This is a genomic window from Novosphingobium sp. KCTC 2891, assembly GCF_025938155.1.
GTDB lineage: Bacteria > Pseudomonadota > Alphaproteobacteria > Sphingomonadales > Sphingomonadaceae > Novosphingobium.
The window spans coordinates 1-57,671 of record NZ_JAPCZG010000015.1 but is presented as its reverse complement, the minus strand read 5'-3'; the positions used below and the strand labels follow the sequence as shown (position 1 = coordinate 57,671).

At 67.7% G+C, this 57,671-nt stretch carries 38 protein-coding genes, 1 tRNA gene and 1 pseudogene (1 of these 40 running past the window's edge); 14 read left to right on the top strand and 26 right to left on the bottom strand.

Annotation, left to right across the window (positions count from 1 at the left end; all coding sequences use genetic code 11):
- Both OLX02_RS18690 and OLX02_RS18685 read right to left on the bottom strand, forming a co-directional pair.
- On the bottom strand, window positions 1-4,177 hold the 5' portion of the coding sequence (locus OLX02_RS18690; protein WP_264425288.1) for a strawberry notch family protein. 56 nt of this gene lie to the left of the window's left edge; only the first 4,177 of its 4,233 coding nucleotides appear in the window; the start codon lies at window positions 4,175-4,177; its stop codon lies off the left edge, out of view.
- Between the two features lie 77 nt (window positions 4,178-4,254).
- Window positions 4,255-5,157 (bottom strand): toprim domain-containing protein, encoded by a 903-nt coding sequence (locus OLX02_RS18685; RefSeq protein ID WP_264425286.1) that lies wholly within the window; start codon window positions 5,155-5,157, stop codon window positions 4,255-4,257.
- 124 nt (window positions 5,158-5,281) lie between these two features.
- Between OLX02_RS18685 and OLX02_RS18680 the strand changes: the two genes are divergently transcribed.
- Complete coding sequence (locus OLX02_RS18680; protein ID WP_264425283.1) at window positions 5,282-5,938, top strand: lytic transglycosylase domain-containing protein; 657 nt, start codon at window positions 5,282-5,284, stop codon at window positions 5,936-5,938.
- A 13-nt stretch (window positions 5,939-5,951) separates the two neighbouring features.
- The gene (locus OLX02_RS18675) at window positions 5,952-6,155 is read left to right on the top strand and encodes a DUF5818 domain-containing protein (RefSeq protein ID WP_264425279.1); all 204 of its coding nucleotides are present in this window, start codon (window positions 5,952-5,954) and stop codon (window positions 6,153-6,155) included.
- Window positions 6,156-6,173: 18 nt separating this feature from the next.
- Here the strand turns inward: OLX02_RS18675 and OLX02_RS18670 are convergent, their stop codons facing one another.
- Window positions 6,174-7,319, bottom strand: coding sequence for a tyrosine-type recombinase/integrase (locus tag OLX02_RS18670; protein ID WP_264425277.1), 1,146 nt, complete (start codon window positions 7,317-7,319; stop codon window positions 6,174-6,176).
- 151 nt (window positions 7,320-7,470) lie between these two features.
- Window positions 7,471-7,560, bottom strand: a tRNA-Ser gene (locus tag OLX02_RS18665).
- Between the two features lie 146 nt (window positions 7,561-7,706).
- On the opposite strand from OLX02_RS18665, the gene hspQ reads away from it, so the two are divergent.
- A complete protein-coding gene (gene hspQ / locus OLX02_RS18660; RefSeq protein WP_264425275.1) occupies window positions 7,707-8,087 on the top strand; it encodes a heat shock protein HspQ in 381 nt (126 codons plus the stop codon).
- A gap of 51 nt (window positions 8,088-8,138) precedes the next feature.
- On the opposite strand, the gene OLX02_RS18655 is transcribed toward hspQ, so the two are convergent.
- A complete protein-coding gene (locus OLX02_RS18655) occupies window positions 8,139-9,023 on the bottom strand; it encodes an ABC transporter permease (protein ID WP_264425273.1) in 885 nt (294 codons plus the stop codon).
- A gap of 89 nt (window positions 9,024-9,112) precedes the next feature.
- Between OLX02_RS18655 and OLX02_RS18650 the strand changes: the two genes are divergently transcribed.
- From OLX02_RS18650 to OLX02_RS18640, 3 genes and pseudogenes are all read left to right on the top strand, one after another.
- Window positions 9,113-9,820, top strand: coding sequence for a GcrA family cell cycle regulator (locus OLX02_RS18650; RefSeq protein ID WP_264425271.1), 708 nt, complete (start codon window positions 9,113-9,115; stop codon window positions 9,818-9,820).
- 100 nt (window positions 9,821-9,920) lie between these two features.
- Window positions 9,921-10,703 (top strand): annotated as a pseudogene (locus OLX02_RS20175) (GGDEF domain-containing protein); the annotation flags it as partial.
- Complete coding sequence (locus tag OLX02_RS18640) at window positions 10,672-11,103, top strand: diguanylate cyclase (protein WP_264425301.1); 432 nt, start codon at window positions 10,672-10,674, stop codon at window positions 11,101-11,103. The pseudogene OLX02_RS20175 and the gene OLX02_RS18640, both read left to right, overlap by 32 nt.
- A 25-nt stretch (window positions 11,104-11,128) precedes the next feature.
- Here the strand turns inward: OLX02_RS18640 and OLX02_RS18635 are convergent, their stop codons facing one another.
- The 5 genes from OLX02_RS18635 to OLX02_RS18615 form a co-directional block, all read right to left on the bottom strand.
- The gene (locus OLX02_RS18635; RefSeq protein WP_264425269.1) at window positions 11,129-14,194 is read right to left on the bottom strand and encodes a CHAT domain-containing protein; all 3,066 of its coding nucleotides are present in this window, start codon (window positions 14,192-14,194) and stop codon (window positions 11,129-11,131) included.
- Window positions 14,194-24,312 carry a hypothetical protein gene (locus OLX02_RS18630; RefSeq protein WP_264425267.1) on the bottom strand — a complete coding sequence of 3,373 codons (10,119 nt, stop codon included), beginning with the start codon at window positions 24,310-24,312 and terminating at the stop codon, window positions 14,194-14,196. The genes OLX02_RS18635 and OLX02_RS18630 overlap by 1 nt, the downstream gene beginning before the upstream one ends.
- Complete coding sequence (locus OLX02_RS18625) at window positions 24,312-26,033, bottom strand: ShlB/FhaC/HecB family hemolysin secretion/activation protein (protein WP_264425265.1); 1,722 nt, start codon at window positions 26,031-26,033, stop codon at window positions 24,312-24,314. Before OLX02_RS18625 ends, OLX02_RS18630 begins: the two co-directional genes overlap by 1 nt.
- Window positions 26,034-26,258: 225 nt before the next feature.
- Window positions 26,259-28,997 carry a preprotein translocase subunit SecA gene (gene secA / locus OLX02_RS18620; RefSeq protein WP_264425264.1) on the bottom strand — a complete coding sequence of 913 codons (2,739 nt, stop codon included), beginning with the start codon at window positions 28,995-28,997 and terminating at the stop codon, window positions 26,259-26,261.
- A 96-nt stretch (window positions 28,998-29,093) separates the two neighbouring features.
- On the bottom strand, window positions 29,094-29,363 hold the full coding sequence (locus OLX02_RS18615; protein WP_264425263.1) for a hypothetical protein: 270 nt from the start codon (window positions 29,361-29,363) through the stop codon (window positions 29,094-29,096).
- Window positions 29,364-29,480: 117 nt separating this feature from the next.
- On the opposite strand from OLX02_RS18615, the gene OLX02_RS18610 reads away from it, so the two are divergent.
- From OLX02_RS18610 to OLX02_RS18595, 4 genes are read left to right on the top strand one after another with little or no spacing between them, the layout of a single operon-like run.
- Window positions 29,481-30,542 carry an acyltransferase gene (locus OLX02_RS18610; protein ID WP_319641263.1) on the top strand — a complete coding sequence of 354 codons (1,062 nt, stop codon included), beginning with the start codon at window positions 29,481-29,483 and terminating at the stop codon, window positions 30,540-30,542.
- A gap of 33 nt (window positions 30,543-30,575) precedes the next feature.
- Window positions 30,576-31,802, top strand: a complete 1,227-nt coding sequence (gene argJ / locus OLX02_RS18605) for a bifunctional glutamate N-acetyltransferase/amino-acid acetyltransferase ArgJ (RefSeq protein ID WP_264425259.1) — start codon at window positions 30,576-30,578, stop codon at window positions 31,800-31,802.
- 11 nt (window positions 31,803-31,813) lie between these two features.
- Window positions 31,814-32,419, top strand: a complete 606-nt coding sequence (locus OLX02_RS18600) for a glutathione S-transferase family protein (protein ID WP_264425256.1) — start codon at window positions 31,814-31,816, stop codon at window positions 32,417-32,419.
- Window positions 32,420-32,426: 7 nt separating this feature from the next.
- Complete coding sequence (locus OLX02_RS18595) at window positions 32,427-33,236, top strand: inositol monophosphatase family protein (protein WP_264425254.1); 810 nt, start codon at window positions 32,427-32,429, stop codon at window positions 33,234-33,236.
- A 61-nt stretch (window positions 33,237-33,297) separates the two neighbouring features.
- Here the strand turns inward: OLX02_RS18595 and trxA are convergent, their stop codons facing one another.
- From trxA to ahcY, 8 genes are all read right to left on the bottom strand, one after another.
- Window positions 33,298-33,648, bottom strand: a complete 351-nt coding sequence (gene trxA / locus OLX02_RS18590; protein ID WP_264425252.1) for a thioredoxin — start codon at window positions 33,646-33,648, stop codon at window positions 33,298-33,300.
- Window positions 33,649-33,693: 45 nt separating this feature from the next.
- Entirely contained in the window at window positions 33,694-37,152 is a 3,459-nt protein-coding gene (gene addA, locus OLX02_RS18585; RefSeq protein WP_264425251.1) for a double-strand break repair helicase AddA, read from the bottom strand.
- Window positions 37,149-40,136: a double-strand break repair protein AddB gene (gene addB, locus OLX02_RS18580; RefSeq protein WP_264425249.1), complete on the bottom strand. Its 2,988-nt coding sequence runs from the start codon at window positions 40,134-40,136 to the stop codon at window positions 37,149-37,151. The genes addA and addB overlap by 4 nt, the downstream gene beginning before the upstream one ends.
- Window positions 40,129-40,821, bottom strand: a complete 693-nt coding sequence (locus OLX02_RS18575; RefSeq protein WP_264425299.1) for a nucleotidyltransferase family protein — start codon at window positions 40,819-40,821, stop codon at window positions 40,129-40,131. Before OLX02_RS18575 ends, addB begins: the two co-directional genes overlap by 8 nt.
- Before the next feature lie 26 nt (window positions 40,822-40,847).
- Window positions 40,848-41,840, bottom strand: a complete 993-nt coding sequence (locus tag OLX02_RS18570; protein WP_264425248.1) for an aminoglycoside phosphotransferase family protein — start codon at window positions 41,838-41,840, stop codon at window positions 40,848-40,850.
- The gene (gene tsaE, locus OLX02_RS18565) at window positions 41,831-42,280 is read right to left on the bottom strand and encodes a tRNA (adenosine(37)-N6)-threonylcarbamoyltransferase complex ATPase subunit type 1 TsaE (protein WP_264425297.1); all 450 of its coding nucleotides are present in this window, start codon (window positions 42,278-42,280) and stop codon (window positions 41,831-41,833) included. Before tsaE ends, OLX02_RS18570 begins: the two co-directional genes overlap by 10 nt.
- 11 nt (window positions 42,281-42,291) lie before the next feature.
- Window positions 42,292-44,634: a PAS domain-containing sensor histidine kinase gene (locus tag OLX02_RS18560; protein WP_264425246.1), complete on the bottom strand. Its 2,343-nt coding sequence runs from the start codon at window positions 44,632-44,634 to the stop codon at window positions 42,292-42,294.
- A gap of 181 nt (window positions 44,635-44,815) precedes the next feature.
- Window positions 44,816-46,228, bottom strand: a complete 1,413-nt coding sequence (gene ahcY / locus OLX02_RS18555; RefSeq protein ID WP_264425244.1) for an adenosylhomocysteinase — start codon at window positions 46,226-46,228, stop codon at window positions 44,816-44,818.
- Window positions 46,229-46,444: 216 nt separating this feature from the next.
- On the opposite strand from ahcY, the gene OLX02_RS18550 reads away from it, so the two are divergent.
- The 3 genes from OLX02_RS18550 to OLX02_RS18540 all read left to right on the top strand — a co-directional run bounded on the left by OLX02_RS18550 (window position 46,445) and on the right by OLX02_RS18540 (window position 48,965).
- Window positions 46,445-46,924 carry a peroxiredoxin gene (locus OLX02_RS18550; protein ID WP_264425242.1) on the top strand — a complete coding sequence of 160 codons (480 nt, stop codon included), beginning with the start codon at window positions 46,445-46,447 and terminating at the stop codon, window positions 46,922-46,924.
- A gap of 8 nt (window positions 46,925-46,932) precedes the next feature.
- The gene (locus tag OLX02_RS18545) at window positions 46,933-47,286 is read left to right on the top strand and encodes a DUF3147 family protein (RefSeq protein ID WP_264425240.1); all 354 of its coding nucleotides are present in this window, start codon (window positions 46,933-46,935) and stop codon (window positions 47,284-47,286) included.
- Between the two features lie 131 nt (window positions 47,287-47,417).
- Window positions 47,418-48,965, top strand: a complete 1,548-nt coding sequence (locus OLX02_RS18540; RefSeq protein WP_264425236.1) for a S10 family peptidase — start codon at window positions 47,418-47,420, stop codon at window positions 48,963-48,965.
- A 39-nt stretch (window positions 48,966-49,004) separates the two neighbouring features.
- On the opposite strand, the gene OLX02_RS18535 is transcribed toward OLX02_RS18540, so the two are convergent.
- The 8 genes from OLX02_RS18535 to OLX02_RS18500 all read right to left on the bottom strand — a co-directional run bounded on the left by OLX02_RS18535 (window position 49,005) and on the right by OLX02_RS18500 (window position 56,907).
- Window positions 49,005-49,766 (bottom strand): TorF family putative porin, encoded by a 762-nt coding sequence (locus OLX02_RS18535; protein WP_264425235.1) that lies wholly within the window; start codon window positions 49,764-49,766, stop codon window positions 49,005-49,007.
- Window positions 49,763-50,248 (bottom strand): hypothetical protein, encoded by a 486-nt coding sequence (locus OLX02_RS18530; RefSeq protein ID WP_264425233.1) that lies wholly within the window; start codon window positions 50,246-50,248, stop codon window positions 49,763-49,765. The genes OLX02_RS18535 and OLX02_RS18530 overlap by 4 nt, the downstream gene beginning before the upstream one ends.
- Window positions 50,249-50,363: 115 nt before the next feature.
- Entirely contained in the window at window positions 50,364-50,816 is a 453-nt protein-coding gene (locus OLX02_RS18525; protein WP_264425231.1) for a PaaI family thioesterase, read from the bottom strand.
- 1 nt (window position 50,817) lies between these two features.
- Window positions 50,818-51,429 carry a GTP cyclohydrolase I FolE gene (folE, locus tag OLX02_RS18520; protein ID WP_264425229.1) on the bottom strand — a complete coding sequence of 204 codons (612 nt, stop codon included), beginning with the start codon at window positions 51,427-51,429 and terminating at the stop codon, window positions 50,818-50,820.
- 19 nt (window positions 51,430-51,448) lie between these two features.
- Window positions 51,449-52,936: a phospholipase D-like domain-containing protein gene (locus tag OLX02_RS18515; protein WP_264425227.1), complete on the bottom strand. Its 1,488-nt coding sequence runs from the start codon at window positions 52,934-52,936 to the stop codon at window positions 51,449-51,451.
- A gap of 152 nt (window positions 52,937-53,088) precedes the next feature.
- Window positions 53,089-53,400 (bottom strand): FtsB family cell division protein, encoded by a 312-nt coding sequence (locus tag OLX02_RS18510; protein ID WP_264425295.1) that lies wholly within the window; start codon window positions 53,398-53,400, stop codon window positions 53,089-53,091.
- 92 nt (window positions 53,401-53,492) lie between these two features.
- Complete coding sequence (locus OLX02_RS18505) at window positions 53,493-55,262, bottom strand: diguanylate cyclase domain-containing protein (RefSeq protein WP_264425225.1); 1,770 nt, start codon at window positions 55,260-55,262, stop codon at window positions 53,493-53,495.
- 445 nt (window positions 55,263-55,707) lie between these two features.
- Window positions 55,708-56,907, bottom strand: coding sequence for a calcium-binding protein (locus OLX02_RS18500; protein ID WP_264425223.1), 1,200 nt, complete (start codon window positions 56,905-56,907; stop codon window positions 55,708-55,710).
- Window positions 56,908-57,180: 273 nt separating this feature from the next.
- Here OLX02_RS18500 and OLX02_RS18495 point away from each other — a divergent pair, with 273 nt between their 5' ends.
- Window positions 57,181-57,555 (top strand): spore coat protein U domain-containing protein, encoded by a 375-nt coding sequence (locus OLX02_RS18495; RefSeq protein WP_264425221.1) that lies wholly within the window; start codon window positions 57,181-57,183, stop codon window positions 57,553-57,555.
- Window positions 57,556-57,671 lie beyond the last annotated feature (116 nt).

Below are 57,671 nucleotides of genomic sequence, written 5' to 3'. Positions count from 1 at the left end.
GGGTCTGGAAGCGGATGATCTCGGTGAAGCACCCTTTCGCCTTGTACCAGTCCAGCCGGGTCGCAGACCAGCCCGTGAGCTCCAGTCGCTGGCTTCCATTGACGAGGCTGCGCCTGATCATCAGCGGGTCAGCGCTGGCGAACTCCATGGCGCGACCGCTCGCGAGCACGGCCTCGACAAGCACATTCGGAGCAAGCGGCGCAATCACCCCGAAACCCAGAGCCCGGCACAACGCCGGAACATGCGCCGCCGGGACTTCCCGTCCAAGGAGCGAGCGGCCATCGCGGGCGGACAACCGCGCGACCCGCACATGGTCGGATGGCAACTTGTCCCAGACCGGCAGCAACAGCCCGGTCGCCAGATGAAGGCGTTCGTGCCGGAGCGTTGCCGAGGCTTCGGTGACTTCGTGTTGCCAGGCCTCCCGAAACGCGCCCGCATCGACTGGCTCCCAGCTGCTGTCGGCAAGGTCGTCGGCGTTGAGGAACGTGCGCTTCAGGGGCCGGACCAGCTCGTAGCGCCGGATCCGCGCGCCCTCATCGCTAAGCAGACTGCGCGCTGGAACGACCAGCGCAACGCCGCCGGACCGGGTGTTGCGAACCGGCCGGTGCTGGGGATCGGCAAGCGTATGCAACGCTTCCAGCCGTTCGAGCGGCATGGGCCTGAGCGCACGGGCAATCGAGAGTTCCAGCAGATGCGTGGTCGCACCCGAAGTCGCATCGGTCCGCAGTAGCGTATCGGACAGCACCTCAAAGTTCTCGACCGCAATCGTCTCGACGCCAAGATCGAGGGTGCCGGCGGCGCGCGCCGCGTCGACCCGCGCCTCGACCAGCCCCAGGAACTCGTCGAAGATGCCGTTCTGCAGGGCAATCGGCAGTGCCAGGATTCGGTTGAGCCAGCGCTGGATCGGCGGAAGATCGTCGCTGAGCGATCCATCTTCGTTTTCGATTCTGAGGCCGGTCAGCGCCTGGAAGCGATCGAGCGACACGGCATCCAGCTTGCCCTGAAAAAGCAACCCGAACCAGCGCTGCAGGGCTTCGCGCGCGTAGCTGCTCTCGAGATTGTCGGCCGGGTCGAACAGGTTCTGCCCGCCGGTCTGGCGCTGACCGCGCGTCAGCGCGCCGAGGCTGTCGAGGCGGCGTGCGATTGTCGAGATGAAGCGCCGCTCCCCGCGCACGTCGGTCGTGACCGGACGGAACAGCGGCGCCGATGCCTGGTTGGTCCGGTTGGTGCGTCCCAACCCCTGGATCGCGGCATCGGCCCGCCAGCCGGGTTCGAGCAGGAAGTGGACCCGCCGCGCCTGGTTCTTTGCTGCAAGATCGGCATGGTAGCTGCGGCCAGTGCCGCCAGCGTCGGAAAACACGAGGATCCGCTTCTCCCCATCCATGAAGGATTTTGTCTCGGCGAGGTTAGCGCGCGGGCTGCGCGACTGAAGCTTCTGCCGCCCGTCGGCCGCGACGATCAGCCTCCGGCTACGCCCGGTAACTTCGGCAACGTGATCGACGCCAAACCGCTCGATGATTGCATCGAGCGCAGGCGCGATGGGCGGCAGCGCACAGAGCTGCTCGATCATGCGGTCGCGCGCGGCGACTGCGGCGCGGCACAGTACGGGATGGCCCTCTGCGTCGCTCATCGGCTCGGAGCGTGGATTGCCGTTCTCATCGGTGAAGACCGACATCAGGCGCACCGGGAAGCTCTTCTCGAGGTACTGAACCACCGCCTCGCGCGGTGACAGATCGATCTCGAGCGCTTCGCGCTCGGCTTCGGAGAGGTCGGCAAGGCGCCGATCGAGCATGGCCTCCGATGTCGAGACGAGTTGAACGACGACGGCATGATCGGCGGCGAGAGCGGCCTCGATCGCGGGCAGCAGGCTGGGCAGTTTGAGAGCGAGCAGCAGCTGCGCGAAGAAGCGTTGCTTGGTGCCTTCGAAGATCGAGAGCGCGGCGGATTTTGCGCCGCTGTTAAGGGTGCCCCCGCCATCGCTGTCGACGATCCGCGTGGCTTCCAATGCCTCGGAAAGGTTGGCGTGGATGATCGCCCAGGCGTCAGCGTAGGCGTCGTAGACTGCAACCTGATCAGGTGTCAGGGCGTGCTCGAGGATTTCATATTCGACGCCGGCAAAGGAGAGGGCGCGCGCAGCGTAGAGCCCGAGAGCCTTGAGGTCTCTTGCCACCAGTTCCATGGCCGCGATCCCGCCTGCGCGAATGTCGGCGACGAAGGCTTCGCGATTGGCGAAAGCCGTTTCCGGCCCCCACAGGCCAAGCCGGGTCGCATAGGCCAGGTTGTTGACGTCCGACGCCCCGGTGGCTGACGCGTAGAGCACCCGTGCGCGCGGCAGGAGGTTCTGCAACCGCACCCCGGCCACCCCCTGCTCCGATCCCTTGCTACGCCCGCGCGCGCCCTCGCCGCCCGCAGCATTGGCCATAGCGTGCGCTTCGTCGAAGACGAGGACGCCCGAAAAGTCGGCCCCTGCCCAGCCGAGGAGCTGGTCGAGCCGCGTCGCGTCGTTTCGGCCCGATCGCAGCGTCGGGTACGTGACGAACAGAATGCCTTCGCCCATCGACACAGGCGTTCCGAGTTTCCAGCTGCCGAGCGGCTGAATGTCGATCGGCAAGCCACCGAGCGCTGCCCAGTCGCGGCGCGCGTCTTCAAGGAGAGCTTCATTCTTCGACACCCAGATGTGCCTGCGCTCTCCCCTCACCCAGCGATCGAGAATGACGCTCGCGACCTGGCGGCCCTTGCCCGCCCCGGTCCCATCGCCAAGGAAGTAGCCCATCCTGTAGGACGCGCCATCGGCATCGGGAGCGAGCATGCAGCCTCTGTCTTCCGGAATGAACTTCCCAGGCAGGTCACGCGCGTGCGCGCTCGCGGCGTAGATCAACGTTTCAAGTTGCGCACGCGACAGCATACCGTTGGCGACCAGCCCATCAGGTAATTGCGGGATCTGGCCCGGGACGGGCGCGGAGATCGAGCCCATTGCCACAGATTCCACGAGTGGCGTCGGATGCTCTGCCGCGCCCTCGATGCGGATACGGCTCGGCCGATAGGGCAGATAGTGCCCGACCTGCTCGGCGAGCGGGGCGGGCTCGACCAGTGCGTCGAACGCGCAGGCAACCGCGCCCGTGGTCTTGATCGCAGCGGGTGGAGGCATGACCACGGCCTTACTTCGTCCCGACGGCAACAGCGGAAGCCGTCGGACAGGCAGCACCGGTGCGGTCGCAGTCCGATGACTGTGGCGTTGCCCAATGCCTGCCACCAGCGCGGCCAGCCGCTCGAGGTCACAGGTCCTCGCGATCACCGGCTTTCCCGTGCGATCGGCCTTGTCGATCACGACAAGCCGCGTCGTGATCGATGTGCCCTGGCGGACGAAGGCGCGATCCAAGGCCAGATTGGCCCGCAAGGTTGCCGGGCCGTGCAATGTCGGCAGGAAACGGTGGCAGTCGAACCATTCGGGCAGGATTGCAACCAGTCGGCCTCCGTGACCGAGGCGCTTCCAGGCCGAACGGACGTGCCGGGCTGCAGTCTGCCCGTCATGGCCGCGTTCGAGCCCATGAGAATAGGGCGGGTTCATCAGCACGACCGAAGGCACGATTGCGGGTTCGAGCAGGTCGTCGATCAGTTCGCCATCGTGATCGGTAATCCTTGCCTGCGGAAACAAAGCCCCGAGGCACTCGCGCCGCAGGGGAGAAATCTCGTTGAGTACCAGCCGGGCGCCGGCCTTGGCCGCCCAGACCGCCAGCATGCCCGTGCCGGCGGAAGGCTCGATCACGCATTCGCCAGCCGCGATCTCCGCAGCGCGCGCGGCAAGCCAGGCGAGCCGGGGCGGCGTGGCGAACTGCTGCAGTTCGATCTGCTCCTCGCTCCGGACAGTCTGGCTCGGCACCAGGCCGCTGGCGATTTCGACAAGACCATTGACCACCACCGGGTCTGCGTTCGGGCTGAGGCGGTCGTTGCCCTGGACCCAGAGCACCTGGCCAAGCTCGACAACCGCGTGGGCCTCGCGCACGGACCAGCGACCTTCGGCATCGCTGCCCCCAAAGGCATCCCGCATGATGGCATTGAGAACGCCGCGATCGACGCGCTGGACAGCCGTCAGCCGCGCGGAAACCGCACGCGCAGCCGCCAGCACCGGCGGCTCGGCAGGACAATCGAAAGCAAGAGCGAGACTGGAACCGGACATGGGACCTCCTGACGAAGCCCAGATGCTGTCAGGGCTTCACTGGCCCCGGCCGCCTTCTCTCCTCTCAATGTTCGGCCTCATGATGACAGTCGCATTGCGCGCAGGACGTCGTTCCAGTCGGAGCCAACCACCTCGGGCCGTTGAATGTGCAATCTGACCGGACGGTCTGCATAGAGGCGTCGCGCGCGCGCTACGGCAATCTCCCCGCCGGCATCGGCATCAACACAGAGGTACAGGTCCGTCACGGTTTCGGGGACCGTTACCGTCCCGAAACGCTCGTTCCCAAGCACAGCCCAGCACGGCATCGTAAAGAGCTGTGCGGCCGACAGCGCGGTCTCCACACCTTCGGCAAGGCCGAGTTTGCCCTCGAATGGCCATCCCAGCCGCACGGCACCCGTTCCGAGGTTGCCGAGTGCGCGCCTGGCACCTTCCACGGCGGCCTTGCCGCTTCCATCCGGCGTCAGAAATGTGCGGTGAATGGCGATGACGCCCAGGTCAGTCCTGACCGCCGCGAGCATGGCGGGCAGGAAGCGGACCGCGCCGCGTGGCCCTAACGGCGTGCGCGGATGAAAGCGCAGTTCCGGCGAGCACGTTTCGATGCTGCGTCCCGCGAGGTAAGCGGCAGCCGCGCTCCCCGCGATGCCGTGCGCTTGCTTCCAGAGCCGGACAGCGTTGCGATCTGGCGCAGCCTTGCGTGGCTCCGTCGCGGGACTCGGCCACGGTTCCACCTCCGAGCCGAACAGATCGGCCATTTTCACGCCCTGTCGAGCGAGGGCTGCGATCACCGTGACGGTGGCGCAACCCGCAAAGCAGTGCAGCAGAACGGCCTGTCTACCAACGGAGATACTGAGAGAAGGCGTGCGATCGGCATGGGCAGGACATCGGCACATGCCGTGCGTCCTCATCCATTTGCCGCCAAGTACCTCCACCAGTCGGCGTGCGTGTGCTTCGATTTCACTGGTGATCGAATCTGCTGTCATTGATGGGCTCCAGAAGCTCTACCCCTTCTCGACGGCAGCCTCCGCTCTGCCCGCATAATCCGTTTTGAGACTCAATGTGTTCCTTTTATGTTCTACTCCAGGTCAGGCAGGAACGGAACACGGTATGACGAATATGCTCTCCCGAAGCTTCAGCAGTGCCTTGGTTTTTCTGCCCCCCGCCCTTGCATGGGCAGCACCGATCGCTTCAGCCGCTCGTGCCAATGTGTTGCAACAACCTGATGTGGCCGTGTACATCGACCGGCAGTCGAACTTCGTGCTGGTAACGCACCAGGTTGGCGTCGGACGCGCCGCCGTGCCAGCAACTCCAGATCAATTCGATCAGCACAGCCGGGGCACCAATGTTGAACGTGCTGCCGCGCCTCACAGACTTCCTGAAGTTATTCGCCGCCAGGCATATCTCGGAGCTGTCTCCGCTGCTGAAGCGAGATACGCCCTTCCCGCAGGTCTCTTAGATGCGGTGGTTTGGACTGAATCTCGCTACAATCCCTATGCGGTCAGTACAGCAGGCGCCGTCGGGCTTGGCCAGCTGATGTCCGGCACGGCGCGCGAAATGGGCGTTCGGGATCGACTGGACGCGCTGGCGAACCTTGACGGCGCGGGTCGCTACCTGCGGCTCCTGATTGACAAGTTCGGTCTCGTCCACCTAGCGCTCGCCGCGTACAACGCAGGTCCAGCGGCGGTAGAGCGCGCGCGGGGCATACCGTTGAACGGGCAGACGCCGAGATATGTAAGGGACGTGCTGCGCCGGTGGAAATTCTGAACCGAGGGTCATTGTGAGCAACGCGCGCATTCGTGTGGTTGGCAAACTTGGCAGAGCCTCGCGGGGGCTGACGCTGACGACTGCGGAAAACGAGATCTGGGTCATCGAGACGGACCAAGCGCATGAAGAGTTTCATGGATTGTCAGTGGTGGTCGAGGGAACCGTTACAGGATTCGACCGCTTGCGTGCCGACTGGCTGGGCCCGCATGCGTTGTAACTGTTTGACCAGCAGCCGCTAGCTCAGGCAATAGCGCCCCCAGTCGGCCATCAAGCCTTTTCGCTTTTCCAGATATTTGGTGCGCCGATATGCTGCTTCCACCTTATTGGAAACGGTATGGGCCAGCGCGGCCTCGGCCACCTCTCCTGGATAGGAAGTCTCTTCCGCAGCCCAGTCGCGGAATGCTGAACGGAAACCATGTACTGTGTAGTCGAGATCCATTTTTCTGAGGATCGCGAGAAGGGTCATGTCCGAAAGCGGCTTTCTGGATTTCTGCCCCGGAAAGACTAGGTCACATCTCTCAGCCTTGTACCTTTTGGCGCGCTGGATCACGTCAATCGCTCCTTCCGAGAGCGGTACCTGGTGGGCTTCTCCAGCTTTCATTCTGCCAGCAGGGATCGACCAGATCTTTCTGGTTAGATCAAATTCAGCCCACGCTGCGCCCCGCACCTCACCAGAACGGCTAGCTGTGAGAATAAGGAATTCGAGAGCCAGTCGGCTTACGGTGCAACGCTGGCGGAGGGTGGTCAGGAACGCCGATATCTCGGAAAAAGGCATTGCTGCGAAGTGTCGATCTTTGCGGGGCTGCTTGGGCAAGCCTCGCGCCAATGATCGCAATGGAGCCTCACTCGAGCGGTGCCCCTCAGCATAGGCCCAGTCCAGGACGGCGCCGATACGCTGACGCAGGCGCCTTGCGGTCTCAGGCTTTGACAGCCAGATTTTGGCAAGAACGTCTCGGATCATGGGACCGTCAACATCAGAGACGAGCAGATCACCGAGGGCTGGAAAGGCATAGGTCTCCAGCGTCCTGAGCCACTGGACCTGGTGCTTGCCGTTCTTCCAGGTCGACTTGTGCTCGTCGAAGACACGCAGTGCAGCGGCTTTGAACGTCGGCACCTTTCGTTGTGCCTTCTTCCGTTCAAGCAGCGGGTCCAGCCCTGCCCTCGCCTGCTTGCGCAGTTCCGCTGCCGCGTCTCGCGCCTCGGCCAGGGAGACAAAGTCCAGCGACCCCAGACCGATGTCGCGACGCTTGCCAGCAATCTGGATCCTTAACATCCAGCTGCCCTTACCTGCACCAGCGAGATCGAGGATCAGCCCGTCACCGTCAGAATACCGTCCCGGTTCCTTGAGGTTGCGCACTTTCAGAGCGGTAAGATTTCCCATGGCTCCGCCTAACTATTTCCCCACACCGCCCCCCACACTCTCCTCTGGATGCACTTGAACATACAGAGAACATAGCAGACCTCAGGACGCGAGAAAACGCCTGATTTCCGGGGCTTTTTGGATCTTAGCGGATGTCAGCGGAAGTAGGACTTGGCGGAGAGGGTGGGATTCGAACCCACGGTACGGTTGCCCGTACACCGCATTTCGAGTGCGGCGCATTCGACCACTCTGCCACCTCTCCGCGAAGTGTCGTTGAGAGCGAAAGGTGCGCTCCCGGTCGAGGAAGCGCGCCGTTAGCGCATGGTTTTCGCCTTGCCAAGCAGAAAGGTGCGACAATCCACAGGGGCTTGCTTGTTTCGCACCTGCGTCAAACCTATATTGCCAGTCATGCAGCGAGCGAGTTTCTTTTCGCCACAGGCCGGACGGCGCCTTTCAGCCCCTCCCGTTGCCGAGGCCCGGTTCGGAATCGGCGATGTCGTGAAGCACCGCCTGTTCGATTTTCGGGGCGTGGTGGTCGATATCGATCCGGTCTTCGCCAACAGCGAGGAATGGTACGAATCGATTCCGGCGGACATGCGCCCGAAACGGGACCAGCCCTTTTATCATCTGCTCGCCGAAAACGACGAGAACAGCTACGTCGCCTATGTCAGCCAGCAGAACCTCATCGCCGACGCGGAGGCAGGCCCGGTGGAGCATCCCTCGCTCGAGGATATGTTCGATGGGTTCCGCAATGGCCGCTACCGCCTGCGTCGCGGCCTGTCGCACTGATAGGGCGACACTGATGCGGTGAGCGCCGGGGCAGCCTGCCCCGGCCCCTCCTCAGTTCTTCAGCTTCCAGCCTGAGCGCAGCAGCGCGTAGATCGCGATGGCCAGCACAAGGTTGAGCACGCCAAGCCCCAGCGCGCCGTGAAGGACCGCGGCATTGGTGTCGCCGATGTCGCTCTGCCCCAGGAAGCCGAAGCGGAAACCCGAGATCACGTAGAAGATCGGGTTCACCCGGCTGATCGTCTGGAACGCGGGAGCAAGGTTGTCGATCACATAGAACGTGCCCGACAGCATCGACATGGGCGTGATCACGAAGTTGGTGACCGCCGCCAGATGATCGAACTTTTCCGCCCAGATCGACGTGACCACCCCGATCAGCGCCAGCAGGACCGCGCCCATCAGACCGAACCAGACGATCGCCCAGGGGTGACGCGCCTCAAGATGGACACCGGGCCACAACATCATCGCCGCCGCCACCGCCAGCCCCACCAGCACGGCCCGCGTTACCGCCGCGCCGACCAGAGCGGCCAGCAATTCGCCTTCGGAGATCGGCGGCATCAGGTAATCGATGATCGTGCCCTGGATCTTGCCGCCCACGAACCCGAAGCTGGCATTGGCGAACGAATTGTTGATCATGCCCATCGCGATCAGGCCCGGCGCGACGAAGCTGGCGAAGGGCACGCCCAGCACCACGCGGTTGCCGCCGCCAAGCGCGAGCGTGAAGATCACCAGATAGAGCAGCGTCGTCACCGCCGGTGCCCAGATCGTCTGGGTCTGCACCTTGAAGAAACGGCGGACCTCCTTCATATAGAGGGTCCACAGCCCGAGCCGGTTGAAACTGCGGAACAGCGGTTCGCCCGGCGCCGGGAAGCCTCCGGTACGAAGGGTATCCACGGTCTGGGGAGCAGCCCCTCCACGGGGCATCGGTTGATCGGCCATGCGCAGTGCGGTATCGCGCCGCCGGGTCGATGGCAAGCTATGGGACGCGGACGGATCCATTCCGTGTCCCCTGAAGGAATTGTGTAGGCATGAGCTGGACGGAAGAGCGCATCGAGAAGCTGACCAAGATGTGGGAAGGCGGCGCCACCGCCAGCCAGATCGCGGAAGAGCTTGGCGGCGTCAGCCGCAACGCCGTGATCGGCAAGGCGCACCGCCTGGGCCTCAAGGCGCGGCCTTCCCCGGTCAAGCCCAACGACAAGACCGAAAGCCCGGCGCCCAAGGCGGCCAAGCCAGCGCCAGCACCGGCGGCGGAACCGCGTCCCGCGCCGGCACCCCGCGCAGTTGCGCCCACCCCCGCGCCTTCGGCGCCGGCACCCGCACCCCGTCCGGCCCCTGCTCCGGCTCCGGTGGCTGCGGCTCCTGCCGCGGGTGATGCCCCCACGCCGCCCGCCACGCCCCAGCCGCGCATCGTATCGGTCGGCCCCGGCGGGTTTCTCCGTCAGGGTCCTGGCGACCAGCAGGCGCCGATCCCGCCCGCGCCGCCGCGCCGCCTCGTGCCCGCGCGTCCCAGCCCGGAAATCTCGAGCAAGACCAGCCTGCTCGATTTGAACGACCGCATCTGCCGCTGGCCGATGGGCCATCCGGGCGAGCCGGACTTCCATTTCTGCGGCGACAAGGTGAACCCCGGTTTCCCCTATTGCGTCCAGCACTGCGGCCGCGCGTACCAGGCGCAACTGCCGCGCGGCCATCGTCGCCCTCCCCCGCCGATGCCGTTCGGCGGCCCGCGCGTACGCTGATCGCGGCGCCGGCAAGCGCTTGTAGACGAAAGTTCCATTTCCGAGAGGACGGCGGAAGGGGCGCGGTTAAGCCTGCGCCCATGCTGCCGTCCTCTCGTTGATGAGCGATCACGATTCAGGCGATAGCGCGCGGCCCAGCCGCTGGCGGCAGTGGTTCGGACTTGGCCACGATTCGGGCGATGGCGACAACAAGGGCGCCTCGCCTCCGATCGCGGCGCCCGACACGCCGGGCTACCGCGATCCCACCGCACGCGAGATCTGGCTGCCGGCCAAGCGGCGGATGCTGGGCAAGGTTGCCGATTTCCTGATCGACCACGATCTTGAAATCCTGCCCTACACGCTCGGCATCGCCTATGATTGCGTGACGGGCGCCCGCCCGCGTCTCGCCCAGATGATCCTGGAGCGCACCGAAAAGGGCCTGCCGCTCACCTTGCGCTGGCTTGAAGAAGTCGGCCGCGACCTTGGTCCGGACAAGGCAGAGGAAACGCTGCACGCGCTGATCGGCCAGCTGGAGGAAGGGCTGGAGGACTTCGGGGACACCATGCAGGGAGCGCGCACGGCGACCAGCGAATACAACACCGCGCTGCAACGCCATGTCGATGACCTGCACGGCGTCACGTCCACCGACGCGGCGATCGCGGAGCTGACCTTGCTCACCCGCGCCATGATGGAACGGACGCGCGCCGTCGAAAGCGACCTTGCCGAGAGCGAAAAGCGCGCGCAGGACCTTCAGGCGACCTTGGAAGAAACCCGACGCGCCGCCGATCAGGACCACCTGACCGGGCTGCCCAACCGCCGCGCCTTCGACCATCTGTTCGGCCGGGAACTGCGCGAGGCGCGCGTCGCCGGCGATGCGCTGTGCGTCGCCTTCTGTGACATCGACCACTTCAAGCGGATCAACGACACCCACGGCCATCCGGCCGGCGACCGCGTGCTCAAGGTGGACGCTGGACCGCATTTCGAATTCGCGCTGCCACGTCGCGCGGCACGGCGGCGAGGAATTCGCGGTGCTGTTCCGCGGCCAGACACTGGCGCAAGCCTGGGCGAAGCTCGACATCGCGCGTGCAGAAATCGCCGAGCGCCGGCTCATCAATCGCGCGACCGACATGCCGTTCGGCCGGATCACGTTTTCCGGCGGGCTGGCCGACGTGTTTGCCTATCCCGGCAAGAGCGCGGCGATGAAGGCGGCGGACGAAGCGCTTTATGCCGCCAAGGACGCCGGCCGCAACCAGATCATAATGGCGGGAAGCCCATCCCCCACACCGGCCAGGAAGGCGGCCTGAACGCGGTGTGCAGGCCCCCGCCTGATCAACGGGCGGGGTTCGCTTGCGCTCCGGGGACGGCCGGCACCAGCGGCTTTGCCCCGTCGCCCAGGATGATGAACGCCGCCCAGTAGAACGGGTGCGATGTGTTGGGATCGTCCATCAGCTTCTGCTCGGCATCCGCCAGCGCTGCGGCGAGCGGCTTGCCCGGTGCCGCCCCGATCATGCCGCCGATCAGTCGCTTGGTAGCGTCGTAATCGTCGGGCACCGGCCAGTGACTGGCCACGACCGAGCGTGCGCCCGCGCCCACGAAGGCGCGCACCAACCCGTCGAGCGCGTAGTTGCCACCCGTCGTCACGCCCGCCTCGCGGCTGGCGCTGACGCTGGCGATGCCGGCCGTGTCGCAGGCCGACAGGATCACGAGGTCGGCGTCGAGCTTGAGGTCGAAAATCTCGCGGAACGACAGCAGTCCGTCGGAGCCGGGACCGCCGAAGCTGGTCACCAGCGCCGGGCGGGCCGGGCAATCGGCGCGCGGCGCCGTGACCAGCCCGTGCGTGGCGAAGTGCAGTACACGGTACTGATCGAGCGAGGCATCGCCCAGCAGCGCGGTATCGCTGAAGGCTGCATCGGTGTGCACCGCGCTGGTCCCGCCAATGGTCTTCTGCGCGAACAGCAGTTCGTCTGCCGAGATCGGGCGCTGCCACGTCACCAGCGGCCATTCGCACTCGTCCGCCACTGCCGCAACCGGGCGCAGCTGGGGCACGGCGTTATGGCCAAGGCCAAGGTAGGGCCGCGATGCGTGCGAGGGGGCGAGCTTGCGAATATCGAGGAAACCGCGCGGACTGACCGCGATCGACACTTCGCGCCCTCGCCCGAGCCAGGCGATGCCGGTGAAGTCGAACAGATCGGCGTCCGCCGCCTGCGTCCGTTTCTTGTAGGCCGCGATGCCCTTGTCGTCGGTCACCAGCACCGAGGGCGGCAGTTGCAGCATCGCCGCGTCCGGCTCGAACACCAGGTGGCGCACTTGCGCCAGCCCGGCATCAAGCGGGCCGAACAGCTTGAGATAGAGCGCGCGAGAGCGGTCGAGATCGAACGGATAGTTCACCTGACGGCCGCCCTCGACCTTCACGATGGTATCACGGATCGCCTGCACTTCGGCGGCAAGCTTCGCCCGGTCGAGATCGATGCGGAACGTGAGGGAATCATCCGGCGTGGCGAACAGCGCATAGAGATCGTCGCCCGCCGCGATCAGCTTGTAATAGGCCTCGCCCGGACGCAGCGCCTGCTGGAGTTCGGCAAGGTTGACCCGCTGCGGCGCGAGCACGTTGTAGCGCGGGAATGCCGCCAACTTGCTGACCAGTTCGGTCTGGTCGCGCTGGAGCGAGGCCAGCGTGTCCTGCGCCGCTTTCAGAGCCTGTTGCTCCTGAGCGGTCGGCGCGGTCAGGGCGGCCAGGCGCGTCACGTCGGCATCGGTCCGCGCGATGTCGCGGCTGCGCGCCACGGAAAGGCGGAACAGCGCCGCCGCATCGTCATTGCCTTCCGACAGTTCGCGCGCCAGCACTGCCTGCGTCTGCGCGACGCCGGGGCGCTGGAGAACCTGCGCCGCCGTGAACATCGCCGCCGCGCTCCCCGCTCCGCCGTCCCGCGCCAGCAAGCCGAAATAGGGCGAGAGCAATTCGCGCAGCGTGGTGCCGCTGTCGGGCACCATCGCGCTTTGGTCGATCACCTTGGCGAACAGCGCTTCTGCCCCGGCGCTGTCACCGGAACGGCCCAGGAATGCCGCCTTTCGCGCCTGCGCCGCCAGAAGCGTCGGCGATTGCGGGAAAGCATCGGCAATGGTCGCGATGGCGCGGTCGAAATCGGCCGACGCCTCCGCCTGGCGGCCCTGCGCCTCGCTCAGCAGCGCTTCCTCGATCTGGATTTCGGAGCGCAGCCAGCCGGTCGAAACCACGCGCCCGCCCCGCACGGCGAGCAGCCGCCGCTCGGCTTCGGCGAACTTCGCCGCCGCATCTGGCCAGTGCCCCTGCAGCCGTGCGGCGGTACCCGTCAGCGCGACGCCCTGCGCATCGAGGATTTCGGCGCGTTCGACCGGGCTGAGCCCCGGATCGATGCCGCCCAGCCGCCGCAGCGAATCGTTCTCGCGGTTGATCTGCTCCGACAGAGGCATGTTGATTTCGCCCATGGCCAGCTTGTCGCGGTCGAACGATATCTCCACCGGCACGACCGGCCGGCCCAGCTCGGTTAGCGCCGCATCGGGCTTGCGCTGGTTGAGCAGGTCGATCGCGCGGTAATTGCGCAGGCGCCGCTCGGTCACGCCGTCGTTCGGCGCCAGGGCCTTGCGGCCGTCCTCGAACAGGCGCTGTGCCGCCGCGAAGTTGCCGAGGTTGGACTGTTGCAGGCCCTGGTTCGCCAGCGCTTCGGCCAGCCCCGGATTGCCGCTGCTGCGATCGCGCGTGGCGAGCGCTTCGAAAAATTCGGCGGATTCAGCGAAGCTGCCGCCATTGTTGCGCAGATAGCCTTCGTCCCGCGCACCAAGCTGGTCGAGCTGGCCCGCCTGGATCCGCGCGAACGCCGCCGGGTCCGACACTTCGGTCGTTGCAACGCGGACCTCGCCTTCGACCGGGCGATCGGCCACCACGCTTGCCACCGCAAGCCGCAGCGCCGGATCATAGCCCGCCAGACCTTCGACGAAATAAGTCACCCCGCCCCGCCGCACGACATAGCGCCGGTAATCGACCCGCGAGCGCGGATCGCGGCAAGCGAGGCTTTCCACCTCGCCCAGCTGGTCGATCACCGCCTTGGCCGGCGCGGCGCATTCCACCTGCACGCCCGGCATGGCGCTCGGCTCGCTTGCCGCCACCACATCCCGCCGCACCGCGATCAGCGTGCCCACTGCCCCCGCCGCATCGCGGCAGGTCAGCCGATAGGACCGGTCGAACATTCCCACCAGCCGCGCATCGCCCGGCGCGTTCTGCGCGGTGCACATCACACCCGACGAGCCGATGCGGAAGCTGTTGCGGATCGACAGCGGCGGCGCCTTGGCCGAAGCCGGAAGTGCGGCCGACAGAGCCAGAACGGCAAGGCTTGCGCCCATCATGAATGACCTGCGCATCACTGCTCGCCTCCCTGGGCCGAATTCCCGTTTCCAGCCGATCCCATCAAGGCGGGATTGCCGCTGCCCGCGACGGGCTCCTCGATCTTGCCCGGCGGGTTGAGCGGCCGCATGTCGATCAGCGGCGTGGGCGGGGCGATTGGCGAAGCACCGCCATCACCGCCTTCGCCCTGCTGCTGGCCATCGCCATTGTCCCCCTCGTCCGGGCCATCGCCGCCACCGCTGCCGCCACCGCTGCCGAAGCCCGGCGTATCGCCCAGCCCGCCGCCATTGAGCAGCGTGATCTGGCTGGAGATCGCCGGATCGGGGGTTTCGGTGATGACCAGGCAGCTTGCCGCCGAAATCAGGCAGCCGTTCAGCCGGCTGTCCGCGCTGAAGAACCCGATCTGCGCGTGATTGGCCTTGAACGCGTCGACCGCGTCGGTGCCCGACAGTACCGTCGAACCGCTGCTGAAGCGGCCATTGACGATCATCACCAGCGGCAGCGTGCTGCCGGGCACAACGCGGAACGCGTCGGCCGCCGTCAGGAACCCGGCTGGAGCAAGCGCCGTGCCGGTGTTCTGAACATAGAACGTGCGCCCGATGGTGAAATCGAACCCGCCGGCAGTCAGCACCCCGTCCGGCCGCTGCACCGCCGCCGGTCCGTCCAGGTCGCTTTCCAGTCCGGTGTAGAACGGGTTTGCCCGCAGCTTGTCGAGGATCGTGCCCGATGCGACGTGAATGCCGCCGGCCTCGATCCGCAGGATACCAGCCGGTGCCGTGCCGCTGCCACGCACCGACAGCGATCCGGTCGCCGCATCCAGTTCGAACAACCCGGTGCCGAACGACAGCGCATTGGTGGCCAGGAAGCCGCGCGCGGCAACGTTGCCCACGATGCGGATGCCGCCGGTCAGGTTGCCCCCGGCGCCCACCGTCTCGAAGCGCACCACGCCGTTGGGATCGTCGATGGTGCTGCCCGCCTGCGGGCCGGTCACGTCGAGGTTGCCGATCAGCACGTCGGCGCCGGTGCCGGCATTGTCGAGCGCCCGGATGGTCAGCGAACCACTGCGGATCAGCGCCCACTCACCGTTTCCAAGCGCGTATCCCTGTCCGGCCAGCCCATCGCCGATCAGCACCTGCTGCCGGTTGAGCGACTGCAACAGGATCGAGCCGCTTACCCCGGCATTCAGCCCCAGCGCCTCGCCATCCAGCGACTGCGTGCGGATCGCGATGTCGTTCGAGGCGATACTGATCGAAGGCGCGTTCCACCGCGCATCGACCGTGACGGTGCCGCCACTGTCGATGCGGATATCCTGCGACGCATCGAGCGCGCCCACCGTGACATCACCGGCGGCCGCCGCGGCAAACCGCCCGCCGGAGGCATGGCCCACGCGGATCGCGCCGGAAACCCGCGCCGGCGCCGCCGCAAACAGCGCATCAAAGTTGAACGTGCCAAGCTGCCCGCCCAGGCTGGCCATCGACGCATCGGCAAGAAGGATGCGCCCCGAACCGGGTACGATGGCGCCGGTCTGCGGATCGATGCTCCCCGATGTGATGCTGCTCGCCACCACGTTGCCGCCCGCAAGCAGCGCCATGTCGCGCCCGATGACCGGCCCCAGCGAGAGGTCGCGCGTTGCCACCAGCGCAATGTCCGTCGCCGCCTCGACAAACCCGGCCGCCAGCGTTCCGCCTGATCGCATCGCGATCCCTGCGGTTCGGCTCGATAGCGCAGCGAGGTTCGCATCGCCGCCGATGGTGCCGGTAATGGCTCCCCCGGCCAAGATTGCATCGGTCGTCGCCGCGCCCGCCGCCGAAAGGCCGATGCGGCCCGCGGCGAACAGGCTGCCCGTGACCAGCGTGCCGCCGGCATCCAGGGTGATGTCGCCGTTCGGGCTTGCCACCGGCCCCAGCGTCATCGCACCGCCGCTGCTGGCGCTGACCCCCGCATCGCCAAGCAGGCCACCGGCGGCGATGCCGGTCGCCGCGCCCAGCGCGATGGTCCCGCCAGCGTTGATCCCCGCAAGGTTCAGCGCCCCGCCGGACGAGAAAACAGAAACGTCGCCGCCCAGAAGCGTGTCGGCCGAAACGTCGCCCGCAGCCGCGAGCGAGATGCCGCCGCTGGCGCTCGCCGGTCCGACCAGCACCGGTCCGCCCTGGCTGGCGACCGCGATGTTGATGCTGGCGTGGAGCGCGCCGGCACCAATGGCGCCCGCCGCGCCAAGGTCGATGGAACCGCTCGTGTCGATATCGGAAAGATGCAGCGCACCTGCCGACGAGCGGGCCGCCACCGAACCACCGGCGGAAATCGTCCCCGCGGTCAGATCGCCCGAAGACAGCAGCGTGACCCCGCCGAATGAAGTCGCCGCGCTGCCCAGTTGCAGCGCGCCGCCCGCCGTCTGCGCGGCAATCGTGGTTGCAGCCGTCAGGGCACCCGCGCTGATCGCATGCGCAGCCCCAAGGTCGATCGCCCCGGCCGACGTGACATCGGCAAGGATCAAACCGCCACCGGCGGAACGCACGCTCACGTCGCCGGGCGCCGACAGCGCCCCTGCGCCAAGGTCTCCGCCAGCCGTCAGCGAAATTGCGCCGCCGGTCGTGGTCGCCCGGTCCACCTGCAACACGCCGTTCCGCGCCCGCGCCGCAATATCACCCGTGGCCGAAAGCGCTCCCGCGGTAAGATCGGTCGCCGCGCCGAGATCGATGGCCCCGCCGGATGCGCCCACGGCGCCAACCTGCAAGCTGCCGGCCGCCGATTGCGCCGCGATGCTTCCAACCGCAGACAGCAGGCCAGTGGAAAGATTGCCGTTGGCCGTCAGATCGATGGAGCCGGCTGTTGCGCTGGTTCCGCCGGCAATCACCACCGACCCGCCGGTGGAACGCACGCTCACGCCATCATGCGCCGCAAGAGACGCCGTGCCGACATCGCCCGCCGCATCGAGCGCCAGTGCGCCATTTTGCGCAGTCACCGCGCCAAGTAACAGCCCGCCGCCGATGCTGCGCAGCGTGACCGAGCCGCCGCCCAGCACGTTCTGCGGCGCACCGCTACCGCCGCCTGCCGTGATCGGCAGGTTCGTGGTGGCAATCCCGCCTTGCGCCGTAATCGAGAGGTCGCCCCCTGCGGTCAGCGCGCCGGTCAGGACGGCATCGTCGCCCGTAATGGCCAGGTCGGTGCCCGTCAGGACCGGGCCAAGCGTCACCGCCCCGCCCGCGTCAAGCGTGAAGCTCGTGCCCACAGCGATCGGCCCGGCGGCAAACCCCTGCGCCGTCGCAGCCACCAGCGACCCTGCCGAAGTGGTTCCGCCAATCGTGATCGCCCCAGCCGCGCGCACCGGCGCCGCCGCGAACAGGGCATTGAAATCGTAGGTGCTGCCTGAAGGCGCACCGCCGATGCCGGCCATCGCATAGCCGGCAAGCAGCACGCGCCCACCCGCTCCGATGGAACCGAGCGACATGTCGCCACCGCCCAGCACCGCAAGATCATCCACCGAGATCACACCCGCCGAGATGGCCTGCGTGCCGAACAGTCGCGCCTGCGCGGCAGCCAGGTTGCCCAGCGAGATCGCCCCGCCCGCCAGCACCGACAGCGCGCGCACCGCGTTGGGATCGCTCGATGCGCCGATCACGATGTCGCCCGCGCCGAGCGTCCCGCCCGACTGGAGCGAGACCGCATCGAATGCGTGGATCGCCCCACCGACGCCAAGCGTGGTGCCGGCCGAAAGCGCCACCCCGCGTCCTGCGTCGATGGCTCCGAGCGTGATCGCGCCAGGCGCGACGGCGGTAACGCTCCCGCCCGCCGTGATGTCCGCCAGTTGCAGGCCGCCGCCCGTCGAGACCGCGTTCACATAGGATTGCGCAGAAAGGACACCGCTCACGATGTCTGCCGACGCTGCGAGATCGACGGCACCCGCCGCCGCGCTGGCGGACGCCAGGCTGATCGCACCGTTCAGCGAATGCACGGCTATGCCGCCCTGCCCCGTCAGCGCGCCCACGGTCACGTCCGTCCCGGCATCCAGGCTCACGAGCCCGCCACTGGCAGTGACCGCGCCAAGGCGCAGCATCCCGGTCGAGCTGCGGATGGTTGCCGAGCCCCCGGCCGTCAGGTCGAGCGCCGGCCCAAACCCGCCGCCCGGCAGGCGGCCGGCCGTTATCACGTCGCCCAGCGCGAAGATCGAGAGGTTGCCGCCCGCCGCGAACGTCATGCCAAGCACGGCATCGTCGCTGGTGACGGAAATGTCCGTGCCGGCCGTGACCGGACCAACGCTGATCGCTCCGCCCGCATCGAGCACGATCCCGTTCGTGGCCGACAGCCCGCCGGCGCTGAACGACTGGGCCGTCGCCCCCGTGAACGAAAGCGCGGAGACTGTATTGCCGATCGCGATGGCACCGGCCGCGCGCACCGGCGGCGCCGCGAACAGCGCGCCCATGTCATAGCCGCTGATGGACGGATCCCCGCCCAGGCTTGCCATCGAGATATCGGCCACGAGCACGCGCCCGGTCGCCGCGACCGAACCGAGCAGCACGCCGCCACCGCCCAGCACGGCAACGTCGCCCGACGAAATCGCGCCGGCACTGATGGCCTGCGCGCCGAACAGCCGGGTGTTCGCTGCCGTGATGTCGCCCAGCGAGATGGCGCCGCCCGCCAGCACCACCGCGTCGCGCACGGCGGCCGGGTTGCTCGACGGATCGATGACGATGTTACCCGCGCTGACTGTCGCGTCCGAATGCAGCCTGACCGTGTCGAGCGCATGGATCGGACCATTGACCAGAAGCGCACCGCCCGATTTCAGCGTTGCCAGCCCGCCCGCATCGACCGAACCCACGGAGGCGCTGCCCAGCGCCTCCACGTCAAGGTCGGTACCGGCGCGCAGGTTGCCAAGGCGCACGATGCCGGTGGCGCCCACCGCCAGACCGACATCAGACTGGAGGTTCGCATCCGTGATCAGATCCTGCGCCGTCGCGAGGAAAACGCCGTTCGTACCGTGGATGGTGCCCGGCGTGACCGCCGGGGTGCCCGCGACCCAGTTCGCCGCGCCGATCTGGACGTGGTCCGCCACCAGATCCCCGCCATCCAGCGAAACCACCAGGTCGCCCGGCGCGGTGAAGCTGAGACCGCCCGAGAGGGTAGCGCTGCCGCCCTGAATGAGGATTTCGGCCGGTGCCGCGCCCGTCGCCTGCTGGCCCGCGGCAAAGAACGACATCGAGGTCGCTGCAATGTCCGCATTGCGCAGATTGAGAGCGATGGGCAGGCCCTCGTTGATTGCGGCGCCGGTGGTCGATCCCGCACCGCCCTGCGCAACCGCCTGGAACGACAGGACGCCCGCGTTCAGCGAACCGCGCTGGTTGTCGACAAGAAAACGGCTGCTGGCGACGAGAGCCGCCCCGCCGGGATCGCGGCCGATCACCGCATCGCCGCCCACGCCCTGCGTGGCGCCTGCACCGCCGGCACCGCCGATCGCATCCGCGACGAACGATCCGGGGCCTGAAAGCGTCACCGGCGATCCGCGCACCAGCAGGACCGCACGGCCGCCCACGGCCATGCCGCCCGCGCCGCCGTTGCCGCTGGCCGTCGCGCCCGCGCCGCCCGCGCCGCCACCGCCGCCGAAGCCACGGGCAAGGGCCGAGACAGTTCCGAAGCTTGCCGATCCCAGATTGATCGCGCCCGTATCCGCGCCGCTCTGCGTCCCGACATCGAGTACGCCGCCCGTCGCGGCCCCGCCAATTCCGCCGTCCGCGCCAACACCGCCATCGTTGGCAGCGCCGGTCCCGCCGACACCGCCAAGGCCCTGAGAACCGATCGCGAGATCGCCCAGCACGATCCGGCCATTGCCCGCGCTGCCGATGGCGCGCGCCATGCCGCCGGTGCCCGCACCGCCGGTGCCGCCCACGCCGGCGCCAACCGCGCTGATCGCACCAGTCCCGCCTGCGCCGCCCTGCCCGCTCGCCAGCACGCTCGCCGATCCCAGCGTGATCGTCCCCATGCCTTCAACCGCATTGAGCGAAATGACTTCGGCCACGCCGCCAACGCCGGCCCCACCGGTGCCCCCGGCCAGCCCGTTGCCGCCATAACCGGCCGCATCGACATCGGCGCTACTGGCAGAGACCTGCCCATAGCGCGTGGCGATCGCCGCGTGGCCACCAGTACCCAGCCCGCCGATCCCGCCACTCCGGCCCTGCCCCTCGGCCGAAACCGTGGCGCTGCCGCCAAGCGCAATGCTTCCGCCGTTGCCCAGCCCCACATCGTTGCCCGCAGCAATCGTGGCCAGCCCGCCCCGGCCTTCACCGCCAACTCCCAGACCAAAGGCCTGGTCGCCGACCCCGCCAAAGCCATTGGCAAAGATCGTCGCGTTGCCTGTCGAGGTAATCGTGCCGCCAAGGCTGAGCAGCGTTGCCGTTCCCGCCGCGCCCAGCCCGCCGATACCGCCCGCGCCCGTGCTGTCTCCGCCCACCGCGCTGCCATCCAGCGTGATCGTGCCGGTGACATCAAGGCGCGATCCCGTGCGCATCTCGATCGTGGCAAGCCCGCCGGTAGCAGCCCCGCCTGCGAAGGCACCTTGCGCGGTGCCGCCAAAGCCCACCGCCTTGAGGTAGACGTCGTTCGTGGTCATCGCCAGCCCGCTGCCGGCGACGATCTTGGCATTGCCGGCAATGCCCGCGCCGCCCGCCGTGGTGAGAGCGGCGCCGCCCAGCCCCGAAACATCGAGCGTCAGCCCAGCCAGAAGCTTCAGCGTATTGCCTGTGGTCGTCCCGTCAGCAAGGATCGCCACCGTGCCACCGGTCCCTTGACCGGCATCGGCAAGACAGGCCGTGCAGCCCAATCCGTTGGCGCCATAGCCAAGCGCGGTCAGGCTGGCCGAATCCGTGATCTCGATCTTCGATCCGCCCCGGTCGGCCCGGATCGTCACCGAACCGCCGGCGCCGTCGCCGCCGGCTCCCGCCGACCCTGGCGTGACGCCGGAGCCGGCAAATCCGCCCTGCTGCCCCAGGCCATTCGCCGAAATCGAAACATACCCGAGCGACATGCTGCCCGTCGGCGTAACCCCGACCAGTGCGCCATCGGTATCCAGCGTGACATCGCCGCCAAAGCCACTACCGCCGGTCGCGCCATCGCCGCCCATGCCGTTCGGGGAAAATCCGCCCGCGCCGCCGCGCCCACCGGTACCATCGGCCAGGACGGACAACGAACTCGCGGTGAGCGTGCCGTTCGACACCCCCGCATTGATGACGACCGACCCGCCATGGCCAGCGCCGCCGCGCTCGCCCGGTCCGGTTATTATGCTGCTGGCACCGACAGCCCCGTCACCGCCGTCGCCCTTGGCGTTGATCACTGCGGTGTTGAAGGAAAGAGTGGATGGCCCGCCCGCATTCGAAATCGCGTCGAAGCGGACCTGGCCGCCATAGCCATCGCCGCCGATACCGCCGCCGGAGAACCCGGAGCCGCCCAGACCGCCCGCGTTCGCACCGAACAGGCCCGAGAACGAAACGGTGCCATTGCGGGCCGAAACGGTGGCAAAACCGCCGGTGCCCGTGCCGCCCACATTGCCGACGCCATTCGCGCCGCCGCCTTCGCCGCGTGCGATCAGCAGGAACGTGCTCGCGACCGAAACACTGCTGTTGCTGGCCGAAACCTCGGCCGCTCCGCCCGTGCCCGAGCCGGAGATAATGCCAAAGCCGCCCAGACCGGTGGCCTCGACGCTGCCCCCGTTGATGGTGACAGTGCCGCCCAGCGCGCGCACCGCGGCGCTGCCGCCGATGCCGTTCCCACCCAGGTCATAGCCTGCACCGCCCTGCCCCGTGGCATCGACGCTCACCGATCCGATGCTGATAGACCCTGCGAACGCATCAACCAGTGCGAAGCCGCCGTGACCAAGCGCGCCCGACCCGCTGAAGCCTTCGCCCAGCCCGCCGCCGTAGCCCTGCGCATTCACCGTCAGGTCTGCCGCGGTCAGCGATCCGCCGCCCGTCTCGACAACGAACCGAGCCGTACCGCCGGAGCCGATACCGCCCTGCCCGCCGGAACTGTTGAAGCCCCCTTCGCCGTTGGCATTGACCAGCACCGTGCCGAACGTCAGCGCTGCGCCGTCGGCGATGATTTCCGCCGTGCCGCCGTCGCCGTTCGCCGAACTGAACGTGCCATAGGCTTCGCCGCCGCGCCCCCGCGCATAGAGGGTGGTCTGCCCGGTAACGGTCAGCACATGCGCACCTCCGCCCGCCGTGATGCGCGCCGTCCCGGCAGAGGCATCGCCCGCCTTCGTGGTAAACGCCGAACCACCCGATGCCGAAGCCGAGAGATTGAGCCCATTGCCGATCGTGACGGTGTGCAAAGCCGTGCCGCTCAGCGAGAACAGGGCGAGGCCGCCACTGCCCAGCCCGCCTTCGACCGTGCAGTTTACGCAGCTGTCGCCAAAAGTGCCGTCGCCATCCGCCGAAAGCGCGACGCTTCCGCCCACGGTCAGCGTGCCGCCGCCGGTGAGCCCCTCGATCGTGGCCGTTCCCCCGGCGCCGTCGCCGCCGCGATACCCGGTGCTGGAAATGAATCCGCCGCGCCCGTCCGCAGCGAGGGCGATGCTCCCGGCTGCAACGCTCGAACCGGAGCCGTACGAAAGCCGCGCGGTGCCGCCCGTGCCGTTCCCCACAGCGGGCGCACTGATGGCGCCCGCGCCAAAACCGCCGGCGTAGATATTGATCGCGCCGCCCACCGAAACGTCCGCCGCATTCTGCGCGGTCAGCCGCGCCGCACCGCCGGTCGCGGAGCCGCCATCGCCCAGTCCATCGCGGTCGGCGATCACGCTCAGATCGCCGGTCACGGCCACCGTGCCGCCATCGACGTCCATGCTGGCCGACGAACTGTCGCTCACGCCCGTCACGTTGACTGCGCCCGCATCCAGCGACGTCAGGGTCAGGCTGCGCTTCACCGTCAGGTTGGCGCCGGTCCCCACCGAAATCAGGGCCGCATCGCTGCCCGGCGTTGCCGGATCGGCCGTGCCCGCCAGATTGACGTCGGATTCGAACGTCGCGGTGCTGCCATTGGCAACGGTAAGCGCGGCATTGCCGGTCGCCTTGCCGATCACGGCCGACGTTCCGGTCATCGCACCGATCTGCAACGTGGTCGCAGCCGTGCCGCCGCCCGCCGAACGCGCGGTCCCGATGGTTCCACCCGCGACGTCATAGCCCGCCGAAAGGACAATCGTGTTGCCCTGTACATCCGCCGCGGCGGCAGGATCGAAACCCAGCGAGGCGTTGTTGGCGATCGCCATGGTGATCGCGGTATTCTTGGGCACCGCCACCATGTAGATGCGGTGGATCGTCGTCGCCGCCGCGCCCGCGGCGCCGCTGATCGTGCCGCGCTGGTCCAGCACGGTACCCGTCGCGCTGCTGCCGCTGGTCACCGCGATGTTGAACAGGCCGCTGGGCGAAAACTCGATCGTCGCCGCGTCGGCCGCGACCAGTGCCGCCGAGCCATCGACGGTGATGGCGCCTTCGTTGACGATGCGCGGCGCCACCATCGCGACATAGGCGTTGGATGCACTGCCGTTCGACGCGGTGATCTGCGCCGCCGGATCGATCTGGATCGACGCACCGGTCTGCGACTGCTGGAACTGGAAGATGCCGTTGTTGCTGAACGCACCGGTCTGCGCGTCATAAGGCAGGTCCGAGGTGGTCAGTCCCAGGTTGCCCACGTCGAACCGCGCGTTCGGACCAACCAGGATGCCGCCGGGGCTGTAGAAGAACACCGTGCCGCCGGGCACGCCCCCGCCCGTCACCGACTGGATGCGCGAGATCACCTGCCCGTCGAAAGAGATCGGACGGGTGGGATCGGTCGGAATGATCCTGTTGAGCACGGCGAAGTTGGGCGTCGTGTCGATGTTGTTCGTGAATGTCGCGGTGGTGCCATTGGGCTGGAACGCGACGGTGCCCGTGCCGGTCGTGTCGAACGGCGCCCAGTCGATCACCGCCGAGGCACTGTTCACCGTGACGTCGGTGGTCGTGCCTGTGGCGAAGACCGAAGCGGAGCCGGCCACGACCGTGCCGGTCCCCTGGAACGACTGCGCGTGGGCCACCACCGCGCCGGACGCGAGAACAGTGGCAATGGCCAGCGACGAAACCGTGAGCGTTTCGCGGCGACTGCGGGTGCGGGGCATCAGTTGGCCCTCCAGGGCAGGAGACGGGTGGTCAGGGTGACAAGGAAGCGCGGATCGGAGCGCCTCGTCTGGATCCGGGTGCGCTCCAGCGGCACGGCCAGCGTGGCATCGAGCCGGAAGCGCTCGCCCAGCTCGGCGCGCACGCCGCCGCCGGCCGAGGTCAGGCGATCGGCCCCGGCAATGCCCTTGTTCCACGCCCAGGCGGCATCGCAGAACACGAACGGCTGCACCCGCACATCGCCGCCGCCCACGCGCAGCCGCGGCCCGCGCAACTCGAACGACACGCCCACGGCGCTGTCGCCGATCACCTCGCCCGGATCATAGCCGCGACCTACGGTGTAGTTGCCGGCGGAAAACTCCTCGAAGCTGAGCAACGGCTTGAACGCATATTGCGCGCGCGGCATCACCGCGACCGCCACCTTGCCCAGCGCGCGTTCGTATTCGCCCTGCGCGCGCACCACGGTGGCCGTGGGCGAACCGTCGAACCGGCTGGTCGGAATGCGCCCGATGCACGCGATCCCCGCGCAGCCATGCGTCGCATCCAGAATGTCGAGACCCTGCCGCAGTTCGAGCGAACCACTTGCGCGCCATGCCGGCGCGGCATGCTTCATGTCGATCGCGTCGGCATCGAGCCGGGTCCACAGCACACGCAACCGGTCGCGCGTCAGCGGGCCGATCAGTTCCACGTTCTGATTCACGAGGTCGAACCCCGCCCCCAGCCACACATTCGCGCGCTGCGAGCGCAGCAGCGGATATCGGCCATAGAGGCTGGCGTAGAGCGTGCGCGCCTTGAGCGCGGCGCCGCCCGCCACCGGCCCGATGTCCGGCTGGGTCCACGCATAAGTGAACTGGCCGCCAACGATCAGCCCATCGCTGCCGGGACGAAACTCGTGGCTGGCCTGGAGGATGTGCTGTTCGTGGAAATCGGCGGTGGCGTAGTAGGACAGCGTCGTCGCATCGCCCAGCCCGGTCAGCCCGAAGGCCTGCACGCGCAGCTGCGCGCCCCATCGCCCCGTGGCTTCGGAGGCGAGGTTCTGGACCGACAGGTCGGCAACGAACGGCAACCGCAACACGGTCACTTCGCCCACCATGTCCCCCGGCGCGCCGCCGGCGGGGCGAAGAGTGAGCTGCACATTGTATCCCGGCAGGTCGCGCGCCAGCAGCAGGTATCGCTCGGCCTTGTTGCGGTCGAAGATCTCGTCCTTGGTCAGGTGGCCCAGGTATTCCTGCAGCTTGCGCTCGGCGCCGCGCGTCTCGCCCCGCGCGCGGATCGCGGTGACGCGCGCATAGAGCACCTCCATGCGCACTTCGCCGTTCTCGATCCGCTGGGTCGGCACCTGCACCGCGGCAAGGTAGCCCTTGTTGCGCAGGATCGTGCCCGCCGCATCGCGGATGTCGCACAGCGCTGCCACCGGCTGAGGCGTTCCCGCCAGCGGCTTCCATGCCGCCTCCAGCTCCTCGGCCGTCGCCCCCTTCAGCCCGTTGAACGTGACGTGCGAAACGGTGACCTTGATGTCCTGGTACTTCGGATCGGCCAGCGGACAGGGCGAACGTTCGATCCCGCCCGAGATCGTCAGGCGCGGCTGCTCGGGCGGCGGTGCTTCACCGGTCACCCCCCGCAACTGGTCTCGCGTGGGGACGCCGGCGACCGGCGGAACCGCCTGGGCGAGAGCCAACGAGGGCAGGATGCCCGCGCCAAGCGCCATGACGCCAACGCGCAAGGAGGCGACTGAAGCCTTGTTCAGCCGACCCGATTTCCTGACCTCACAAACCATTTCTGCCCCCGTCGTATTTTCTGCGACGCGGCCCGATTTCTCATTTTATTTATAGATTGTTAGCAACCAAAATGGATGAAAGTCAAACGGTCAGGGCGGCGCGATCACCAGGGATCGCGCCGTGCCATAGCGGTTGCTGAAAAAATTTATGTTTCGCCGTCAGGCGCGCATTCAGCTCAGCGCGCCGTGGCAGTGCTTGTACTTCTGGCCCGAACCGCAAGGGCACGGCGCGTTGCGGCTGATACCGCTGCCGGCATAGGGGTCATCGCCCGCCTGCCCCGGTGCGGCAACCTGTTCCGGACCCTGCGCCCCCATCGCGCCCAGCATCGCCGCGGCACCCGGTACGGCCAGCGCATCGTTGTCGCCGGTGAACGGATCGATGTGGCTGGTCAGGAAATCGGGCAGCTCGGGCAGCTGGAAGTCGTCCGGCTGGCGCATCCGGAACTCGGCGGTCATCAGGATGCGCGTCACGTCCTCGCGGATCGCGTCGAGCATCTTCTCGAACAGGCCGAACGCTTCCTGCTTGTATTCGTTGATCGGCGTCTTCTGGGCATAGGCGCGCAGGAAGACCACCTGCCGCAGCGCGTCGAGCGTGGCGAGGTGCTCCTTCCAGTGATGGTCGAGCCGTTCGAGCAGGATAGACTTCTCCAGACCCTTCCACGATTCGGCGTCCATGGTCTCCAGCTTCGCCGCCATCGCGGCGTCGGCCGCCGCCGAAAGCCGCTCCTCGACCAGCTGAGGTTCGACCGCTTCTTCTTCCAGCCATTCCTCGAACGGCGCATCGATGCCCAGCACGTCCTGCACCCGCTCGCGCAGGCCGGCGATGTTCCACTGCTCCGGATAGGACCCCGGCGGGCAGGCATCGCCCACCAGCGAGTTGACAGTATCGTGCCGCATATCGACCACCACGTCGCCAACCGCGTCGGCATCCATGATGTCGGCGCGCTGCTCGTAGATCACCTTGCGCTGGTCGTTCATCACGTCGTCGTATTCGACGACCTGCTTGCGGATGTCGTAGTTGCGGGCCTCGACCTTCTTCTGCGCGGTCTCGATCGCCTTGGACAGCCACTTCGACCCGATGGCCTCGCCGTCGGCAAGGTTGCTGTTCATCATGCGCGAAAACAGCGTGTCCGGCCCGAAGATGCGCAGCAGGTCGTCTTCGAGGCAGAGGTAGAACTTCGACAGGCCGGGGTCGCCCTGGCGGCCCGAACGGCCACGCAGCTGGTTGTCGATGCGGCGGCTTTCGTGGCGCTCGGTGCCGATCACGCAGAGGCCGCCCGCCGCCAGAACCTTGGCCTTGTCCTCGGCCACTTCGGCGCGGATGCGGGCAATTCCGGCATCGCGCTCCGGTCCTTCGGGCACATCGCCGAATTCGTCGGCAATGCGGAATTCGATGTTGCCGCCCAGCTGGATGTCGGTGCCGCGGCCCGCCATGTTGGTCGCGATGGTCACCGCGCCCAGCCGGCCGGCCTGCGCCACGATATGGGCTTCCATCTCGTGGAAGCGGGCGTTCAGCACGTTGTGCTTCACCCCTTCCTTGCGCAGGTATTCCGACAGAAGCTCCGACTTCTCGATCGAGACCGTGCCCACCAGCACCGGCTGACCGATCTCGAACTTCTCGCGGATCAGCTTGGCGATCGCCTGGAACTTGTCGGCGGTGTTCTTGTAGAACTCGTCCTCCTCGTCCACGCGCTGCACCGGCACGTTGGTCGGGATGGTGACGACGTTCATCTTGTAGATGTCGAAGAATTCGGGGGCTTCGGTCGCGGCGGTGCCGGTCATGCCCGAAATCTTGGGATACATGCGGAAATAGTTCTGGAACGTGATCGAGGCCATCGTCTGGTTCTCGGGCTCGATCCGTACGCCTTCCTTGGCCTCGACCGCCTGGTGCAGGCCGTTCGACCAGCGGCGGCCATCCATCATGCGCCCGGTGAACTCGTCGATGATGACGACCTTGTCGTCCTTCACGATGTAGTCGATGTCACGCTTGAACATGACATTCGCCTTGAGCGCCTGGTCGAGGTGGTGGACCACCATCGTGTTCTCGACGTCGTAGAGGTTCGAGCCGACCAGCAGGCCCGCGGCTTCCAGTGCGCGCTCGACCCACTCCACACCGTCCTCGGTCAGGCTGATGTTCTTGGTCTTCTCGTCCGCCTCGTAAAGCTCGGGGACGATCTGCTTCACCACCGCGTCGACCGACAGGTAGAGGTCGCTCTTGTCGTCGGTCGGGCCGGAGATGATCAACGGCGTGCGCGCCTCGTCGATCAGGATCGAGTCCACTTCGTCGACAATGGCGAAGTTGAACGGACGGTGCACCATCTGGCCCCGCTCGTGCTTCATGTTGTCGCGCAGGTAGTCGAAGCCCAGCTCGTTGTTGGTGGCATAGGTGATATCGGAGTTATAGGCCGCGCGGCGCTGCTCCTCGTTCAGGTTGGGCACGATCACGCCCACCGTCAGCCCCAGGAAATTGTAGAGCACGCCCATCGTCTCGGCGTCGCGCCGGGCGAGGTAGTCGTTGACGGTGACGACGTGGACGCCCTTGCCTTCCAGCGCGTTGAGATAAACCGCCAGCGTCGCCACCAGCGTCTTGCCCTCGCCGGTCCGCATTTCAGCGATCTCGCCCCGGTGCAGCACGATGCCGCCGATCATCTGCACGTCGAAGTGGCGCAGGCCCAGCGCGCGGACCGAACCTTCGCGCACCGTGGCGAAAGCTTCAGGCAGGATGTCGTCCAGCGACGCGCCGCCGGCGAGCATCTCGCGGAACTTGGGGGTCTGCGCGGCCAGTTCCTCATCGGACAAGGCCTGCATCTGCGGCTCGAACGCCGCGATCTGGCGGACGATCTTGTCGAGGGACTTGACGTAGCGGTCGTTGGACGAGCCGAAAAGCGACTTGGCAAGGGCGCCGAACATAAGTGAGATTCCTGCTATGCGTAGGGTGCTGCCGCGAGGCGTGGATCACGCGCGTGCCGGCAAACGTTCAAACGGGTAAAAAGTGCCGGCGCTGCGCTATTCGCGCGCGCGGTCCGTGATCCGGACGCCGCAATTTTCGACCAGCGCCGCGGTGGGCAGCCAGATCGGCTTGCGCTGAAGCGCCGCGAACTTGCGCGGCGGCGCAGCCTTGGCCCGCACCGGGCACACAGTGCGGCGGGCCGCCGCCTGCGTGGCCGCGCTTGCCGAGACGCCCACCCCGGCCACTTCCGCACGCGACGTCGCCACCGCGACATCGGGCAGGGAAAGGCCCGTGAGCATGGCCAGAAGGACGAGCAGCAAGCGCATAGGGTGACGCAAGTAGGAAACTTTGCGACGAAGGTCCATGCGCAAAAGCGGCGCGGCCCGCCATGCGCGAATTGTTCACCATTCCTTATCGCCTGCGCGATAGCCTTTCACCCTGCCATGCCGCCCGCCTCTCACAACAGCAATCCCGCGCACCGACTGCTTCTGATCGACGCCATGCGCGGTATCGCGGCGCTTGCCGTGCTGATGTTCCACATGGGCACGCTGCATCTCGGTGGCGGCGTTTTTGATCGGTCCTATCTAGCCGTGGACTTTTTCTACATCCTCAGCGGCTTTGTCCTGGTCCCCTCGCTTGAACAGGGGGCGGGCGCAAAAACAGGCGCGGGGCGGCTGATTGCCCGACGGGTAACCCGTCTGTGGCCGATGATGGCCGTGGGAACCATGCTGGGTATCGCACTGACGACAGCCAGCGATGGTGCATTGCCGTCCGTCGCGCTAGTGCTTAGTGGCCTGATGTTCGCCCCCCTGTTTGACGACAACCAGCCGATATTCCCGCTCAACGCCCCGCAATGGTCGCTGCTGTCGGAACTTCTCGCCAACGGAGCGCACGTTCTGGTGTTGCGCCGCCTTGGGCTGGCTGTGCTGGTGGGGCTCGCCGGCGCTTCGTGGCTGACCCTTACGGCCATGGCCCATGCCCATGGCTCACTCAACGCCGGCGACCGTGGCCTGACATGGGGCCAGGGCCTGCTGCGCGTTTCCTTCGGCTACATCGCCGGCTGCGTCCTGGCGCGGACGCACGCCCGATGGGCACCCCTGGCTGCTCGCCACTTGCGATGGTGGCTCGCCCCCTCCGTCTTTGCGGCCCTGCTGGTCGTGCCCGTCCTCCTTGTGGTTCCCGCCGCATCCGGCGATCCGCTGACCGTGCTGGGCTTCATCCCGGTGGTGGCGATCGCTGCGGCGGCCCGTATTCCGGATGGGCTTGCCCGCACCGCCGCTTGGCTCGGCAGGATATCCTTCCCGCTCTACGCGCTTCACTTTCCGGTCCTGCGCACGGCGGAATTGCTGGCGGCGCGCGTCCCGCCGGCATTCGGCGGCATGGTGTTCCTTGCCGCCGCCACCGCCAGCATCGCCCTGGCGCACATCGTATCCCGCAGCTGGCTCGCCAAGGGCATCGGCGCGGTGCCGCTGCCGCGGTGGCGCCCGGCTGCACAAGCGGCTTGATGCCGTGCGCGGCGGAAGCTACGCGGCAGTGCCATGTCCGACGCCGTTTCCCCGCTCGCCTTGCCCTTCCCCGCGCTGCCCGCCATCGCCGGCGTGACCCCGCGCATCGCCCGCGCCGGGTACAAGGACTGGGGCCGCTGTGACCTGACTTACGTCGAGTTCGACGAAGGCACCGCCGTCGCCGGCGTCTTCACCAAGAACGTGTGCTGCTCCTCCGAAGTCGAAATCGGGCGCGACAACGCCCGCCTTGGCAAGGCGCGCGCGCTGGTGGTCAACGCGGGCAATTCCAATGCCTTCACCGGTTATCGCGGCCGCGAGGCGGTCGAGGCGATCATGGCGCAAGTCGCCACGCACCTCGGCTGCGCGCCCGAACAGGTGTTCGTCTCCTCCACCGGCGTGATCGGCGTGCCGCTGCCCAAGGACAAGGCCAAGGCCGGCATCGAAGCCGCGCTGCTCGCCGAGCCCTGCACCTGGGAAGAGGCCGCCAACACCATCGGCACCACCGACACCTTTGCCAAGGGCGCGACCGCCACGGCCATGGTCGGTGACGTCAAGGTCACGTTCAGTGCCATCATCAAGGGTTCGGGCATGATCGCGCCCGACATGGCCACGATGCTGGGCTACGTCTTCACCGACGCCGCGGTGGAACCCGCGTTCCTGCAGCAGTGCCTGTCGGCCGCCAATCTCGGCACCTTCTCGTGCATCACGGTCGATAGCGACACGTCGACCAGCGACACCGTGCTTGCCTTCGCCACCGGCAAGGCCCGCAACGCCCCGCTCGTTTCGGCAGACAGCCCAGGCGCGGACGCTTTCGCCGCCGCGCTGGCCGACGTGTGCCGCCAGCTTGCCCACCTCGTCGTCAAGGATGGCGAAGGCGCGCAGAAGTTCATCGCCATCTCGGTGTCGGGCGCGGTCAGCGACGAAAGCGCCCGCAAGGTCGGCCTCGCCATCGCCAATTCGCCGCTGGTCAAGACCGCCATCGCCGGCGAGGACGCCAACTGGGGCCGCGTGGTCATGGCGGTGGGCAAGGCTGGTGAACCGGCCGACCGCGACCGCCTCTCCATCGGCTTCGGCGGCACCTGGGCCGCGCGCGACGGCCAGCCGCTCGCCGACTATGACGAGGCCCCCGTCGCCGCACATCTCAAGGGCCGCGAGATCTCGATCGAGGTCGATCTCGGCATGGGCCAGGGCCGCGCCACGGTGTGGACCTGCGACCTGACCCACGGCTACATCTCGATCAACGCCGACTACCGCAGCTGAGGCCCCGCGCGATGCTGACCATCTGGGGCCGCCTCAATTCGCACAACGTCAAGAAGATCGCGTGGGCCGCGATCGAGATGGACCTCCCGCACCGGCGGATCGACATGGGCGGCGCCTTCGGCTTCACCCCCGAATATCTGGCGATGAATCCCAACCGCCTGATCCCCACCGTTCAGGACGGCGATCTGGTGCTGTGGGAATCGAACGCGATCCTGCGCTATCTGGCCGACGCGCACGCCCCCGCTTTCCGCAGTAACGACCCGGCCACTCGCGCCGCGGGCGACAAGTGGATGGACTGGCAGTTCCACTTTGCCGATGCCCAGCGCGACGCCTTCGTCGGCTGCGTGCGGCAGGGCAAGGACGGCAGCGACCCGGCAGTGGCGAAATCAGCCGAGGCCGCGGGCCGGATGATGGCCATCCTCGACGCCGAACTGGCGACGCGTGCGTGGCTTTCCGGCCCCGACTTCGGCATCGCGGACATGCCGATGGGCGTCTATGCCCACACCTTCTTCTCGCTCCCCGTGCCGCGGCCCGAACTGCCGCATCTGGCGGACTGGTACACGCGCCTGCAACGTCGGCCCGGCTATGCCAGCCAGGTCTTGATCCCCCTTACCTGAGGCGCCGATGTCCGAAACCGCTCTCGACCGTGAAGTCGCAGCCCTGCTGCGGCGTGTTTCCGAAACCGCGATCCTGCCGCGCTACCAGCAGCTGGCCGCCAGCGAGATCAATGCCAAGGCGGTGGACGACATGGTCACCGTGGCCGACACCGAGGCCGAGGCGATGCTGACCGAGGCGCTTGCCCGACTGCTACCCGAAGCCGCCATCGTCGGTGAGGAGGCCAGCCACGCCAATCCGGCCGTGATGGACCGGCTGGGCGACGGCTTGTGCTGGATCATCGACCCTCTCGACGGCACCAACAACTTCGCCGCCGGTAAGCCGCCGTTCGGCGTGCTGCTCGCGCTGGCGCAAGACGGTGAATGCGTATCGGGCTGGATCTACGATGTGCTCACCGGCCGCCTGTGCTCCGCCCACCGGGGACAGGGCGCCTTTGTCGACGGCGAGCGCGTCCACGCGCGCACGACCGGGCAGGAACCGCCCGTCGCCGCGATCTCGCTGGTGTTCATGGACCCAGAGCATCGCGCCCGGGTGAAAGCGCACATCACGCCGCACTACAACGTGGTCGATATCCCGCGCTGTGCAGCGGAACAGTACCCCCGCCTCGTGCTGGGGGTGAACGACCTGTCGATCTTCGAGCGCACGCTGGCATGGGACCATGCCCCCGGCGTGCTGTTCGTCAACGAGGCGGGCGGCAAGGCCGCGCGGCCGGACGGATCGCCCTACCGCGTGGACCGTCATCTCGAACCCGGCCTGATCGGCGCGGCCAGCCCGGCCCTGTTCGACATGCTGGCCGAACAACTCGCCCGGCTGGACTGATAACGCTGGGTTGAAGACCGGAACGGCGCCCCTGAAAGTCATGGGGCGCCGCCGGGTAGGATCAGAGAACGCTTTCCAGCCAGCCCTTGAGCTGGCTCTTCGGCGCGGCGCCCAGCTTCTGCGCCACGGCCTTGCCGTCCTTGAACAGCACGAGCAGCGGAATCGACTGCACGCCGATTTCGCCCGGGATGCTGGTGTTTTCCATGATGTCCATCTTGGCGATGGTCACCTGGCCGGCCAGTTCCTCGGCGATTTCCTCCAGCGCCGGCGCGATCATCTTGCACGGCCCGCACCATTCGGCCCAGAAATCGACCAGCACGGGCTTGTCGGACTGAAGCACTTCGGCGGCAAAGGTGGCGTCGGTGACGGCTTTGGTGGACATCGCGGAACTCCTGTTTCGGTTGGTCTGCAATCTAGGGTGACAACGGCGGGGCGCAACCGATCATCCCCGAAAGGTTTACTGCGCGGCAGGAAGGTCCAGCTTTTGCGCCGCGATCAGCGCATCGGACAGCACAAACAGTCGGGGCGCATGGGTATAAAGCAGCGCGGCTTCCACCCCCTTGCCGGGATGAATCACGCTGAGCGCGGCGACATAGGCCGCCATCTGCCGGACATAGGCGGTCGGAACGTCCTCGATCCGTGAAGGCGGCCGCCGCCCCGTCTTGAAATCGACGATCCGGATGCGCTCGGCGCCGATCAGCAGACGGTCGATCGTGCCGGACACGATCCGATCCCCCACCAGCGCCGCCACGGGCACTTCGGCCAGCGATCCCGGCCCGAACACATCCTGCCAGTCAGGATGGCCGATCACCGCCAGCGCGGCCTCGGCCATCGCCTCGCGCGCATCCTCCGCGAAATCCGCCGCTGCCCGTGCCAGCCAGGTCCGCGCCGCGTCGCCGCGCGCTTCCGCAGGCAGTTCGGGCAGCCGCTCGATCAGCTTGTGCACCAGCGTGCCCCGCCGCGCCGCGAGCAGCGCGCCCGGCCCCGGCCGCACGGGCGGATCGGGCGCTTCATCCTCACCCAGCGACGAAGGTGCGAGCGGACGCGGCGGGCGCGGCTCCGGTCCCACCGGCACCCGCAGCACCTCGGGCAGAACGAGCGCGGGCGCGACCTCGCGGCGGGCCTTGGCTGCCGGACGCGCCGGCAGACTGCCCAGTTCCTTGCGCCCGCCCCACAGCGGGTCGTCGATCCAGTCGTCCTCGCCGAACAGCGGCTCCAGCTGCGCGTACCAGCTGTCAGCCGGCAATTCCTTGCGCCGCTTGCTCATCGACCCGCCGATGAACAGCGCTTCTTCGGCACGCGTCATCGCCACATAGAGCAGCCGCCAGTGTTCCTCGCGCTCTTCCTTGGCCACCTGGAGTTCCGCCGTGCGCACCGCGCCGACCTTTTCCTCCTTGCGCAGCGCAGGCAGCGGCACCGTGCGCTTGCGCCCCAATATCTCTTCCACCGCCGCCAGGCCGCGCGGCGGCGAAGCGTCCGGATCGTCGGCCGCATCGGCCAGGATCACGATCGGCGCCTGCAACCCCTTGGAGCCGTGCACCGTCATCACCCGTACCAGATTCTCGGCCTTGCCCGCCTCGCGCTTCAGCTCACCCTCGCCCGCGTCGAACCATTGCAGAAAGCCGACAAGGCTGGGCACGTTCGCCGCCGCATAGGCCATCGCGGCATTGAGCAGCTCATCGATCGGATCGTTTGCCTCGCGCCCCAGCCGCGCCACCAGCTTGCGCCGGCCCTGCCACGGGCCCACCAGCAGCCAGTGCAGCAGATCGTGCGCCGGCTCGTAGTCGGCGCGCTGGAGCAGACCGCGCAAGGCTTCCATCGCGGGATGCGTGTCCGGCCCTTCGCTGGCGCGCAAATGCTCCCACAAACGCACGCCCTTGTCGCGGTAGCCGTGCCGCAGCAGGTCTTCCTGCGTCCAGCCCACCAGTGGCGAGACGAGCAGCGCCGCCAGATTGAGATCGTCCAGCGGCTGCGCGCAGAACCGCAGCGCGGCGACAAGGTCCTTCACCGCCAGCGGCGCACCCAGCCGCAACCGGTCCACCCCCGCCACCGGCACGCCCTGCGCATGGAGCCGCGCCACGATCAGTCCGGCGAGCTCCTTGCGCTTGCGCACCAGCACCATGACATCGCCCGGCCCGGCCAGCCGGTGCTCGCCCTTCTGGAGCGGGAACCCGTTTTCCAGCCACGCGCGGATCTGGCGCGCCAGCCGATCCGCCAGATCGCGGTCTGGGCGCGAGAGCCAGCCCTCCCCGCCTTCATCGCCGCTTTCCTCAACGTCCTCCGCCTCGGCCTCGCCTTCGGGCAGGCCGACGGGACGCCACAGCGCAATCTGCCCTGGACGGTCTTCGCCCCGGTGAGGTTCGGGCGCTTCGGGCAGGCCGAAACGCGCCGGACCGATCAGGTGGATCGCGCGGTCCACGAACGACAGGATCGAATTGGCGGTGCGATAGGACTGGCCCAGCCCCAGCCCCAGCAACTCGCGGCGCTCATCGCCCAGCACTTCGGCCACGCCGGAAAGCTGCCGCGCCACTCGATCCTTCGCGGCGGCGAAGTTTTCGGGGCTGGTCCCCTGAAAGCGGAAGATCGCCTGCTTGTAGTCGCCCACCACGAACAGTGTGCGCATCCGCTCTGCGTGCTGGCCTTCGCCGGTGAAGAAATCTTGCACCAGCCCGTCGAGCACGATGCGCCACTGCGCCTCGTTGGTGTCCTGCGCCTCGTCGACAAGGATGTGGTCGAAGCGCCGGTCCAGCTTGTAGCGGATCCATTCCGCGCTCGCCCGCTCGGTCAGCAGCGCGGCGGCGGCGCGGATCTGGTCGTCGAAATCGATGAACCCTTCGCGCGCCTTGGCCTCGTCCCACGCCAGCGCAAAACGGCGACCCAGCGTGAGCGCAGGCGCCAATCGCTCGGCCAGCGCCACCAGCGCGCGCCGTTCGCGCACCGCCTCGATGCAGGCGATGACACGCGCCTGATAATCGGCATAGGCCGGCTCGTGCTTGTCGACATAGCGAGCCGAGCGCGGCTCCCCCTTGCCGGTCAGGAACCGCGCCGCGAGTGCATCGAGCGTATCGAGCCGCCCCTGCGGCGATGCAGCCAGCCAGTCGCCCAGCGCATTGGCCGCCTCGATCCCGCCTTTCGCGCCCCACGCCGCGTTGGCCTCCATGCAGCGCCGCACGGACGCGCTGTCAAAGGCATCGTCGGCGCACAGCGCGGCAAGGCCGGAACTGTCCTCCTCAGCCTCCAGCCCCAGCGCGCGGTTGATCCGGGGCCGCAGCGGCGGTTGCCACGCGCCTTCGCCAAACCACAGCTCGCGCGCCCCGGCACAGCGCAGCAGGAAGTCCTCCACCTGATCCTGCGCCATCCGCAGGCTGAGGTCGGACAGCGCATCGAGCAGCGTCTCGTCACCCTGATCCTGCGCGGTGACGAGCAGCTCGGCCAGCACCTGCCGCACCAGCAGATCGCGGTCGCGGTCCTCCATCGCGCGCGTGCCCGGCAGCAGCCCGGCTTCCACCGGAAAGGCGGAGAGCAACCACTGCGAGAACGCGTGGATCGTCTCGATCCTGAGGCCGCCGCCGGGACAATCGAGCACCGCGGCAAAGCGGCTGCGCGCCCGCGCCACGGTATCGGGATGGATCGACGCACCAATGGCACGCAGCTGGCCCGCAAGATCGATTTCCGGCAACCGCACCCAGCTCGCCAGCACGTCGTTCACGCGCGTCGCCATTTCCGCCGCGCCCGCCTTCGTGAAAGTCAGGCACAACAGGTGCTCCGGCTCCACCCCCGGTTGCAGCAGCAGACGGAGCACGCGTGCGGACAGCACCTGCGTCTTGCCCGTGCCCGCCGAGGCGGAAAGCCACACCGTGCGTTCGGGCGCCACCGCGTGCATCTGGTTGCCCTGAAGCGGATAGACCTTGCTCATCCCTGGCCTCCCTTCAGGCTGCGCCCCTGCCATTCGTCCAGCCGCATCAGCTGGTCATAGTCGCTGTAGCCCGGCAGATCGGGATTGAGCCGCGCGGTGAAGGGATCGCTGCCCAGGATCCAGCGCGCGATGGCTTCCTTCAGGAAGCGCAGCGTTTCGGGGAGGAAATCCTCGCGCGGGATGCCGGACTGCTTCTTGCCTTCCAGCACCGGCTCGCTGCGATAGCCGAAGCCCCGCTCCTTGTTGCGCGCCAGAGACCAGTATTCAAAGGCATTGGGCGTGCCGTCCACGTCCATGAACCCGCCCATTTCGGCGATCAGCCCGATCAGGCCGAGCTGCAACGCGAAACCCTGCTCCACCATCCGGCCCGAAGGCGGCGTGCCCGTCTTGTAGTCGATCACGGCCAGCGTGCCGTCGCCGCAGCGGTCGATGCGGTCGGCGCGGCCGTGGATGCGCACGCCGTCCACCAGCACCTCGCCCTTCGTCTCGAAGGCGATCACCTGCCGGCCCTGGCCCAGCAGCGTGTCCTGCTCCGCCTCGATCCACGCCAGCGCCGCCAGCAGGCGCGGCTGCCACAGCGCGCGCATGAAGGGATGCGCGCTCATTTCGGCCAGCGCCTTTTCGGCCAGCGGGATCAGTTCGCCCGGCGGCGCCCCGGCCTTGTGCCAATCCTCCAGGATCTTGTGCACCGCCGTCCCGCGCCATGCCGGCGTCGGATCGGCATCGAGCGGATCGAGCGAGCGCAGCCCCATGATCGCCGAGGCATAGAACTGGTAGGGATCGCCGCGCAGCCGGTCGAGCGCGGTGACCGCGATCGCCACCTTGCGCTGCTCGGCCGACGGCATCGGCTCGGGCCGGGTCGCCGGTGTCGCCAGCGGCGCATCGTCGAGCGCGCGGGCATGGCTGGGCGCGTCCGTCTCGTGCTTCAATTCACGCCCAAGCATGGCGCGGATGCGCAGCAGGAAGCGCGAGGGGATCGCCGGCCCTGCCGCATCGCGCTGCGCATGGCTCAGCACCACTTCGGGCGCTCCCAGCGCGGCGGCAAGATCGTGCGCAGAAAGCCCGATACGGAAATCCGCCCCCGGAATGCCCAGCGCGCGCAGCACCGGCGGCGCCAGCAGCGGATCGGGCGCGGGCGCGGCGGGCCAAGAGCCCTCGGTCAGCCCCGCGCAGATCACCAGATCGGCGCGGCTCATCCGCGCTTCCAGCAGGCCGTAGATGGCAAGGCGCGGATGGCCGCCATAGGGCGGGCGCACCGCCACTTCCTCCATCGCGTCACGCAGCAGCGCGGGCAGTTCCACCGGATCGACCAGCAACCCGGCCTCGCCCGCCGCCTCGCTCCACTGTTCCACGAAAGCGGAAAGGCTGCGCCCATCGGCCTGCGCCCACACGCTTTCGCCGCACAGCGCCTCGGCCGTCTCGCTCAGCATGGCGAGCGCCGCGCCCAGCGGCAGCGGTTCGTGGACAAGCAGCATCGGCACCAGCAGCGCCTCGACCTCGTCCCACCAGCCCGGCAGGCGGGGATAGCCCTTTTGCTTCGCGCGCACCGCATCGCGCACGGCTTCCACGCCCGGCCCGGGGCGCGGCCCGCGCAGCACGAGGTCCAGTTCGCGGACCCGCTCCAGCCATTGCGCGCGCCGGTCGCCGCGCACCAGCGGATGCCCCAGCAGCGCCAGCAGCGGCACCGGCGCGGCGCGTTCAGCCCAGACTTCGGCGATCTGGAGCAGCACGCGGCCTGCCGGGGTCTGCGGCAATGGCCGCCCGGCGGTATCGTCGGCGCCGATGTTCCAGCGCGCCAGATGCCCCACCACGCGGTTGGCAAGGCTGCGGTCCGGCGTGATCACCGCCACGCGGCGTTCGGGCACGGCCAGCGCCTCGCGCACCAGCACCGCGATCGCCTGCGCCTCCTCTTCCGGATGGGCCGTTTCCATCATCCGTACGCCCGAAAGCCTGCGCTGCTCGGCGGGAAGGCCCACCCACGCAGCGCTCGCCTCGGGCGGCAGGAACAGGTTGGAGATCGCGCGGCTGCGCTCCGGCGGTGCCGCCGCAAGCCCGGCCCGGTGCCACGGCATGACCTCGTCGCGGGCGATGCCCATGCGGTTGAGCAGCAACTTGAGGTGATATTGCGGATGCGTCGCCACGTCGCCGCGCCCGAAGGCGGGGCCGCCCGGCTCCTCCGGTGCGCCGGCCACGCCCAGCGCGTCCCACACCTCGCGCGCCAGCGACAGGTCGAGATCGGGCAGGATCACCGCGCCATGCGGCAGGTCTGCCACCACGCGCAGCAGCCGCGCCACCGCCGGCGAGGCAGAGGTCACGCCCGCGGCCACCACCGGATGCGGCGGCGGTGCCTCGCGCCAGCGCGCAGCGGCATGGCCCAGCAGCAGGTTGCGCCGCTCGGGCGCATCGACCTGCCCGCGCGCCTCAAGTTCCGCGCGCCAGCGGAACAGCACCCGCGCGAACAGCCGCGTGCTGTCCTTCCAGTGCTCCGAAAGCTCCCCGACCAGCCCGATCAGGTCATCGTCGAGCAGCTTCTCCGGAGCCACGCCCTCCACGGAAAGGCGGTCCATGCTCTGCACCAGCGATCGCGCCTGCCGGACCAGCCCCGCCTCGCCCGGTGCCTTGTCCGCCAGTTCCTCGCGCAGCATATCCGCCACGCGCAGCAGCCGCACCACCGGATCCGCGGCGGCGGGAATGTCAGCGCCCGCCCCGATCGGGTCGAGCAGCGGCCCCAGCGTCTCGTCCAGATCCAGATCGCCCACCACCGCCATGCGCGGCAGCAGCAAGCCGCCCCGCCCGCCATCGGCGCTGGCGCGGACGAACGCCTCGGTCACCGTGCGGATCGCGCGGCGGCTGGGCAGCAGCAGCGTAAGCCGCGCCAGCCCGAAGCCTTCCTCGCGGTATCGGGGGATCAGCCCCGCGACCAGCGCGTCGGCAAAGCCGCGATGCGCCGCGATCGAATAGACGCTGGGCTTGTGATCAACCACTTTGCAGCGCGGCTTCGGTCGGCGCGATCATCTCGGGCGCGCCCACCTCGTACCACAGCCCGGTGAGCGGCAGCGCGTAGAGCCGGCCTTCCTCGATGGCGCGGTTCCACAGCACGTTGAACGAGAACGCGCCGTCGGGCGCATCGCGCAGCAGCCGCTTCGACAGGATCTGCACGCCCGCGAAGATATAGGGCGCCACGCGGCCCTGCTTGCGCCGGCTCACCTTGCCCATCTGGTCGAGGTGGAAATCGCCCATGCCGGTATAGTTGAACGCCTGCGCATGGCTGACCACCAGCAACAGCGCGTCCATCTTGTCCTCGTCCCACGCATCGCTCAGCGCGGCGAAGACGTTGCGCGGCCCATCCAGCCAGATGTTGTCGCTGTTGAGGGTGAAGAACGTGTCGGCGCCGATCAGCGGCAGCGCGCGCACCACCCCGCCGCCCGTTTCGAGCAGCGCGTCTGTCTCGTCCGAGATCGCGATCGACGGCGTCTTGCGGCCTTCCAGATGCGCCCGCATCTGGTCGGGCAGGTAATGCACGTTGACCACCGCGCGGGCGATCCCCGCCTCGTCCAGCTTGTCGAGGCAGTGGTCGATCAGCGGCCGGCCGTCCACGCGCACCAGCGGCTTGGGCCGCGACGCGGTGAGCGGCCGCATCCGCTTGCCCAGCCCGGCGGCCAGCACCATCGCCACGTCGCTCGCCAGCGGTTTCGTCACGCCGCGAAGCTCCCGCCCAGCACGCCCGCCGGATCGCGCAGCTCGGCCGGAATGTTCTGGTCGAACCACGCCGCCACCGGCGCCAGCGCAGGATGCGCAAGGTCGCGTTCCAGCAGCGCCCACACGCGCGGGATCAGGTCGAGATAGCGCGGCTTGCCGTCGCGCTTCCACAGTCGCACGAAAATGCCCACGATCTTGGCGTTGCGCTGCGCACCCAGCCGGGCGTAGTCGGCAAGGAAATCGTAGTCCGGCCGTGCCCGCTCGACGTAGTAGTCGAACATTTTCGCTTCCAGTTCGGGCGACACGTCGCGCCGCGCGTCCTGAAGCAGGGAAACGAGGTCGTAGGCCGGATGGCCGTTCAGCGCGTCCTGGAAATCGAGCAGCCCCTGCTGGTGCAGCCCGCCGTCGAGCATGATGTTCTCGGCATGGTAATCGCGCATCACCGTCACGCCCGGCCGCTGGTGCGGCAGCAGCGGCATCAGCACTTCCTCCCAGGCCGAGGCATAGCCTCGCGCATCGACATAGATCGCCCGCGCCGGGCAGTACCAGTCGACGAACAGCTTTGCCTCGCGCAGGTATTCGGACAGGTTGTAGCCCGTGAACGGCCCCGCCGGCAGCTTGTGCAGCTGGAGCAGCGCGTCGATGGCGTAGCGGTAGACTTCCTCCTCGTCCTGCGGCCAGGCATCGAGGTATTCGCGCATCCGCACTTCGCCGAAGTCCTGCAGCAGGACGAAGCCCTGCGCCGCATCCTCCGCCAGGATCTGCGGCGCGTTGAGGCCGTTCGCATCGAGCCACTTGGCCGCGCGCAGGAACGGTTCCGGATCTTCATGCGGGGGCGGCGCGTGCATCAGCATCGCGCTGCCGGTTGACCGGCGGATACGGAAATAGCGCCGGAACGATGCGTCACCGGGCAGCGGTTCGATAATCGCGCCCGTCCAGCCGGCAGCGGCCAGGAAAGGTTCGACACCAGCGGGAATGCTTACGTCCATGCCCCGCGCTCTAGCCAATCCAGACCCGGCTCGACAATGGCCACGCGCCCGTTATCCAAGATTTCCAGCCGGACCGTCAGGCATCCCGGCTCATGCGCGAAGCCGCCGGCGTTTTCCGGCCATTCCGCCAGCAGCGCCGCGCCCTCGCGGTAATCGTCCAGACCCAGTTCCTCCGCCTCCGACGGATCGTCCAGCCGGTAGAAATCGGCATGGACCAGCGGCAGGCGCACCGATGGCGGGTCATAGACCTCGATGATCGCGAAGCTGGGACTTGGCACCTCGCCTTCATAGCCCAGCGCCGCCACGATCGCGCGGGCCAGCGTGGTCTTGCCCGCGCCCAGCGTGCCCTGAAGCGCCACGACATCGCCCGGACGCAGGCGCCCGGCGATCCGGCGGGCCAGCACGGCGGTGGCCTCGATATCGGGCAGCGGGATTGTCACGCCAGCCTCGCTCACGGCAGAGTCACGATCGCGCTGGTGCCCTCACCCGGTTCCGACAGCACTTCCAGCGCGCCGCCGTGCGCTTCCACCAGCTGGCGTACCAGCGGCAGCCCCAGCCCGCTGCGCCGCTCGATGCCGCGCCCGTCTGCGCTGATCTTCAGCCCTTCCAGCGCGCGCGCCAGCACCGCCGGCTCCATGCCCCTGCCATTGTCCGATACCACGACCTGCAACTGCCCCTTGCGCCGCCCACATTCGACCAGGATGCGCCCGCCTTCGGGCGTGGCCGCAATCGCATTGTCGAGCAGTTCGCCAAACGCCCGGCGCAAGCGGCGTGCGTCGCCCGTCACCGCGCCCACCGCATCGCTGCCGCGCAGGTCCAGCGTCAGCTTGCCCGCCGCCAGCCGCTCGGCGCGTTCGTGCACCACTTCGGTCAGCAGCGGAAACAGCTCGACCCGTTCCTGCGCCAGCGGCAGCGTGCCGGCCTCGCTCTGCGACAGGTCGAGCACGTTCTCGATCTGCTGCCCCAGCCGCTCGACCGAGGCGAGAATGGCAGCGACGTATTCCTGCCCCTGCGGCGTCAGTTCGCCCGCGATCCCGGCGGCCAGCATCTCGGCAAAGCCGCCGATCGAGGTCAGCGGCGTGCGGAACTCATAGCTCATGTTGGCGATGAAGCGGGTCTTCACCGCATCCGCCTCGACCAGCGCGGCATTCCGCTCGCGCAGCGCGGTCTCGGCCTTCTGCGAATCGGTGATGTCGAGCACGGTCAGCAGGCCGTTGCCATCGGGCAGCGGCACGCCAGCGAACTCCAGATGGCGTCCATCGGCCAGCGCGATGCGTCCGCTCTTCTGCTTGCGCTCCAGCGTCGCCGCCTGGATCACCTGCCCGATCGTGCCCACTTGCGACGCGCGCTTCAGCTGCCGGGCGATGCGCGTCAGCAGCACGTCGGCGCGCGGATGGGTGGCGAGGAAATCCTCCTCCAGCCCCCAGTCGCCCGCAAAGCGCCGGTTCCACAGCTGCAACTTGCCGTCCGGCCCGAACACCGCGAGCGATTCGAACAGGTTGTCGAACGTCGCCGTGCGCGTGCGCAGCAGCGTGTCGCGCGTGGCGGAAAGCTGCAACTGCTCGGTGCGGTCCTCGAAGATCATCAGCAGCCCGCCATCGGGCATCGGCTGGCCCACGACGCGAAGGTGCGTGCCGTCCGAAAGGTGCCATGGCTCCTCGCGCGGTTCGCTCGCCAGGAACCATCCCTGCCGCTCGCGCCGCCATTCGGGAAAGTCGCGCACTTCGGGCAGCCGCCCGCCATCGCGCATCCGGTCGAGCACCCGATCGAAGGGCGGTGTATCGACCACCCAGGCCTGAGGGATCGCGAAGATCCGCAGGAACGGCTGGTTCGCGAAGACCAGGTTCCGCTTCTCGTCGAACTGCGCGATCCCGGCGGACAGCGTGTCGAGCATCTGGCGCTGCGCCTCGCGGAAACGGCGGAACTGGCGGGTCAGCTCCTCCATTTCCTCGATGTCGACGGCATACCCCGCCACGCCTTCCTCGCCGAGCGGAAGGTCGGACACGCGCAGCGAGCGGCGCTGCCCGCCGATCGTGGCGGAGACGATGCGGGAAATCGGAGCCTTGCGCGCATGAACCTGCCGCGCGACCTGCGCGGGCGTCAGCCCGTCGGTCGGCTCGACCAGCTCGATGCCATCCGCGACCACGTCCTCGGCACTGCGGGCACCCACCGCCTTGACGTAGGCGCTGTTGACCAGCCGCAGCTGCATGTCGGGCGTGCGGAACCACATCGGCAGCGGCGCCGCCTCGATCAGTCCGGAAAGCCCGGCGAAGTCGGCACGCGCCTGCGCGGTCTCGCTCCGCAGCCGGAGCAGTTCCTCCTCGCTGTCGGAAAAATCGAAGAACCAGACCAGCGCCGCGCCGCCGGGCGAAATCTGCGGGTCGGCCAGATGCCCCGTCGCACCCAGGCTGCGCTTGCCGCCGCGCGGGATCAGCGCGATGCGGAACGGCGCGCCGGACTTCTGCGCGCGGCGCACCGCGTCGCCCAGCTTCGACAGCTGCACTTCGTCCAGCCCGCGCTCGCCCGCGTCGAGTTCGCTGAGGTAGCCCGGCATGGCATCCAGCCCGAACCACCCGGCCAGCCGCGGCGGCCCCTCGATCCGGCCGTCCGCACGCACCAGCAGCGGCAGCGCGGGCGATTCCTCGACCATGCGCGAAAGCCGCCGCGCCAGCCGCTGCGCGGCTTCGGCCCGGCGCAGGCGCTTGCGCGCCGCCAGCACGGCCCAGACGGCCGCCAGCGTCCATGCCGCCAGCAGCAATCCGATCAGCACCAGCGCGGTATGATTGAGCAGCATCGTCCCATCGCTAAGCGGCGCACCCGCGCATTGCAATGCGGGACAATGGCACGCCTGCGATTAGCGGAGCGTAAGCAGCGTTTACCGCCAAGACAAAACGGCGCCCCCGCTTTCACGAGAGCGCCGCATTTGTTTCCGTCACCGGTCCGAGCCTTGGCCCGGACCTGTGCGCTGCCGCCGTTTAGTAGCGGTAGTGATCCGGCTTGAACGGGCCTTGCGAAGGAACGCCGATATAGGCCGCCTGCTTGTCCGAAAGCGTGGTCAGCTTCACGCCCAGCTTTTCGAGGTGCAGCGCCGCGACCTTCTCGTCGAGGTGCTTGGGCAGCACGTAGACGTCGTTCTTGTATTCGCTGTTCTTGGTGAACAGCTCGATCTGGGCCAGCGTCTGATTGGTGAACGAGGCCGACATCACGAAGCTGGGGTGGCCGGTGGCGCAGCCCAGGTTCACCAGGCGGCCCTTGGCGAGCACGATGATCTGCTTGCCGTCGGGGAACTCGACCAGGTCGGTGCCCGGCTTCACTTCGGTCCACTTGTAGTTGTCGAGCGCGGCGATCTGGATCTCGCTGTCGAAGTGGCCGATGTTGCAGACGATGCTCATCGGCTTCATCGCCTTCATGTGCTCGGCGGTGATCACGTCCTCGTTGCCGGTCGCGGTCACGAAGATGTCGGCGCGCTGCACCGCGTCTTCCATGGTGACGACTTCATAGCCTTCCATCGCGGCCTGAAGCGCGCAGATCGGGTCGATCTCGGTCACCATCACGCGTGCGCCGCCGTTGCGGAGCGAAGCGGCCGAGCCCTTGCCCACGTCGCCGAAGCCCGCCACGCAGGCAACCTTGCCGGCCAGCATCACGTCGGTGGCGCGGCGGATCGCGTCGACCAGCGATTCCTTGCAGCCATAAAGGTTGTCGAACTTCGACTTGGTCACCGAATCGTTCACGTTGATCGCCGGGAAAGGCAGCTTGCCGTCCTTGGCGATCTGGTAAAGGCGGTGGACGCCCGTGGTCGTCTCTTCCGACACGCCCTTGATGTGCGCGACCGACATGGTGAGGTAGCCCGGCTTCGCCTTGAGGAACGCCTTGAGCGCGCGGACGAACTCGATTTCCTCGGCGTTGCTCGGCTCGAACAGGTCTTCGCCGGCTTCCACGCGCGCGCCCCACAGCGCGAACATGGTGGCGTCGCCGCCATCGTCGAGGATCATGTTGGCGGTGCGGCCCGAACCGTCATCCCAGTCGAAGATGCGGCCCACGTAGTCCCAGTAATCCGCCAGGCTTTCGCCCTTAACCGCGAACACCGGAATGCCGCGCGCGGCGATGGCGGCGGCGGCGTGGTCCTGCGTCGAGAAGATGTTGCAGGTCGCCCAGCGCACTTCGGCGCCGAGCGCGACCAGCGTCTCGATCAGCACGGCGGTCTGGATGGTCATGTGCAGCGAGCCGGTGATGCGCGCGCCCTTGAGCGGCTGCGCGGCCCCGAACTCCTCGCGCAGGGCCATCAGGCCCGGCATTTCGGTTTCGGCGATGGCAATTTCGGCGCGGCCGAAATCGGCGAGGCCAAGGTCGGCAACCACATAGTCCTTGTCGGCAAGCACGCTGGCCACAAGCTGTCTCCTGGATTGAAAGTCTTTCCGGCCCGCCCGCAGCAGGCCCTGCTATGCCGAGCCTTAGTCGCTCGGGGCTTCTTTCGCAAACACAATATAAAGATACCTTTATATCTGTTCGCAGGGAATCTGCGCCGCCGCGCCGACCTGTGGTTGCGCTGTCACGCACCCGGCCTATATCCGGCGGGCAACAGCGTAAAAGAAAGGAAATTGGGGATGACGATTTCGGTTGGAGACAAGCTGCCCGACGTGAAGCTGGTCAAGGCCACGCAGGACGGCCCCGAAGCGGTCCAGTCGGCCGATTACTTCAAGGGCAAGCGCGTGGCGCTGTTCTCGGTGCCGGGCGCCTTCACGCCCACCTGCTCGGCCAAGCACCTGCCGGGCTATGTCGACAAGGCCGCCGACCTGAAGGCCAAGGGCATCGACGAGATCGCCTGCACCGCCGTCAACGATCCCTTCGTGATGAAGGCCTGGAGCGCGGCTTCGGGTTCGGCCGACGTCACCATGCTGGCCGATGGCAACGCCGATTTCGCCAAGGCCGTCGGCCTCACCATGGACGGCTCGGGCTTCGGCCTCGGCACGCGCGGCCAGCGCTTCTCGATGATCGTCAACGACGGCGTGGTCGAGCAGCTCAACGTCGAAGCTCCGGGCGACTTCAAGGTCTCCTCGGCCGAGCACATGCTCGAAACGCTCTGATAACAACAATGTGGGGGCAGCTGGCCATCAAGGCGCTCGTTTCGGGCATCCTCATCGCCGCTGCCTCCGAAATCGCCCGGCGCAGCCCCGGCTGGGGCGCGCTGGTCGGTTCCCTGCCCCTCACCACCCTGCTCGCGCTCACCTGGCTGTGGCGCGACACGCACGATACGGCGCGCGCCGCCGATTATGTGCTGGGCACGGCCTGCTATGTCGCCGCCGCCCTTCCCGCTTTCGGCCTGATGGCGCTGATGTTCCGGCGCGGGCTTGGCCTTGCCCCCACGCTCATTGCCGGCTCACTCGCCGCGATCGTGCTGACCACGGCGATGGTCGCTCTTGGCCGCCGCGCCGGCCTGCCTGTTTGAGTGGTCCTGCCTGTCTGATGGGCCTCTCGGCGGCAAGAAGGTAGTTGCAAACGATACCCTCTCGCGCCTAGCACGAGCGCTCCGGCCGTTCTGACCGGAGAACCAGACCACAATCATTTCAGGGATTTACGATGCGCCCCGTGCTGTCCGCGCTGCTGCTTGCCGCCACCGCCGCCACTCCGGTCCTCGCGCAGGACAAGCCGGCCGAGCCGAAATCCCACGCCGAAGCACTGAAGGCCGATGTCGAAAAGGCCTGGGTCCGCCCGCCGGTGGAGGAACAGGCCAGCACCAGCAAGGGCAGCGTCACCGTGCGCGGGCAGAAGATTGCCTACACCGCGACCGCCGGCACGCTCACCATCCGCGATGACGATGGCAAGCCGGTCGCGACCATGTTCTACACCGCCTACACCCGCGATGGCGGCGGCAACCGGCCGGTCACCTTCTTCTACAATGGCGGCCCCGGCTCGCCCACGGTCTGGTTGCACATGGGCAGCTTCGCGCCGGTGCGCGTCGCCACCGACGATCCGATCTACGTCGCGCCCAGCCGCTATGCCGTGCGCCCCAACCCGGATTCGCTGATCGACAAGACCGACATGGTGTTCATCGACGCGATCGGCGCAGGCTGGTCGCGGCCGCTGGGCGACAAGACCGGCAAGGACTTCTGGGGCGTGGACCAGGACGCCGACGCCTTCGCGCGGGGCATCATGCGCTATGTCGACAAGTTCAACCGCTGGTCCAGCCCCAAGGTGCTGTTCGGCGAAAGCTACGGCACGCTGCGCTCGGGCGCGGTCGGCGCGGTGCTGGAGGAACGCGGCATGAGCCTCGACGGCATCGTCCTGCTGTCCACGATCCTCAACTACGGCGTGCGCCAGCCCGGCTACGACCAGAACTATCAGATCCTGTTTCCGACCTTCGCCGCCACCGCGTGGTATCACGGCCGCGTGCCCAATCGGCCCGCCAGCCTCGAAGCCTTCCTGACGGACGTGCGCGCCTTCGTCGCCGGTCCTTATGCCGCTGCGCTGGCCAAGGGCGATGCGATCACCGATGCGGAGAAGCGCGATGTGGCGCGCCGGATGGCCGCCTGTACCGGCCTGTCCGAAGACTTCATCCTGCGTGCGAACTTGCGCATCAGCCTGTCGCACTTCCAGACCGAGCTGCTGCGCGACCGCGGCGTCGCCACCGGCCGGCTCGACACGCGCTACCTGCTCAACGTGGGCGACGCCAACGCCGACAGCCCCGAGGACGACCCCGCCAGCACCGCGATCACCGGCGCCTACTTCGCTGGCTTCCGCAACTATGCCAGTCAAGTTCTTGGTTACAAGACAGATATGCCCTACAAGCTGTCCGCCCGCGACGGCACGTTTGACTGGGACTGGAAGCACCGCGCGCCCGGTGAACGCTATCCCCAGCCGGCGCCGAACACCGCTGTCGACCTGGCCTCGACAATGCGCACAAATCCCGACCTCAAGGTATTGTTTCTCAACGGATATTATGATGCGGCGACGCCGTTCTACTCCACCGAGTACGACGTCGCGCACATGATGCTGACCCCGGCGCTGCGCCAGAACATCGCCTTCCGCTATTACGAGAGCGGCCACATGGTCTATCTCAACCCGCGCGAACTAACGCGGATGCATGACGACATCGCGGCCTGGTACGACACGGCCGCCCGGCGCTGAAACGCGCCGGGCCGGTCCCCCTCAGACCCTCAGCCCAAGTCAGAACCCGAAGCGAAGCCGCGCGACCACCCGGTCACCGATGTGCGCCGCATCGGCATAGGGCGATCCGCTGGCCAGCGCGCGGGCCTTGCTGATGTCGTTGCCGGCGTAGTCGACGCCGACGGTGAACGGGAACTGGCTGTATTCCAGCCCAACCCGCCAGTCGGCATAGTCGCCGCCGGGACGCAGCCGCGCCGCGCGCAAGGAGCCGTCGCTGCCGCCAGTGGTATAGCCGGCCGCCGCGGTCAGGCTGATCGGGAAAGCGGGCAGCCCGACCCGCGCATTGGTGTAGAGGTAGAGGTTGTCGCCCCCGATCGCGGACTGGCTGGGCGCGAAGATCGCGCCCACGCCCATGTCGAGCGGGCCCAGCCCGTAGCGCGCGCCAAGGCCCAGTTCCACATAGTCCATCTTGCGCTCGGCGCCGGCAAAGACATGCCCGGTCACGGCACCGCGCAGCGTCAGCGCGCCGGCGTCGAAGCTCTTGCCCAGTTCCAGATCGGCGACCGCGTCCGCGCCCGCATGGCGGTCCGCGCCGCGCGTGGTGACCACGCGCGCAGAGGCGTCGAAACCCGCCACTTCTGCCTGCACGTCGGCCGAGGCAACCGGATCGCCGCCGCTCCAGCTGATGCCGCGGCGCACTTCGTCGGTCGCCGCCTCGATCCCGCCGGTGGGCACGACGCCAGCGTGGGCCGGCGCCCCGGCCAGCGCGCATCCGGCCAGCGCCACGAGCGGTCCAGCCTTGGTCCAATTCATTCGGTTCATGATTCCATCCTGTCGACCCGGGGTGCGGTTTCATGCAGCCGGTCGGCTTCCGCTACCACGGCCTTGGTGTCCTGCGCCACATGGCGAAGCAAGTGCGCGCGCAACGCATCGTCGCGCGCCGTGCCCTGCCCGGCGAAGGCCGCACGGGCCGATCCGCACCAGCCCGGCCGCCGAACCTCGAACGCAGCCTGGTGACGGGCGGTGCTGCGCAGCGCCTGTGCATCGCCGCCCCGGGCCTCGCGCACGATCTCGAGGTCGATCTGCCAATGGCAGTGCAGCGTCGCGGGCCGGCCACCGCTTCCCGGAGAGCCGACCTGCCGGGCCACCGCGCGCGGCTGGCCCGACCAAGTGGTGTCCAGCGCCCCGCCCGAATGCGCCACGGCCTCGCGATGGACGATAGGCGTCAAAGGCTCGGCCATGGCGGCGGCGGGCGACAATGCGGAAACGCCGGCAACAAGGCCGGCGGCAAGCGTCCTGATCATGGGTCTACTCCTGCTGCGTCCCGGCATTTTGGGGCCGGTGACGAAGCGGACAGCTTACCCGCGGGAACATTTCCGCCGATCCGACTGGATCGTTACATTTCTTGGCTGAGCCTCTTCAGGCCGGAAGCGCGTAGATCGCGGTCGCCTGCGCGACGAGGCTCGCCGGATCGTCCTGCCACAACCGCACGTCGATGGTCGCCAGCCGACGGCCCAGCTTGAGCAGCGCGGCTTCGGCATGAACTGGCGCACGCCGCGCACCGCGCAGGAAGTTCATCGTCAGGCTGCTTGTCACCGCCATCGGCTGCGGCCCGATATGCGCCAGCACCACGGCATAGGCGGCGACATCGACCAGTCCCATCTGCGTCGGCCCGGACACGAGGTCGCCGGGGCGGAGGCTGTCCTCGCCCGGCTCCAGCGTCATCCGCGCAAGGCCCGGTGCGATCTGCGTCACCCGGCCGATCCGGCCATGCGCTTCGGCCGGGAACGCGCCCAGCAGGAACGTCTGGAGCGCGGCAACGTCCATCACCGGCACGAAACCCGCGCCGGTGCCTCCCCCTGCCCCGCTCACCTCAATAGCCCATCAGGCTGAGCACTTCCTTGCGGCTGCGCTGGTCCTCCAGGAAAGTGCCCATCAGCCTGCTGGTGACCATGCCCACGCCCGGCGTGCGCACGCCGCGCCCGGTCATGCAGCCGTGCTGCGCCTCGATCACCACTGCCACGCCGTGCGGCTTCAGGTTCGTCCAGATGCACTGGGCCACTTCGCTGGTCAGCCGCTCCTGGATCTGCAGGCGCCGGGCATAGGCGTGCAGCACGCGCGCCAGCTTGGAGATGCCCACCACCTTGTCGCGCGGCAGATAGGCGATCGCCGCCTTGCCGATGATCGGCGCCATGTGATGCTCGCAGTGCGACTGGAACGGAATGTCCTTCAGCAGCACCAGCTCGTTGTAGCCGCCCACTTCCTCGAACTGGCGCGAGAGGTGCGCGGCCGGGTCCTCGCCGTAACCCTGGCAATATTCCTTCCACGCCCGCGCCACGCGCTTGGGCGTATCGATCAGGCCTTCGCGCTCTGGATCGTCGCCAGCCCAGCGGATCAGCGTGCGGATCGCGTCCCGCACCTCGTTCGGCACCGGCAGCTTGCCCCGCGCCAGATCCGCGTCGTCATCGTCGATCAGGTCGACCATCGCATTCTCTCCCCGTCCATCAGCGCGGCCGGCGCAGGATGCGGCTCTTGAACAGGCCCCCGCGCCGGTAGAACGCCAGCATTTCCTCGGGCCGCTCGGGATCGAGCACCTCGGCATCCGCCAGCGCCTTCTCCGTGTCCCCCAGGTCGCGCGGCACGAAACGCTTCAGACACTTCCGCGTCATCGGACTGGCGTCAATCATCGCCGCCATCGAACCATGCCGTTCGAGCAGCGGCGCTACCGTCTCGGGCGCCAAACCGCAATGCTCGGCCAGCAAGGTATGGCGCAGGCGCGTGATCCCGGACACGGCGCTCGCGTTCCCCGGCCGCGCCGCGTCGATGAACACGTCGCATTCGCTGTCCAGCCCCATGGAGCGGTTGTTCATGTTGGCCGATCCCACGCGCAGTATCTCGTCATCCACGATCAACAACTTGGAATGGACGTAAATCGGCGTGCCCCCCGCGTTGTAGGGGATCCAGACACTGAACCGTCCGGCATGGTCCTTGTCCTTGACCGCGCGGTGCAGCCGGATGCGCGCACCGTCCATCGCCGTCTGCTCCAGCCACCCGTGCGAGCTTTCGGGCATGACCAGCACCACTTCGGGCGGGTCCGGCTCGGCCAGCCGCAGCGCGATGGCCTCGGCCACCTTGCGCGAGGCAAAGTACTGGTTCTCGGCGTAGATGAAGCGCCGGGCACGCCCGATCTGCTCGATGAACAGCGCCTCGATCTCGCGCACTTCGTGTGCGTTGCCGTATTGCGAGCGCGTGCGCGCGATGCCCACCTCCACGTCGTGGAACTCGGCGTCGAGCCGCGCCGGCCACGGGCTCTCCTCCTGCGGATCGCACGCGGCCAGGGCGCCGCCGCCAGCCTGCTCCCAGCGCGTCCGGCCATAGTCGCCCAGCACCTTGGCAACCTCGCCCTCCAGCATCATCGTGCAATCGTGCCATGGGCCATAGAGCTGCCCGCCGGGTCGCCGCCGACGCGGATCCTTCTCGACGTGCTCGGACGTGTCCCAGCGGTCGCCCGCCATGTCGATACCGCCGCAAACGGCGAACTTGTCGTCGATCACCACGATCTTCTGGTGGTGGCTGCATCCCAGCGGATGCGCGCTGTCCAGCTTGAAATCGATGCGCGGGTGACGCCACCAGCGCAGCAGATCGAGGATCATCGAGCCGCGGAACATCGCCTTCATCGCGCCGAAGTTCCATTTCAGCACGCGCACTTCCAGCCGCTTGCGCCGGTTCGCCAGCCACACCACGAAAGCGCCCAGCCGCGCCGGCGAGATGCGCTTGCGCGGCAGGTTCCACCAGCGCCGGCCATCTCCGATCAGGATGCGCGTGTCGAAATCCCAGCCGATCAGCAGGATGCGCTGCTCGGCCGCAAGCATGGCATCGCGCATCAGGTGGAAATAGTCGGCCGCATCGATAACCACGAAGGCACGGCTTGCCCGGGCATAGCGCCAGACCGAAGGCGAAACCGGGGTATCGTCGTTGGAAGGCTCCGCCATGGGGATCTTATGCGGTCCGCATGGCGCAAGCGCCAGCCCGAAGCCCTCGATTGCCGATCATGCGCGCCTCGCTCCCCCTGCTTCGCGCAGAGCCAACGGCACAGCCGGGAGGCGGTTCCCGAACAGCACGCAAGTCCGAAGCGGCGCGCGGGCTACTGGCGGGGAATGACGAGTTCGTCGGGATGCGCGACGTTGAGATCGGCGCGCAGCAGTTCGCCGACAAGGTCGGGATCGGCATGGCGCGGATCGAGCAGCGCCACACGGTTCTTCAGCCGGTCACGTTCCGCCGAAAGCTTCGCCACTTCCTGCTCGCGCTGGTCGAGCAGGCGCGCATTCTCGCTCCACGAAAGCAGCCCGCTGGGCCCGGCAATCCCCACCGCGCCCAGCACCAGCAGCGCGACAAGCGCCAGCGTCTGGGTCAGGCTTTCGCGGGGCAACCGGAGATGGGAACGACGGCGTTTCATCATTTTTGACAGAATCACACTTGCCCGGTCGATTCAAGGACGATTGCGGATAAACCGCCCGGATTACGTGGTTTTCGCGTTGAAAAGAGCCGCTACCACCGGGGCTGCTGCGAGGGACGCAGGCGCGGTGCCATTTCCAGCCGGTCGCGGCCCTTCGCCTTGGCGGTGTAGAGCGCCAGGTCGGCAGACCGCATCGCGTCGTCGGCGGTGCCGGACAGCCGCGCGACACCGGCGCTCGCCGTGGTCCGGATGATCGAATCGCCGATGGCGCGGGTCGTGCCGGAAAACGACGAAAGGATGCGCTGACACACCATCTCCGCCTGATCGGGCGAGGCGCGCGGCAAGAGGATGCCGAACTTCTCACCGCCCATGCGCGCGACGGTATCCTCGGCCCGCACCAGCGACCGCGCCAGGCTGCCGAACAGGATCAGCACCTTGTCGCCCACCTGATGACCGTGACGGTCGTTGATGGCGCGGAAATGGTCGAGGTCGAACATCGCCACGCACCCGCCGGCCTGATCGTCGAGATGATGCTGAAGCATGGCGATGAACGCCCGCCGGTTCGACAGTCCCGTCAGCGGATCGGTAAGCCCGGCCTCGAACAGTTGCTCCTCGAACGCCTTGCGCTCGGCAATGTCGCGCAGGATCGCCACCGCGCCATAGACGTGGCCGTGCTCGTCGATCAGCCCATGCGCCTGCACCTCGAACCAGCATTCGCTGCCATCGCCCGTCAGCGCCACGTATTCGGTCCACGCCGCCGCGTCGCCGCCATCGATCGCCGCGTCGAACAGCGCGCTCACCTGCCCCTTGTGGCTGGCATGGACCCGCTCCAGCACGTGATGCCCCAGCAGGTCGCGTTCCGACCAGTGCCCGCAGCGCTCCGCCGCCGGAGAAACGTAGGTCACGAAGCCGTCGGCGTCGGTCTTGAGCACGACCTCGGTGGTGTTCTCCGCCAGCAACCGATAGAGCGCGCGGCTCTCGCGCAGGGCCAGTTCCAGCCGGCCGCGCTGCGCGATGTTGCGCGCCAGCGGCTGCGCGCAGAGCACGATCACCGCCAGGTAGGCCTGAAGCAACTGCACCGTCGGCCCTGCCTTGCCCGGCCCCAGCGCCATCGGCCCCACGCCGCGGATCGTGAGCACCGAACCGATCGCCGCCAGCACGACGACCGACAGCGTCGCGCCCACCCGGTCGAAGCGGTATGTCGCCATCATCGTGGCCAGCACCGGCAGGACGAGCAGCGGCAGCCGATCCTGTCCGAAGGCGGCGAATCCGCACAACGCGACAATGCTGGCCAGCCCGAGCTGTTCGAACAGGCCCAGCCCCGTCTGCTCCCTTGCCCAGCGCGCCAGATCGCCGCTGGCGACAAGGCTGAACAATGGAATGAAGATGATATTGCCCAGCGCATGGGCGACGAAATAGTCTGTCAGGATGGCCGACCACGACCAGCCCAGCGCGAGATGCACCCACAGGCTGGCACAGAACGCCCCCAGTGCCGGCCCCACCAATGCGATGGCGAAACAATAGACGAGGAAATCGCCGACGACCTCGTCATCGCCCGGCGCGAAATCTCCGCCCTCCCGGCCGCGCCGCAGCAGGGCTGCCGCCACGATCGCCTCAACGGCGTTGGCGAGCGCGATGCCGACCCCCGCGACCAGTCCCTGCCCCGCCAGGACGAATGCGAGAACCGTGGCAGAAGCAGCCAGCGCCAGCACTTCGGGCCAGCGCCGCTGCACACCATGGAGAAGCACGGCGATCGCGGCAGGCGTCGCCACCCACACAAAAGCAACTCCGCCGTCGAACCGGGTCGCCTGGACCGCCAAGGCAAGACCCAGGAACACCGAGAACAGCGCCGCGTCTGTCAAAAGCCGCCGGATCATCCTGACAGGGATGGAACCGCAACCTTTCCAAAATCCTGACAACCTCGGTAAACACTGCCTTTACCAAGTTCGGAAACCCTAGCCAAAGCGCAGTATTACAATAACTTTCATAGACAATTAATCACGCCCTGCATTGTGCGCCGCAGCAAGACTGCATAGTATGCGTGGCCATGTCGCCGCGATTTCTCACCCCTGAAATGCACGCCCAGAAAGAACGCTGGGCCTGCTGCCCCCTGTGCGGCAAGCACACTGCCGGCAAGTGGGCGAAGCTCCCCGATGGCGCCTTCCGCCGCGAACCGCGCACGCACCGGACAGAGTCTGGCGAGACCTGCGCTGGCAGCTTCATGGAAGCAATCCTGAACTGACCGGCCACAAAAAAGCGGGACGGACCGAAGTCCGCCCCGCCTTTTCCGCTAAGCCGCGCGCGGGATCAGAGCACGAAGTCGGCTTCGACCGGAATGACCTTGCCATCGAGGCGGATGGCGAAATCGGCCACGCTGTCACCGTTGGTATCGCCCGTCAGCAGCGTGCCGCCGCGTCCGGTTTCGACATGCAACTGCCCCGCCGTGCCGCTGAAAGCCGCCGTGCCGATGAAGGCGAAGGCCTGGTCGCCATCAAGCGTGGTGTTGGCGTCCACGCCCGAAAGGTCGATCAGGTCGCCCTGCCCGTGGCTGAAGTCGATGATGCGATCGGCCGTCTTCGCGGTGGAGCCTGCGAAATCGCCGTCCACGAACACGAAACGGTCGGCGCCTTCGCCGCCCTGAAAACGGTCCTGCCCGGCGCCACCGGCCAGCGCATCGTCGCCCGCGCCGCCCTTCAGCACGTCCTTGCCAGCCCCGCCATCGAGGTGGTCGTTGCCGGTGCCGCCATCGACCGTGTCGTTGCCGTCATCGCCCGAAAGCGTGTCGTCGCCCAGTTCGCCCTTGAGCTTGTCGTCGCCAGTGCCGCCGGTGACCACGTCGTTGCCAGCGCCGCCACTGAGGCTGTCCTTGCCGGTGCCGCCCGAAAGATCATCGGCGCCATTGCCGCCCGACAGTGAATCGTTACCGTCGTCGCCGGTGAGGATGTCGTTGTCGTCGCCGCCGGTCACCTTGTCGTTGCCATTGCCGCCATGCAGCGCGTCGAAGCCCGTGCCGCCGGACAGCTTGTCATTGCCGTCGCCGCCCAGCACGTCGTCGTCGCCATCGTCACCGGTCAGGTTGTCGTCACCCTGGCCACCGTCGATGTGGTCGTTGCCGAACCCGCCATGGCGCACGTCCTTGCCCGAGGTGCCCACGACGTGGTCGTCGTCGTTGCCGTCGTTGTCGAGATCGTCCTTGCCGCCGTGATGGCCCCCGCCATTGCCCTGGCCGCCCGGAGCGCCGTCGAGCGGCGTGCCATCGAGCGCGGTGAGGCTGGTGGTCGGCTCGCCATAGAGCGAGACGTCATCGGTCAGGTCGGCGGTCTGGTGGAAGACCTGCACGCGAACGAAGCTGTCAAACGTCGAGCGCAGCGTGACGTCGCTGGTGAGCGGGTCGAACGACAGCGTCTGGTTGAGCTTCACGGACTTCTGTTCGAACGAACCGTCATCTTCCCGCTCGAACCATTGAACCGAGTCGCCGACACCCAGGAACTTGAAAACATCGGACATTTCTCGCCCATCACATTAGACATCCCTTATCGAACACCAAAGTTAAGTTTGCGAGACAGTCGGCGCAGGAATGTGCCCAATATCGACCCATCTTCCATCTGCGCGCTGGGGCAGAACGCCCCGCAGATGCTGCTGTTCGCAGGTCGTTCGGCAACATCTTCCCGGCGTCTGTTCGCACCGATCATGCCTTTCAGATTACTTACTTTCTTCCCCGTATTCGGGCGGGGTCGCGGGGTGTGATTCAGTTAATTTGCGCAATGGTAAACATCGGGCATGGAAACCGTTAAACATACCCACTCCGCCGCGCTCCTGCCCCGCTCGATCCTTCCCCGCGCGATCGTGATCGCGGCGGCTCCGCTGGCGCTTGCTCTTGGCGGCGCGCCGGCTGCCATCGCGGCGACCGCCACCAACACCATGGGCGTATCGACCACGGTCCAGACCGCCTGCGCGCTGACCACCGTCGACCTCGCTTTCGGTAACTACGATCCGACGGCGGCTGCGGTGACCGATGCATCGACGACGCTCAACGTGACCTGCACCAGCGGCACCAGCTTTACCGTCGGGCTCAACGCCGGCACCACCGCCGGCACCACCGTCACCACGCGCAAGCTGGCGAACGGCGCCAACCGTCTGAGCTACGCGTGTTGATTGCCGCTGAGAAGTGACCCGGGGTTTTCACCGAGAAGTGACCCGCCTGCAGGTTATGTTTCGAGTATCATCGGTGGGTCAAGATGCGGGTTTCTCCTTTCGGGGTCTTGCCTGCT

Coding starts and splice junctions, on each gene's coding strand:
- OLX02_RS18510 (WP_264425295.1), bottom strand. CDS start 53,400: ATGAAACGCCGTCGTTCCCATCTCCGGTTGCCCCGCGAAAGCCTGACC.
- OLX02_RS18640 (WP_264425301.1), top strand. CDS start 10,672: ATGCGCTGTGCGTCGCCTTCTGTGACATCGACCACTTCAAGCGGATCA.
- OLX02_RS18685 (WP_264425286.1), bottom strand. CDS start 5,157: ATGACAGCAGATTCGATCACCAGTGAAATCGAAGCACACGCACGCCGA.
- argJ (WP_264425259.1), top strand. CDS start 30,576: ATGTCCGACGCCGTTTCCCCGCTCGCCTTGCCCTTCCCCGCGCTGCCC.
- folE (WP_264425229.1), bottom strand. CDS start 51,429: ATGGTCGACCTGATCGACGATGACGACGCGGATCTGGCGCGGGGCAAG.
- OLX02_RS18655 (WP_264425273.1), bottom strand. CDS start 9,023: ATGGCCGATCAACCGATGCCCCGTGGAGGGGCTGCTCCCCAGACCGTG.
- OLX02_RS18540 (WP_264425236.1), top strand. CDS start 47,418: ATGCGCCCCGTGCTGTCCGCGCTGCTGCTTGCCGCCACCGCCGCCACT.
- OLX02_RS18575 (WP_264425299.1), bottom strand. CDS start 40,821: ATGGTGCTGGCCGCCGGGCTGGGCAAGCGGATGCGGCCGCTCACCGCG.
- OLX02_RS18560 (WP_264425246.1), bottom strand. CDS start 44,634: ATGCTGCTCAATCATACCGCGCTGGTGCTGATCGGATTGCTGCTGGCG.
- OLX02_RS18535 (WP_264425235.1), bottom strand. CDS start 49,766: ATGAACCGAATGAATTGGACCAAGGCTGGACCGCTCGTGGCGCTGGCC.
- OLX02_RS18610 (WP_319641263.1), top strand. CDS start 29,481: ATGCCGCCCGCCTCTCACAACAGCAATCCCGCGCACCGACTGCTTCTG.
- OLX02_RS18515 (WP_264425227.1), bottom strand. CDS start 52,936: ATGGCGGAGCCTTCCAACGACGATACCCCGGTTTCGCCTTCGGTCTGG.
- OLX02_RS18615 (WP_264425263.1), bottom strand. CDS start 29,363: ATGCGCTTGCTGCTCGTCCTTCTGGCCATGCTCACGGGCCTTTCCCTG.
- OLX02_RS18635 (WP_264425269.1), bottom strand. CDS start 14,194: ATGCGCAGGTCATTCATGATGGGCGCAAGCCTTGCCGTTCTGGCTCTG.
- OLX02_RS18495 (WP_264425221.1), top strand. CDS start 57,181: ATGGAAACCGTTAAACATACCCACTCCGCCGCGCTCCTGCCCCGCTCG.
- OLX02_RS18600 (WP_264425256.1), top strand. CDS start 31,814: ATGCTGACCATCTGGGGCCGCCTCAATTCGCACAACGTCAAGAAGATC.
- OLX02_RS18530 (WP_264425233.1), bottom strand. CDS start 50,248: ATGATCAGGACGCTTGCCGCCGGCCTTGTTGCCGGCGTTTCCGCATTG.
- OLX02_RS18680 (WP_264425283.1), top strand. CDS start 5,282: ATGACGAATATGCTCTCCCGAAGCTTCAGCAGTGCCTTGGTTTTTCTG.
- OLX02_RS18630 (WP_264425267.1), bottom strand. CDS start 24,312: ATGCCCCGCACCCGCAGTCGCCGCGAAACGCTCACGGTTTCGTCGCTG.
- hspQ (WP_264425275.1), top strand. CDS start 7,707: ATGCAGCGAGCGAGTTTCTTTTCGCCACAGGCCGGACGGCGCCTTTCA.
- OLX02_RS18570 (WP_264425248.1), bottom strand. CDS start 41,840: ATGGACGTAAGCATTCCCGCTGGTGTCGAACCTTTCCTGGCCGCTGCC.
- addA (WP_264425251.1), bottom strand. CDS start 37,152: ATGAGCAAGGTCTATCCGCTTCAGGGCAACCAGATGCACGCGGTGGCG.
- OLX02_RS18500 (WP_264425223.1), bottom strand. CDS start 56,907: ATGTCCGATGTTTTCAAGTTCCTGGGTGTCGGCGACTCGGTTCAATGG.
- OLX02_RS18545 (WP_264425240.1), top strand. CDS start 46,933: ATGTGGGGGCAGCTGGCCATCAAGGCGCTCGTTTCGGGCATCCTCATC.
- OLX02_RS18670 (WP_264425277.1), bottom strand. CDS start 7,319: ATGGGAAATCTTACCGCTCTGAAAGTGCGCAACCTCAAGGAACCGGGA.
- OLX02_RS18650 (WP_264425271.1), top strand. CDS start 9,113: ATGAGCTGGACGGAAGAGCGCATCGAGAAGCTGACCAAGATGTGGGAA.
- OLX02_RS18550 (WP_264425242.1), top strand. CDS start 46,445: ATGACGATTTCGGTTGGAGACAAGCTGCCCGACGTGAAGCTGGTCAAG.
- secA (WP_264425264.1), bottom strand. CDS start 28,997: ATGTTCGGCGCCCTTGCCAAGTCGCTTTTCGGCTCGTCCAACGACCGC.
- OLX02_RS18595 (WP_264425254.1), top strand. CDS start 32,427: ATGTCCGAAACCGCTCTCGACCGTGAAGTCGCAGCCCTGCTGCGGCGT.